The sequence below is a fragment of the Scytonema hankhaensis NUACC26 genome, assembly GCF_045865695.1.
GTDB lineage: Bacteria > Cyanobacteriota > Cyanobacteriia > Cyanobacteriales > Nostocaceae > Scytonema.
The window spans coordinates 1-57,671 of the sequence record NZ_BAACAP010000251.1; the positions used below are offsets into that span (position 1 = coordinate 1).

At 40.9% G+C, this 57,671-nt stretch carries 55 protein-coding genes and 1 rRNA gene (1 of these 56 running past the window's edge); 28 read left to right on the top strand and 28 right to left on the bottom strand.

Translation table 11 applies throughout. The annotated features are described in order from the left end of the window. A 16S ribosomal RNA gene (locus ACKTT2_RS47510) occupies positions 1 to 751 on the bottom strand; the annotation flags it as partial. A 609-nt stretch (positions 752 to 1,360) separates the two neighbouring features. On the opposite strand from ACKTT2_RS47510, the gene ACKTT2_RS47515 reads away from it, so the two are divergent. Further along, positions 1,361 to 2,869: a UDP-N-acetylmuramoyl-L-alanyl-D-glutamate--2,6-diaminopimelate ligase gene (locus ACKTT2_RS47515; RefSeq protein WP_407899950.1), complete on the top strand. Its 1,509-nt coding sequence runs from the start codon at positions 1,361 to 1,363 to the stop codon at positions 2,867 to 2,869. Between the two features lie 106 nt (positions 2,870 to 2,975). After that, a complete protein-coding gene (locus tag ACKTT2_RS47520; RefSeq protein WP_407899952.1) occupies positions 2,976 to 4,418 on the top strand; it encodes a DICT sensory domain-containing protein in 1,443 nt (480 codons plus the stop codon). Here ACKTT2_RS47520 and ACKTT2_RS47525 read toward each other — a convergent pair. Next, positions 4,394 to 5,860, bottom strand: a complete 1,467-nt coding sequence (locus tag ACKTT2_RS47525; protein ID WP_407899955.1) for a DUF8628 domain-containing protein — start codon at positions 5,858 to 5,860, stop codon at positions 4,394 to 4,396. The two genes, ACKTT2_RS47520 and ACKTT2_RS47525, sit on opposite strands and share 25 nt — an antisense overlap. A 390-nt stretch (positions 5,861 to 6,250) precedes the next feature. Here ACKTT2_RS47525 and ACKTT2_RS47530 point away from each other — a divergent pair, with 390 nt between their 5' ends. Further along, on the top strand, positions 6,251 to 6,889 hold the full coding sequence (locus ACKTT2_RS47530) for a DUF1269 domain-containing protein (protein ID WP_407899957.1): 639 nt from the start codon (positions 6,251 to 6,253) through the stop codon (positions 6,887 to 6,889). Between the two features lie 635 nt (positions 6,890 to 7,524). On the opposite strand, the gene ACKTT2_RS47535 is transcribed toward ACKTT2_RS47530, so the two are convergent. The 8 genes from ACKTT2_RS47535 to ACKTT2_RS47570 form a co-directional block, all read right to left on the bottom strand. After that, a complete protein-coding gene (locus tag ACKTT2_RS47535; RefSeq protein ID WP_407899959.1) occupies positions 7,525 to 8,343 on the bottom strand; it encodes a basic amino acid ABC transporter substrate-binding protein in 819 nt (272 codons plus the stop codon). A gap of 189 nt (positions 8,344 to 8,532) precedes the next feature. Beyond that, positions 8,533 to 9,858: a hypothetical protein gene (locus ACKTT2_RS47540; RefSeq protein ID WP_407899961.1), complete on the bottom strand. Its 1,326-nt coding sequence runs from the start codon at positions 9,856 to 9,858 to the stop codon at positions 8,533 to 8,535. A 27-nt stretch (positions 9,859 to 9,885) separates the two neighbouring features. After that, positions 9,886 to 10,536: a hypothetical protein gene (locus tag ACKTT2_RS47545; RefSeq protein WP_407899963.1), complete on the bottom strand. Its 651-nt coding sequence runs from the start codon at positions 10,534 to 10,536 to the stop codon at positions 9,886 to 9,888. Positions 10,537 to 11,215: 679 nt separating this feature from the next. Next, positions 11,216 to 12,388, bottom strand: coding sequence for an 8-amino-7-oxononanoate synthase (gene bioF / locus ACKTT2_RS47550; RefSeq protein ID WP_407899965.1), 1,173 nt, complete (start codon positions 12,386 to 12,388; stop codon positions 11,216 to 11,218). A gap of 269 nt (positions 12,389 to 12,657) precedes the next feature. Next, positions 12,658 to 13,047, bottom strand: coding sequence for a hypothetical protein (locus ACKTT2_RS47555; protein ID WP_407899967.1), 390 nt, complete (start codon positions 13,045 to 13,047; stop codon positions 12,658 to 12,660). A 290-nt stretch (positions 13,048 to 13,337) separates the two neighbouring features. After that, positions 13,338 to 13,634, bottom strand: coding sequence for a hypothetical protein (locus ACKTT2_RS47560; RefSeq protein ID WP_407899969.1), 297 nt, complete (start codon positions 13,632 to 13,634; stop codon positions 13,338 to 13,340). 186 nt (positions 13,635 to 13,820) lie between these two features. Further along, complete coding sequence (locus ACKTT2_RS47565; protein ID WP_407899971.1) at positions 13,821 to 14,096, bottom strand: hypothetical protein; 276 nt, start codon at positions 14,094 to 14,096, stop codon at positions 13,821 to 13,823. A gap of 628 nt (positions 14,097 to 14,724) precedes the next feature. Then, the gene (locus ACKTT2_RS47570) at positions 14,725 to 15,399 is read right to left on the bottom strand and encodes a LabA-like NYN domain-containing protein (protein ID WP_407899973.1); all 675 of its coding nucleotides are present in this window, start codon (positions 15,397 to 15,399) and stop codon (positions 14,725 to 14,727) included. Between the two features lie 916 nt (positions 15,400 to 16,315). Here ACKTT2_RS47570 and ACKTT2_RS47575 point away from each other — a divergent pair. From ACKTT2_RS47575 to ACKTT2_RS47625, 11 genes are all read left to right on the top strand, one after another. Further along, entirely contained in the window at positions 16,316 to 16,516 is a 201-nt protein-coding gene (locus ACKTT2_RS47575) for a hypothetical protein (RefSeq protein ID WP_407899975.1), read from the top strand. A 150-nt stretch (positions 16,517 to 16,666) separates the two neighbouring features. Beyond that, positions 16,667 to 17,104: a 50S ribosomal protein L21 gene (gene rplU, locus ACKTT2_RS47580; protein ID WP_407899977.1), complete on the top strand. Its 438-nt coding sequence runs from the start codon at positions 16,667 to 16,669 to the stop codon at positions 17,102 to 17,104. A 120-nt stretch (positions 17,105 to 17,224) separates the two neighbouring features. After that, positions 17,225 to 17,527, top strand: coding sequence for a 50S ribosomal protein L27 (gene rpmA, locus ACKTT2_RS47585; RefSeq protein ID WP_407899979.1), 303 nt, complete (start codon positions 17,225 to 17,227; stop codon positions 17,525 to 17,527). Between the two features lie 318 nt (positions 17,528 to 17,845). After that, a complete protein-coding gene (locus ACKTT2_RS47590) occupies positions 17,846 to 18,883 on the top strand; it encodes an ABC transporter substrate-binding protein (protein WP_407900277.1) in 1,038 nt (345 codons plus the stop codon). Next, positions 18,880 to 19,728, top strand: coding sequence for an ABC transporter permease (locus ACKTT2_RS47595; protein ID WP_407899981.1), 849 nt, complete (start codon positions 18,880 to 18,882; stop codon positions 19,726 to 19,728). The genes ACKTT2_RS47590 and ACKTT2_RS47595 overlap by 4 nt, the downstream gene beginning before the upstream one ends. Before the next feature lie 9 nt (positions 19,729 to 19,737). After that, a complete protein-coding gene (locus tag ACKTT2_RS47600; RefSeq protein ID WP_407899983.1) occupies positions 19,738 to 20,493 on the top strand; it encodes an ABC transporter ATP-binding protein in 756 nt (251 codons plus the stop codon). A 9-nt stretch (positions 20,494 to 20,502) separates the two neighbouring features. After that, positions 20,503 to 21,261, top strand: coding sequence for an urea amidolyase associated protein UAAP1 (locus tag ACKTT2_RS47605; protein WP_407899986.1), 759 nt, complete (start codon positions 20,503 to 20,505; stop codon positions 21,259 to 21,261). A 14-nt stretch (positions 21,262 to 21,275) separates the two neighbouring features. After that, entirely contained in the window at positions 21,276 to 21,917 is a 642-nt protein-coding gene (locus ACKTT2_RS47610) for an urea amidolyase associated protein UAAP2 (protein ID WP_407899988.1), read from the top strand. A 174-nt stretch (positions 21,918 to 22,091) separates the two neighbouring features. Further along, complete coding sequence (gene uca, locus ACKTT2_RS47615) at positions 22,092 to 25,694, top strand: urea carboxylase (RefSeq protein ID WP_407899990.1); 3,603 nt, start codon at positions 22,092 to 22,094, stop codon at positions 25,692 to 25,694. After that, positions 25,691 to 27,067 (top strand): allophanate hydrolase, encoded by a 1,377-nt coding sequence (gene atzF / locus ACKTT2_RS47620; protein ID WP_407899992.1) that lies wholly within the window; start codon positions 25,691 to 25,693, stop codon positions 27,065 to 27,067. Before uca ends, atzF begins: the two co-directional genes overlap by 4 nt. Positions 27,068 to 27,436: 369 nt before the next feature. Continuing rightward, positions 27,437 to 27,865 (top strand): allophanate hydrolase-related protein, encoded by a 429-nt coding sequence (locus tag ACKTT2_RS47625; protein ID WP_407899994.1) that lies wholly within the window; start codon positions 27,437 to 27,439, stop codon positions 27,863 to 27,865. 55 nt (positions 27,866 to 27,920) lie between these two features. On the opposite strand, the gene ACKTT2_RS47630 is transcribed toward ACKTT2_RS47625, so the two are convergent. Next, positions 27,921 to 28,226 carry a hypothetical protein gene (locus ACKTT2_RS47630; protein WP_407899996.1) on the bottom strand — a complete coding sequence of 102 codons (306 nt, stop codon included), beginning with the start codon at positions 28,224 to 28,226 and terminating at the stop codon, positions 27,921 to 27,923. 190 nt (positions 28,227 to 28,416) lie between these two features. On the opposite strand from ACKTT2_RS47630, the gene ACKTT2_RS47635 reads away from it, so the two are divergent. After that, the gene (locus tag ACKTT2_RS47635) at positions 28,417 to 29,187 is read left to right on the top strand and encodes an MBL fold metallo-hydrolase (RefSeq protein WP_407900278.1); all 771 of its coding nucleotides are present in this window, start codon (positions 28,417 to 28,419) and stop codon (positions 29,185 to 29,187) included. 288 nt (positions 29,188 to 29,475) lie between these two features. Here ACKTT2_RS47635 and ACKTT2_RS47640 read toward each other — a convergent pair whose 3' ends face one another. Beyond that, the gene (locus ACKTT2_RS47640) at positions 29,476 to 31,839 is read right to left on the bottom strand and encodes an alpha/beta hydrolase family protein (protein ID WP_407899998.1); all 2,364 of its coding nucleotides are present in this window, start codon (positions 31,837 to 31,839) and stop codon (positions 29,476 to 29,478) included. Between the two features lie 371 nt (positions 31,840 to 32,210). Here ACKTT2_RS47640 and ACKTT2_RS47645 point away from each other — a divergent pair, with 371 nt between their 5' ends. The 3 genes from ACKTT2_RS47645 to ACKTT2_RS47655 are packed head-to-tail and all read left to right on the top strand — an operon-like array spanning position 32,211 to position 33,555. After that, on the top strand, positions 32,211 to 32,447 hold the full coding sequence (locus tag ACKTT2_RS47645) for a winged helix-turn-helix domain-containing protein (protein ID WP_407900279.1): 237 nt from the start codon (positions 32,211 to 32,213) through the stop codon (positions 32,445 to 32,447). Positions 32,448 to 32,484: 37 nt separating this feature from the next. Beyond that, entirely contained in the window at positions 32,485 to 32,796 is a 312-nt protein-coding gene (locus tag ACKTT2_RS47650) for a hypothetical protein (RefSeq protein WP_407900000.1), read from the top strand. 60 nt (positions 32,797 to 32,856) lie between these two features. Next, the gene (locus tag ACKTT2_RS47655) at positions 32,857 to 33,555 is read left to right on the top strand and encodes a polysaccharide deacetylase family protein (protein ID WP_407900002.1); all 699 of its coding nucleotides are present in this window, start codon (positions 32,857 to 32,859) and stop codon (positions 33,553 to 33,555) included. Positions 33,556 to 33,709: 154 nt separating this feature from the next. Here ACKTT2_RS47655 and mltA read toward each other — a convergent pair whose 3' ends face one another. The 4 genes from mltA to ACKTT2_RS47675 form a co-directional block, all read right to left on the bottom strand. Continuing rightward, a complete protein-coding gene (gene mltA / locus ACKTT2_RS47660) occupies positions 33,710 to 35,005 on the bottom strand; it encodes a murein transglycosylase A (protein WP_407900004.1) in 1,296 nt (431 codons plus the stop codon). A gap of 67 nt (positions 35,006 to 35,072) precedes the next feature. Further along, complete coding sequence (locus ACKTT2_RS47665) at positions 35,073 to 35,264, bottom strand: hypothetical protein (protein ID WP_407900006.1); 192 nt, start codon at positions 35,262 to 35,264, stop codon at positions 35,073 to 35,075. A 66-nt stretch (positions 35,265 to 35,330) separates the two neighbouring features. Beyond that, a complete protein-coding gene (locus ACKTT2_RS47670; protein ID WP_407900008.1) occupies positions 35,331 to 36,851 on the bottom strand; it encodes an AAA-like domain-containing protein in 1,521 nt (506 codons plus the stop codon). Positions 36,852 to 37,210: 359 nt separating this feature from the next. Continuing rightward, positions 37,211 to 37,375 (bottom strand): hypothetical protein, encoded by a 165-nt coding sequence (locus tag ACKTT2_RS47675; protein WP_407900010.1) that lies wholly within the window; start codon positions 37,373 to 37,375, stop codon positions 37,211 to 37,213. Between the two features lie 232 nt (positions 37,376 to 37,607). Between ACKTT2_RS47675 and ACKTT2_RS47680 the strand changes: the two genes are divergently transcribed. Next, on the top strand, positions 37,608 to 40,376 hold the full coding sequence (locus ACKTT2_RS47680; RefSeq protein WP_407900012.1) for a CHASE2 domain-containing protein: 2,769 nt from the start codon (positions 37,608 to 37,610) through the stop codon (positions 40,374 to 40,376). 29 nt (positions 40,377 to 40,405) lie between these two features. Here the strand turns inward: ACKTT2_RS47680 and ACKTT2_RS47685 are convergent, their stop codons facing one another. Then, entirely contained in the window at positions 40,406 to 40,627 is a 222-nt protein-coding gene (locus tag ACKTT2_RS47685; protein ID WP_407900014.1) for a hypothetical protein, read from the bottom strand. A 967-nt stretch (positions 40,628 to 41,594) separates the two neighbouring features. Here ACKTT2_RS47685 and ACKTT2_RS47690 point away from each other — a divergent pair. The 3 genes from ACKTT2_RS47690 (at position 41,595) to ACKTT2_RS47700 (ending at position 43,416) form a co-directional block, all read left to right on the top strand. Continuing rightward, the gene (locus ACKTT2_RS47690; protein WP_407900016.1) at positions 41,595 to 42,233 is read left to right on the top strand and encodes a PEP-CTERM sorting domain-containing protein; all 639 of its coding nucleotides are present in this window, start codon (positions 41,595 to 41,597) and stop codon (positions 42,231 to 42,233) included. Positions 42,234 to 42,371: 138 nt separating this feature from the next. Further along, positions 42,372 to 42,698 (top strand): ArsR/SmtB family transcription factor, encoded by a 327-nt coding sequence (locus ACKTT2_RS47695; protein WP_407900018.1) that lies wholly within the window; start codon positions 42,372 to 42,374, stop codon positions 42,696 to 42,698. Between the two features lie 319 nt (positions 42,699 to 43,017). After that, the gene (locus ACKTT2_RS47700) at positions 43,018 to 43,416 is read left to right on the top strand and encodes a hypothetical protein (RefSeq protein ID WP_407900020.1); all 399 of its coding nucleotides are present in this window, start codon (positions 43,018 to 43,020) and stop codon (positions 43,414 to 43,416) included. An 81-nt stretch (positions 43,417 to 43,497) separates the two neighbouring features. Here ACKTT2_RS47700 and ACKTT2_RS47705 read toward each other — a convergent pair whose 3' ends face one another. Beyond that, positions 43,498 to 44,772, bottom strand: coding sequence for an ankyrin repeat domain-containing protein (locus ACKTT2_RS47705; RefSeq protein WP_407900022.1), 1,275 nt, complete (start codon positions 44,770 to 44,772; stop codon positions 43,498 to 43,500). A 184-nt stretch (positions 44,773 to 44,956) separates the two neighbouring features. Between ACKTT2_RS47705 and ACKTT2_RS47710 the strand changes: the two genes are divergently transcribed. After that, positions 44,957 to 45,427, top strand: coding sequence for a DUF4079 domain-containing protein (locus ACKTT2_RS47710; RefSeq protein ID WP_407900024.1), 471 nt, complete (start codon positions 44,957 to 44,959; stop codon positions 45,425 to 45,427). A gap of 56 nt (positions 45,428 to 45,483) precedes the next feature. Here ACKTT2_RS47710 and ACKTT2_RS47715 read toward each other — a convergent pair whose 3' ends face one another. Continuing rightward, positions 45,484 to 46,143: a DUF1997 domain-containing protein gene (locus ACKTT2_RS47715; protein ID WP_407900026.1), complete on the bottom strand. Its 660-nt coding sequence runs from the start codon at positions 46,141 to 46,143 to the stop codon at positions 45,484 to 45,486. Between the two features lie 167 nt (positions 46,144 to 46,310). On the opposite strand from ACKTT2_RS47715, the gene ACKTT2_RS47720 reads away from it, so the two are divergent. Continuing rightward, positions 46,311 to 46,970, top strand: a complete 660-nt coding sequence (locus tag ACKTT2_RS47720) for an SDR family oxidoreductase (RefSeq protein ID WP_407900028.1) — start codon at positions 46,311 to 46,313, stop codon at positions 46,968 to 46,970. A 138-nt stretch (positions 46,971 to 47,108) separates the two neighbouring features. After that, a complete protein-coding gene (locus ACKTT2_RS47725; RefSeq protein ID WP_407900030.1) occupies positions 47,109 to 47,504 on the top strand; it encodes a gamma-glutamylcyclotransferase family protein in 396 nt (131 codons plus the stop codon). A gap of 45 nt (positions 47,505 to 47,549) precedes the next feature. Here the strand turns inward: ACKTT2_RS47725 and ACKTT2_RS47730 are convergent, their stop codons facing one another. From ACKTT2_RS47730 to ACKTT2_RS47740, 3 genes are all read right to left on the bottom strand, one after another. After that, positions 47,550 to 48,158, bottom strand: a complete 609-nt coding sequence (locus ACKTT2_RS47730; protein ID WP_407900032.1) for an anti-sigma factor family protein — start codon at positions 48,156 to 48,158, stop codon at positions 47,550 to 47,552. A gap of 158 nt (positions 48,159 to 48,316) precedes the next feature. Further along, positions 48,317 to 48,973, bottom strand: a complete 657-nt coding sequence (locus ACKTT2_RS47735) for a sigma-70 family RNA polymerase sigma factor (RefSeq protein ID WP_407900280.1) — start codon at positions 48,971 to 48,973, stop codon at positions 48,317 to 48,319. 233 nt (positions 48,974 to 49,206) lie between these two features. After that, on the bottom strand, positions 49,207 to 49,359 hold the full coding sequence (locus ACKTT2_RS47740; RefSeq protein WP_407900034.1) for a QAALIT motif small membrane protein: 153 nt from the start codon (positions 49,357 to 49,359) through the stop codon (positions 49,207 to 49,209). Between the two features lie 324 nt (positions 49,360 to 49,683). Here ACKTT2_RS47740 and ACKTT2_RS47745 point away from each other — a divergent pair, with 324 nt between their 5' ends. Beyond that, a complete protein-coding gene (locus tag ACKTT2_RS47745) occupies positions 49,684 to 50,316 on the top strand; it encodes a L,D-transpeptidase (protein ID WP_407900036.1) in 633 nt (210 codons plus the stop codon). A gap of 94 nt (positions 50,317 to 50,410) precedes the next feature. Here ACKTT2_RS47745 and ACKTT2_RS47750 read toward each other — a convergent pair whose 3' ends face one another. From ACKTT2_RS47750 to ACKTT2_RS47760, 3 genes are all read right to left on the bottom strand, one after another. Beyond that, positions 50,411 to 50,944: a late competence development ComFB family protein gene (locus tag ACKTT2_RS47750; RefSeq protein WP_407900038.1), complete on the bottom strand. Its 534-nt coding sequence runs from the start codon at positions 50,942 to 50,944 to the stop codon at positions 50,411 to 50,413. A gap of 114 nt (positions 50,945 to 51,058) precedes the next feature. Beyond that, the gene (locus ACKTT2_RS47755; RefSeq protein WP_407900040.1) at positions 51,059 to 51,967 is read right to left on the bottom strand and encodes a M23 family metallopeptidase; all 909 of its coding nucleotides are present in this window, start codon (positions 51,965 to 51,967) and stop codon (positions 51,059 to 51,061) included. A gap of 148 nt (positions 51,968 to 52,115) precedes the next feature. Then, complete coding sequence (locus tag ACKTT2_RS47760) at positions 52,116 to 52,685, bottom strand: Uma2 family endonuclease (RefSeq protein WP_407900281.1); 570 nt, start codon at positions 52,683 to 52,685, stop codon at positions 52,116 to 52,118. A 223-nt stretch (positions 52,686 to 52,908) separates the two neighbouring features. Here ACKTT2_RS47760 and ACKTT2_RS47765 point away from each other — a divergent pair, with 223 nt between their 5' ends. Beyond that, positions 52,909 to 55,251 (top strand): cation:proton antiporter domain-containing protein, encoded by a 2,343-nt coding sequence (locus tag ACKTT2_RS47765; protein WP_407900042.1) that lies wholly within the window; start codon positions 52,909 to 52,911, stop codon positions 55,249 to 55,251. Between the two features lie 27 nt (positions 55,252 to 55,278). Here ACKTT2_RS47765 and ACKTT2_RS47770 read toward each other — a convergent pair whose 3' ends face one another. Next, positions 55,279 to 55,491, bottom strand: coding sequence for an Hfq-related RNA-binding protein (locus ACKTT2_RS47770; RefSeq protein ID WP_407900044.1), 213 nt, complete (start codon positions 55,489 to 55,491; stop codon positions 55,279 to 55,281). A 63-nt stretch (positions 55,492 to 55,554) separates the two neighbouring features. On the opposite strand from ACKTT2_RS47770, the gene dapF reads away from it, so the two are divergent. Beyond that, positions 55,555 to 56,415 (top strand): diaminopimelate epimerase, encoded by an 861-nt coding sequence (gene dapF / locus ACKTT2_RS47775; RefSeq protein WP_407900046.1) that lies wholly within the window; start codon positions 55,555 to 55,557, stop codon positions 56,413 to 56,415. 78 nt (positions 56,416 to 56,493) lie between these two features. Here the strand turns inward: dapF and ACKTT2_RS47780 are convergent, their stop codons facing one another. Next, positions 56,494 to 57,240, bottom strand: coding sequence for a class I SAM-dependent methyltransferase (locus tag ACKTT2_RS47780; protein ID WP_407900049.1), 747 nt, complete (start codon positions 57,238 to 57,240; stop codon positions 56,494 to 56,496). 100 nt (positions 57,241 to 57,340) lie between these two features. Further along, positions 57,341 to 57,671, bottom strand: the 3' end of a protein-coding gene (locus tag ACKTT2_RS47785) for an aspartoacylase (protein WP_407900282.1). Its footprint extends 584 nt past the window's final position; 331 of the gene's 915 nt are visible here — the last part of the coding sequence; its start codon lies off the right edge, out of view; its stop codon occupies positions 57,341 to 57,343.

Below are 57,671 nucleotides of genomic sequence, written 5' to 3' on the forward strand. Positions count from 1 at the left end.
GGACTACTGGGGTATCTAATCCCATTCGCTCCCCTAGCTTTCGTCCCTCAGTGTCAGTTGCAGTCCAGCAGAGCGCTTTCGCCACCGGTGTTCTTCCCAATCTCTACGCATTTCACCGCTACACTGGGAATTCCCTCTACCCCTACTGCACTCTAGTCTTACAGTTTCCATTGCCCTTATCTAGTTGAGCCAGATTCTTTAACAACAGACTTGTTCGACCACCTGCGGACCCTTTACGCCCAATCATTCCGGATAACGCTTGCATCCTCCGTATTACCGCGGCTGCTGGCACGGAGTTAGCCGATGCTGATTCCTCAAGTACCTTCAACTGATTATTCCTTGAGAAAAGAGGTTTACAACCCAAGAGCCTTCCTCCCTCACGCGGTATTGCTCCGTCAGGCTTTCGCCCATTGCGGAAAATTCCCCACTGCTGCCTCCCGTAGGAGTCTGGGCCGTGTCTCAGTCCCAGTGTGGCTGGTCGTCCTCTCAGACCAGCTACCGATCGCCGTCTTGGTGCGCTCTTACCACACCAACTAACTAATCGGACGCGAGCTCATCTTCAGGCAATTAATCTTTCACCCACAGGCACATCCGGTATTAGCAGTCGTTTCCCACTGTTGTCCCAGACCTGAAGCCAGATTCTCACGCGTTACTCACCCGTCCGCCACTATCCCCTAAAGGACCGTTCGACTTGCATGTGTTAAGCATACCGCCAGCGTTCATCCTGAGCCAGGATCAAACTCTCCGTTTTGAAAAGTCTTGTAAAAACTTACATCGTATGTCTTTACTTCTTGGCTACTTTATTTATCTTCTTGTTTTGGGTTGGCACCCGCTACTTAATTTCTTGACGAGGATTTGATTGGCTTGGCTTTCAAACTATTGCTTTATCTTGGTTCAGTTGTGAAAGCGCTTCTCTTGGTCGCTTCTCACTTTATCTAGATTAACAACCCGTTTTGGGTTTGTCAACCTTTTTCTCAAACTTTTTTCCGCAAGTTAAAAAAAATCGCTAAAATCCAGATTTAGCAGACGTTTTAGAGATTTTACCACTTTTTAGCTTTCCAACTTATCCATATATATGGGACTCCTATTTAATTTTTGAAATACACCTAGGGGAACCACCCGAAGTGAGCGGGTTTAAGCGCGACCAGAGAAGTGGCATTGGGCAATGCCTACCAAAAGCTTTATGTGGTGGACAATACCCACCCTACAGTACTTAGATTTTTTCACAAATCATTTATGATTCGTGTAGATCTTAGTTGGACGTGCTAAGTCAGTTTTTTTAGCACCACTCTGCAAGTGTTTGTATAAAAGTAAAAATAGTACAGAATAAGCCAATAAAACTTGTAACGAGGTACATAAAATGAAACTAAGAGAATTATTAGCAACAGTCGATCGCGTTGTACTATCATCTGACCATCCAGCACTCGATGAAGAGATCCAGGGTTTGAAAACCAATTCCCACGCTTGCAGTATGGGAGATTTATTTATTGGAATGCCTGGAACGCGAGTTGATGGTGGAGATTTTTGGCAAAGCGCGATCGCATCTGGTGCTGTAGCTGCAGTGATTTCACCCCAAGCTCTCAAAAAGCATCCTCCCACAGCAGAAGCTTACGTTATCGCTGCTGAAGACATGATTAAAGCTTGCGCTCAGTTAGCCAGTACTTTTTACGATCGTCCCGGAGAAAAACTCAAACTTGTGGGTGTTACAGGTACAAATGGTAAAACCACAACGACACACCTCATAGAGCATTTCCTCAATCAAGCTAATTTGCCTACAGCGTTAATGGGTACGCTATATACTCGTTGGCAGAATTTTTTACAAACAGCCGTTCATACAACACCTTTTGCTGTGGAACTGCAACAACAGTTAGCCTCTGCCATAGATGCTGGAAACGAATATGGAGTAATGGAAGTCAGTTCCCATGCTCTAGCACAAGGTCGAGTCATGGATTGTCAGTTTGAGGTAGGAGTTTTTACTAATTTGACCCAAGACCATTTAGACTTCCATCATGATATGGAAGATTACTTTGCTGCAAAAGCCTTATTGTTTAGCCCTAATTATCTGAAAGGTCGAGCAATCATTAATGCTGACAATCCCTATGGTGAGAGATTAATTGCATCACTCAGTCCAGAAAAGGTTTGGAGTTATAGTGTTAGCGATCGCAATGCAAACTTGTGGATGAGCGATCTGAACTACGAACCCAATGGAGTAAGCGGTACGCTGCATACACCAAAAGGCGAAGTGACTTTTCGTTCGCCACTCGTCGGTCAATTTAATCTAGAAAATTTGTTAGCAGCAGTTGGCGCAGGTTTACACTTAGGATTAGATTTACAACTCATAGCATCAGCAATAATTGAGTTTCCTGGAGTACCAGGGAGAATGGAGAGGGTACAAATTAGTTCTCAGCAGGACATTAGCGTAATTGTCGATTATGCCCATACTCCAGATAGTTTAGAGAACTTGTTAAAAGCGTCACGTCCCTTTATCCCTGGTAAAATGATTTGCGTGTTTGGATGTGGGGGAGATCGCGATCGCACCAAACGTCCAAAAATGGGTAGAATTGCTGCCGAGCTATCTGACGTACCAATAGTGACCTCAGATAATCCCCGAACTGAAGAGCCAGAAAAAATTTTACAGGATATTTTGGCGGGGATTCCAGAAACAGCGACCCCAATCGTCATCAGCGATCGTGCCACTGCCATCCGGACTGCTATTTTACAAGCAGAATTAGGAGATGGAATTCTGCTTGCAGGTAAAGGTCATGAAGATTACCAAATTTTGGGAACGGAAAAAATTCACTTTGATGACAGAGAACACGCACGCAATGCTTTACAAGAAAGGATGATAAGGCATCAAGACAGAGAATGAAGGGCAGGAAATATTCTATACTTCATTCAGACTTGACAAAATTGTTTTTTCTTTAGCGTAAACTTTATTGCTTTTGCCTTCAATTCATCCTTAAAAGGCTTTACTCATGAATGTTTCTTTACCGCCGGATCTGTCTGTATATCAGTTGGCTTTAAATGTAGAAGCACCGCCCCAACCACTGTCTCTCAGTCTTGGAACTTTACTATCAATGGTAAGGTCACAAATTGATTTGCTAATTGAACAGCAGATTACAGCCACATTATGGGTAAAGCTACCACCAGGAAAAATTTGGCACTCAGAAATCCAACGTTATTACGAACAGAAAACATCTAACAACACATCTAAATCAATTGAACTGACAGATAAAAAAGATGATACAGAGATAAGTAATATTGAGGAGTGTGTCTCCACATTTTGTGAATCCTTATCTTATATTCAAGTGGAAAGTTTAGCCAATAGTAGGTTGAGACGAGAATACTTTGTCATGGTGTTGTCACCTAATTTTTGTAGTTTAATTTTAGTTTATAGACCTTTAAAAAAACGTAAAAACCAGACAGTAGGAAAAGCAAACAGCCGAAAAAGCTTCCTTTTACCCACTATAACTTCTTTCGATGGAAAAGTTATTCAACAAGTATTAGAGCGATTAAAATCATCAATAATATCTCACTCACCTTCACTAATTGCTAACAATGAAATTTACCCCTCCATTATAGAGCCAAATCTCATCAATCAACTTTTAACAAAACAGATTTACAATCAAGATAAAATTAATCGTCAAATAACAGCTAAACGTCTAGTTAAAGTCAAAAAATACAATCAAAAACTTGATGAAACAGCGCAACTCAAAGAAGAATATTTAAGCCATGTTTGTCAAGAGTTGCGTACACCAATAACACATATGAAAACGGCTCTCTCGCTTTTAAATTCTCCTAATTTGAAACCTCCTCAAAGACAGCGTTATTTACAAATGCTGAATACCCAATGCGATCGCCAAAATGCCTTAATATGCGGTGTTTTAGACTTAGTACAGCTAGAACGCCAATTAGAGCGATTGCCACTAGAACCAGTCCGTCTTGCAGAACTCATACCAGGAGTTGTAAGTACTTATCAACCTATAGCTAAAGAAAAAGGTATTATGTTAGCCTACACAGTACCTACAGACCTTCCACCTATTCGTTGCGTTAGCGGTGGGTTGAGACAAATTGCAATTAACTTACTTTCCAACAGTATTAAGTTTACTGCTAATGGAGGTGAAGTTTGGGTAAGAGCGCGAGTTCACAACGAGTACGTTCAATTAGAATTTCGCGACACTGGTATTGGAATTGCCGAAACTGAAATCTCTAATATTTTTGAACGCTTTTACCGAGTCCGCTCAGCCGCCATAGACGATTCTAATGGAGTCGGTTTAGGTTTAACAATTGTACAACTATTGCTATGGCGTAGCGGTGGTTCTATTGCTGTCAAAAGTAAATTATATGAAGGTTCTACTTTTACAGTACAGTTTGCTATTGCTTCTGAAAACAATCAGTTGATTGCTCCCATTGCTTGACAGGAGGAACGGGATGGATGTTGTTGACTGTTAACTTCCAATGGTAGAAAGATGGTCAGGACTTCGCCATGACGGGGACGTTCGCGGACAATCAATTTACCACCAATAGCTTGAAATAAATGCTTAGTTGCATGGAGGTTCAAACTAATAGTACCTGTTTCTGGTTGGAACATTAGCAGTTGACCGAGAGCTTTCCGGATTGGTGGAGTACATGGTGAGGTAGAAGCTTTGTCGTTATTTGCCGTCATAGGTAAAGGCAATAATTGCAACTTCAGTTGATCTCCTGCTGGAATCACCTGTACTTGAATATGACTACCTGCAGGTAAGCTACGAGTAAAGTTTTCCATTAACCCTGTCAATACTCGATCCAACATATTGGGATTGCTGACTACCATTGGTAGTTCTTGAGGTAGAACAACATCCAAAGTCAAATTTCTTCTGTCAGCAGCTTGTTGCCAACGAGGAATACTTTGCTGCAAGACGCAATCCAAAGACATTGCCGTAAGCTGAGCATTATTGGATTTTTCAGAAGGAGATGTTTCTAGTTCTGCTGCTCTGAACAATAATTCCATGCGATCGATTTGTTCGGTACATTCGCGATCGATCAGTTCTAAACGTCTAATAACGTTAGGAGGTAAATCGCGCTGTTTCAATAACAGACGAGTTGTAGTCCGAATAGTTGTCAGTGGTGTACGAACTTCATGAGCAAATGCTTGCAGCAATTCTACATCGCTACGGTGAGAACTTGTAGAAGAAGCAGGAGTTGAAGAGACAGGGGAAGGAGAAACACTTTCTACCTGTTCTGGCGATTCTGGTAAATTTGTTAACAGTAAACGGCTAAACTCCATCACTGTCCTGTAGTCCGGTTGGCTTGGATAATATTTCTGTACCACTTCTTCTAAATCGGCAAACAAGTCAGGATTACTTAACATGACTCTCGCACCTAATGCTCGCCATACTTGTTCGACAACTTCAGAATCAAATGAAAAACAAAAATTTTTATTACCGTTCTTATATTCTGCTAAAACCAATACAAGTCTAAAATTTTCTGTAAAAACTAAGCAAAATTGCTCTCCAGTGAGCGGATCTGCTTCTAATAAAGGTAATATGGTTTCTTGATAAGCAACTTCATCTACTACAGGGACAGCAACAGGCATTTCAAATGGCATGAGAGCCAAAGGATTAAATGGCTTCGCTGTAAAAGTAACTGTTTTCAAGCTTTGAGCCAGCTTGGAGTCACTAAATACAGGTGATGGCGCGGATAAAACTAATCCTTGGCTAATTTCAGATGAAATTCTTGCCAAACTCTTTAACAGCAGTTGTTCTGTAGCTGCTACGCTCGTGCGCCATTGCTGTTCTGCTTTAGCAGAGGAGCATTCAGTTGCACCGGGTTGACTATTGATTAATATTTCACTCAGACTCGGTAATATCCATTGGTACACAAGTTTTCACCCCTTTCAATAGCCCACTGACGTATGTTAGGACTGGCATTGACTACTACCTATGAGGTTATACTCATTTGTATCTTGATGAAAGTCGTATAACCGAACAATTTAAGGGCAATTTCTTAACAGTGACCCTTCGGGTTCGCCCTCCGGGTTCGCCAGTCGCCTACGAATGTTACCTTTCTACAGCGCTGGACTCACCAGTCCCCAGGGCGCGGGAGACCCGCCCACACGGCTGGACTCACCAGTGACCACCTGACCAATGACTAGTGAAAATTGCACTTGAGGACGAGGTAAAACAAGAGATTGTAAGGCAAAACAAGAATTGTGAGTTCAAAAATATAGACTCGCGACACGTCTTGTCCTGTAGGTGTTTATTGGAGGAGTATGATGGCTTTGGTTGAACACAAGCGAGCAGCTGGCGTATTTTCTCATCGTAGCGAAGCCGAATATGCTCTCACCACGCTTAGAGATGCTAACTTTCCTATGAATAAAGTCTCTATCATAGCTAGAGATGGCCAACACGATATTGCTGGAATAGAAACACAACCAAGTACAGGTAATTCAGCTAATGCAGAGGCTGCAGCCGGAGCAGTGACAGGTACTATTTTGGGAGGTATAACTGGCTTAATCGTAGGTTTGGGTACTCTTGCGTTTCCGGGTGTAGGTTCAGTCTTATTAGCAGGTGAAATTATATCTACTGTTGGTGCAACGGCTGCTGGTGCAGGAATTGGTGCTGCTACAGGTGGACTTCTCGGAGCGCTGCTTGCTTTGGGAATTCCTGAAGAAAGAGCTAAAGTTTATAGCGATCGCGTATTGAAAGGGAATTATTTAATAATAGTAGATGGTACAGATGAAGAAATTCTTCATGCTGATTATATTTTGAATGACCGAGGCATAGAGGAATTTGGTATCTACAACTTACCACGTGTTGCTGAAGCTCAAGTGGCTAAATCTGATAGCGTTGTTAAGCGAGATCTAGTAACTATTTTGGATCGTCGGGATACAAGTAATGTTCTCCCATAGCGAGCGACAATTGACCAATCAATACTACTGGGATTAAAGTCTATTCCTAATTAATTTCAAATTTATTACAGCGCTTTGCATCTGAATGAGGTATACCCCCCTTTCATCTCCCCTTACCAAGGGGGGACAGAGGGGGGTAATTTTTGTACCTCACCAAGTTGAAATCTGCTGTATTTTGTGCTTCGGCTAGAGCTAATTGTTTTTCTAATTTTCTAATTGTTTTTTTGATAGCTTTTATTGACTCATAGCGCTCGTCTATGTATAACTCTACTAATTCTACTTGAGAAGCATAGGTGGCTTCTGCCTTACTATAAGCATTTCTGGCATCGGTTGACGATAATCCATAACGGCTTTCTAATTGCTTAGAAATGTCGCTTTCTAGCTGACGCTTAGTTTTGTTGGTATTTGCGCCTATTTTATTGCGGATAGAAAAAGCTGTACGGATAGCAGAACCAAAAATAGCTGCATATTCACAGAGAAAATCATTCGCTCTAGTATTATTTTCTGCTCTCTTACCGTCCGTGCGCGGGTCGTGAGTGTCAAAACTATCTTCGCTTCACTGGATTCATCCATACTTAAATGCTTGTGAAAAAAGTATAAACCAATTTTGAGAAAACTGCCGCTAAGTATCATATCTATCGCAAGGCAGGAGGCTCTGTGTTAAACCACTTTCTATAAATCTGAGTATAAGTACCATCTTTAATTATTTTATCTAAACCTTTATTAATGATACTTAGATTGGGTGAGTTTTTGCGTACAGGGATGCCATAGTATTCTTCTATGAGCAGTTGGCCAGCAATTTTGATTCCTTTGAGACTCCCTGTTTTAAGAGCGTATAAAGTCACAGGTGCATCGTTAATAAACGCATCCACATTACCATTGATTAAATCTTGAAAGGCTTGGTCTGCAGTATCTAAGGTGATTATTTGAGATCCCGGAACTTTTTTTGCTTGATTTGCACCTGTTGTACCAAGTAATACGGCAATTCTTTTATTTCTAAGGCTGTCGAAATTGGTAATGTTTTGATTGTTTTCTCTTACCGTAATCGCTAGTCCTGACCTAAAATAAGGCTTTGAGAAAGAAACAGTATTTAAGCGTTCTTCTGTAATTGACATAGCAGCGATCGCAGCATCCACAGTACCAGCCTGCAAAGCACCAAGCATTCCATCAAAGCGTAGATTTTCAAACTCTAAGAGGAAACCAGCTGACTTGCCGATCCCTTTTATCACGTCTATATCAAATCCCTGAAGTTGCCCATCTTTCACAAATTGAAAAGGCGCAAAAGCACCCTGAATTGCTACTTTCAGGGTTTTGCTTGCTGTGGTTGAAGATGTGCCTAATGTGTCGGTATCTGTGAAATTTGAACTATGATTGCTACAGGATATAACTAACAGAAAGCAGCTGAAGGCAAGAGCAAACCGATGCCACCATCTTACACCTATAAATCTAGCCATATCTTTTACTTGCTCTGGGCGCATTTAATGCTTGTGGAATGTATTTATCTACTCAGTAAAATGATAAACTCAACTCCAGTCACATTACCAGATTCTGATGACGATTTTGGCGATCGCATTAAATAAGAAATACTTTACATAGTGATAGTAGCACCCGACGATCTAACTGAACACCTCAAGTGAAGAAACTTAACCTTTTGCTTGTATGCGCCACTGTTTTTGAGTGAAAACAAACATGATAATAGCTAGCAACACATAAGGTGTTACTGTTGATGGTTCTGGTACCTGCTTCACATCAGGAGGAGTTCCCACAGGAGGAGTTCCCACAGGAGGAGTTCCTACAGGAGGAGTTCCCACAGGAGGAGTTCCCACAGGAGGAGTTCCCACAGGAGGCTGGTTAACATTAGTAGATGGTTGACTGACATCAGCAGGCGGTTGACTGACATCCGGCGTAGGAGTGTATTTAGGTGTTGTACTAGAGTTATCATCATCGCCCCCCAATCCAAATAGAATAGGTAGTAGAGCTAAAGGAAGTAAATAGGCAGGATTAAAACCACCTTGTTTAACCGCTTCTCCTGTAACAACGTTTCCCTCTACCAGGTAAGAAAGATCTTGTACGCCTATATCTGGTAAGCTCATAGCTGATACATCTATATCTGGGGCTAATGTCGCTACCGGATAGTCAACAACCTCTCCTAAAAGAGTCTTCCCATCAAGGTAATTGCCTGTTTCACTATTAGTAAGTTGTAGATTATTACGACCTTCATAAGGCATGGAAAGAACTTGGAGAAGGCTTTGTTCGAGCAATTCTTCATTTCCACTCTTCAAAGCATCTCTCGCATCAGCAATGCGTGACAAGTAATACTTTTTCTCCTTTGGTTCTAAATCTTTAGAATCTTGAATCTTCTGCTCGAGATTCTGAACGTTATTGCTTTCCTCTATCAACACACGTCCAAAAGCCAATTTAAGATTCAATAAGGCATTGCGGGGACTTAAAGAACCATCATTTCCTTGATACGGTGTCCAGTGGAATTTCTTGGTAATCTCGCCTAAACCCTGTACTGGTTCTCTGCTAGCTGCATATCCCAAGAGATATCGATGTCCATCCATGATGAAAGGGTCATCGTTTCGCCAAAATGACGCATACGGAATCTGTTGGAGAAGCTCGGGCTTGTTGCCGAAATAACTTGCAAATTCCTCGAAATTCTTTTCTCCACCAGCTGCACGCATTAACAATTGGTGAGCGCTAAGCCCATTATTAGATTCAATTAATTGCTCGAGTACTGCTCCTGCTTTACTACAGGAAGCACCAAATCCTACATGACAAGATGTCATGCTTTGTGCTTTGCTTGGAGCTGGTCCCGAAAATAGGTATTGGGCATAATATCCTTCTAAACCATCTGGAATTCCAATCGGACCAACATTGAGCTCGGCTGAGGCTTTTTGAGGTGCAGCGGCAATTGCTGCTAAGGATGAGACCGCAAAAGCGATAGATTTAACTGTTGATTTTTTCAAGGACGTTCACCTCCGTTAGTTACGCAATTACAAACCGGTTGAAGAAACTGTGGACAAATTTAAGTTTTGAGGGGAATTGATATTGATTGTGATTCCTTTACTCTCGAGCTTTTCCCCTTTAACGGGGTGGTATAGAACAAACGCACGATTGGGTTGGTCAAAGAGATAACCACGAGAAGAAGCTGGTACTTTTCCTTCTTTAATCAAAGACATGAAAGTTCCTAAAAACCTCTGTATACTCTGGAGATTCGACGGTTTTGCTTTCATATGATTCTGAATGAGGAGCATAAACAGCTCTAAACTGCGGTTTTCTTGTCCCTGCATAAGAGTGCCTTCTTCTAAAAAGGAAGTGGCTACTAGTTTTCCTTCTACTTGCTGAACTTTTAAGAGAGTGTAGTAGCGTCCTTGCTTCCTAGGATCGCTTGCATAACAAGACCAAGAACCATCGGCGTTCTCTGTAAAGCCTTGTTGTGCAAGGTAAGCAAGGGTAGATGGGTTTTTCTGGCTTTGTATGGGAGGCAACAAATTTTCTACCTTGTCAAAGGCACAAATCTTTTGTGCTATTTTTTCTTGAGGAGTTGCTGTAGCCTCTTGTGCTATTGAAACATCAGATATAACAACTAATGTAGATACTGAAAAAACAAATGTACTAAACAGATGAACAAACATATTATTCATGTGTTTTTTTCCTTATAAATAAATTATTTGCAGGTGACCTGCTGTTTCTTTTGAGTAAGCGTTCATATTTGGGTTTATATTTCTCGATCCAATTATGCAGGTACTTTTTCCGGATTTACATGAATTTCCATATAAATCTTTAAAAAGAATGTATAAATTTAAGCGAGCTTCATAAAAGCAATGTATCTTTTTTAATACTTTTCCATCATATAAAAATTATTTTTCTTTCTAGAAATATAAAGATTATTCATAAATATTTCTCTCTCACGACTAAATATCAAAGCTTATAAGTTTTTCTTTGTTAAGAAAATATTTATGACTTTATAAATATTAAGTATTTTTACTAGTTATATGTTTGTCAAATTATTGTTACGTAAGGGTTTGAGACTGAAGTGCTGAATGTAAAGCCGATTTTGAATACTGATATCAAATTTAAAGTTGACTTCACAAATAATTTCTACCCAAGCTTGTTTAACTAGCTAATAACTTTGTGGTAATTTTTTAGAACACACAAAATCATATTAGGGTGCGATCGCGATCGCACTGATGAAGTGAATTTATTAGGGTAAAAATACCTTGTGATTAACAACCAATATTTTTTCAATAAAAAAAAATAGTAATTTGAAATATAGAAAGTAAGGACTTGTAACTTAATATATAGATGGTCACTGGTCACTGATTACTGGTCACTGGTCACTGCTAAAGCTTCTACTAACTTTTGAATCTGTCTGAGTGTGTGAGTTGCCATCATAGAAATCCGTATCCGACTTGTGGGAACGGTAGGAGGACGAATAGCGGGGGCAAAAATGCCATGAGATTTAAGATGTTCTGCCACTTTCAAAGCGTCGGTTGCATTCGACAGTTGAAAGCATAGGATAGGTGACTCAGAAGGTAGCAATTTCAAGTTGGATAGGTGTTGTTGCACTTGTTGTTTCAGGTAAGCAACGTTTTGCCATAACTGAACGCGACGTGTAGGTTCCTCCAGAACTATTTTTAGTGCTGCTAGGGCTGCTGCAGTATCAGCAGGTGACAGTGCTGTAGTATAAATCCAACTGGGGGCGCGGTTTCTCAAGTAATCGATTAAAATTGCACTTCCTGCTACATAACCGCCTAAACTACCCAAGGCTTTACTTAAAGTACCAATTTGAATTAACTGTTTTCCTCTACACCCAAAATGTTCGACACAACCCGCACCAGTTTCTCCAAGCACTCCCGTTGCATGGGCTTCATCTAAAAGCAACATACAACCAAATCTATCGGCTAGCTCTAAAAGTGCAGGTAAGGGACACAAATCGCCATCCATACTAAAGACACTATCGCTTAGAATCAAGCAACGTCTATAGTTTTGCCGAGATTGGCTTAATTGAGTTTTTAAATCTTCTACATCACAATGACGATATTCTCTGATAGCAGCACCACTGAGAGTCGCCCCATTTTTCAAACTGGAATGATTATATTGGTCGGAAAAAATTAAATCTCGCTTGCCTACCAGTGCATTGATAACCCCCAAGTTGGTTAAATAACCCGAACTGAAAACTATTGCATCCTCTGTTTGTTTAAGAAATGCGATCGCTTCTTCCAAATCTCTATGCAGTTGGCGATGTCCGCTTAGTAACCTCGAACCCGTACTACCAGTACCAAATTCTTGTACGGCTGCTACTGCTGCCATCACGAGGCGATCGTCACTCGCTAGTCCCAGATAATCATTACTAGCAAAATTTATGACTAATCGTCCTTCCAAAAGAACTGTAGCACCAGAGCGACCCTGAATAGTTTGTACACTTCGATACCAATCAGCACGGTGAATAGTTTCTAGAGAGTGTTCTAACCACGTATAGGGGTTACCAGACATAATTTAACGGAGGGGTTTTTGCCTTCCCCTCCAAGATAAGATAGTATTGATGCGAATTACGACAAAAAACGTTGCTATAGTTTTACCGTGTAGACGCGACTGCTAGTGTTCGAGGCAATTATACTAAGTTTTGTAACTTTTTTCTCCAACGTTTATCTAAAACTCCTACGTCCCATTCTCAAGACAGCTAATTAGGGGCAATAGCTTGCAATGAGGGGATGAAAATGTCTTTTTCCCAGTCCCCAGTTCCTAATTGCCAATCGCCATTTTCAAACAAGAGTTTGAGGACAGTAACCCAACCCATTAATAAATTGTTCTCGGAATGCTTCAATGTCTTCGCGTTGTGGACTGCCATGAGAAACTACAGCAACTTGGTATCGACGCATTACCTCAACTGGACAGTTGCCAACTTCCAAACTTTCCAAAGCCATGCTGACACGCTTGGATGGGGAGTGAGGAATTCCTATTTCATTCAAGAAAGCCCTTATGTCTCCATCTAACTGGGGATCGATAGAGAATTTTAGTTTAATTTTGATAACCCAGCCATCTATTTGACTAATGACAGTGATAAAGCTGACAGGGATTTGAGGTTTGCCACGTAGGAATTCGACGAGCCGCAGTGTGAGGCTAGTATTCGCTAAATAGTACAGGTATTCCATATCAGTTCCTAGGAAAAACCAATTCGCCATCTAAGTGTGATGAATTGGAGTCGGTCAACTTTAAACTTAGGATAACAATTTGAGGAACTTGTGGGGATGATAAATTCTCGAATAGAAAGATTGCCACTCGCGAACCTGCTCTGTCAATGGCTTTCCTTAGGCATAACACTGGCATATATCCTGCCTATACCAGCATGAAAACACTATATACCCAGCGCAGACTCTTTGTACTTGATGTTGCGATCGCGCAGCGCAAGCTGTACCCAGCTTATCGCAAAGCTTACCTGTAACTAACTTTCTACTTCAGATTTTTGAGAATTTTGAAGAACAGGAGAATTGTTGGAGGAGATGGAATAAGGGTAATTTTCTAGTGACTCGTCTAAGTGAGGTTGGAGAGGTTGCTCTAAAGTTGCTTCACCAATAACATGACTAAAGTAAGATTCAAAAAGCTTGTCGTAGTTGGATGCAACGGCTAGAAATGTGCCCCCTAAAATATATATCGGTAAAGGCAACTGAAATTTTTCGATCCAGTCAAACAACTCTGCTAAAGCAAACAGCATTAGAAAGCAAGCCAACCAAACTCTCATGCCTTTATCCCAGAATCAGAACAACTTTACCTATTGTAGAGGCTTAAATGAACATATCTGAGTAGCCGAGTCAAAAAAAGGGGCTTTGTTTAAGATTAAATTTTCTTACAGATTATAGAGTTATTGCTATATAGTGGTAGACGCAGAATACAAGTTGCATGGAGTCAAGCCACAAACTTGAAAAACTTAACTCATGTAAAATGCAAGACTAAACGCGGAAGCCATAACAAGAACGGGAATAACTGTACTAAACTCTACTCTCCTTGTCTTGACCATTTCAAGACAAGACAGAGGAATTACAAAAGGCCATAGAGCTGTTGTAATGATAAACATAATGAAAGATAAAAACTTATCTTCCGGAGAAGAATGAGGATGGCGGAGACTAAATCTTAACCAATTGGTAAAAAAGTAAGCTGTCATCAAAAGGTAACTGATAACTAATGCAAATTGCATTTTATTCACTGTAAGCACTCCTTTCGTTGTTTGGGATTCAGAAATAAAGATATTCACTCTGCTATTAGAGAGTTCGAGCGGTACTAGAAGTATTAAGAAATAAGGGCTATACGTCTAAGCTAAGTGCTAATTATTTATAAAAATATTAATACAATACTAAAAACATATAAAACCGTAGTTACACTTATTTTGCAGACTTTTGCTTGCTTTCCGGAATTTTACTGATTCGCGATCGCAACCTGATTTTTAGATTTTCCTTTACTTAACGGATATTACAGTAGATACTATCAATTTTCATTCTGTTACCGTTCAAATTTTTAATATTTTCTAAAAAAAATTTATATATTGTAAGTTAAGTTGATATTAACTACTCTGACTTGAGAGGAATACTCCAAAAGTATTATGTACTAACTATAAAGATTTCAGTAGAATCAACGAAAATGTATTATACCCCCTTCTCGCCATTCGATTACCTAAACCAGTAGGTGGGGCTATGACCTACAATAGCGAATGATTGCCAGTGCCTACCCTACAAAAATTAGTAATTTTAGAGCGGAAAGGGAGTAATATACAAAAACCCGATTTTCAAAGAAACCGGGTTTTGTACGAAGTTGTAAGATTTGCTGTAAGAGAGAAATCAAAAATTAGAATTCGACAATGGGCGATAGCTATAGCAAGAATTCGAGTCTTTCTGTATGTACTGTTTGAGATGCTCTATGTCAACAAAATAATCAGCAACATCGATTAAACTATCGCTTGTCATTGCTCGTATACTAACAACTTCAACTCGAATTCCCTGATAAGTGAGAGCATTCACAGCGTATGCTAAATCTCCATCACCACTTACTAATACTGCAGTATCGTAATAAGGAGCCAAATTTAGCATATCCACAGCAATTTCTACATCCAAATTGGCTTTTTTGGAACCATCTGGTAGTAGAGCCAGCTCTTTACTGACGACACGATAGCCATTTCGCCGCATCCACAATAGAAAACCCTGTTGTTTCTCATTATTGCGATCGACACCAGTGTAAAAAAAAGCACGTAGAAGCCTTGCATTCTCTGTTAAACAACAAAGTAATTTTGCATAATCAATTTCAAGATTCAGTTGTAAACCTGCATGAAATAAGTTAGCTCCATCAATAAAAATAGCGACTCGACCGCGATCTGAATTACCAAAAATGTATTTATCAAATGTCATATCTGAAAAATTTGTATTATTACCTTTATTATCCCTTTCCCAATTTGATTTGTCTTTTTCTTTGATTAATCGGTATTGATTTTTTTCTTTGTTAAAAGCCGATATATTCATTTATACCTCTTAATTACAAATTTGATAAATTTATCAGAAATGTTCATTTTGAGTGAAAGGTAAAATTAATAAGCAAGACATAAAACTTAAAGTATTTTATCCTTCCTCTATATTTTACCTCTTTTTTCTTATTTGCCTTCGTTTCCTTTATGGTTTATATAGATGAGTGTCTCGGTCGAAAGCAGCTTAGCCAGTTCCCCAATCTCGCAAGCGATCCGATCGCTCTAGCTCTAATTTTATTTTAATAAATCAGCTATTCTGCACCTCAAAAGGTATTTATGCTGTTTCCAAATGAGAGTCTCACAAGGTTTATTTTATTTTTAGTAGACCTAAATTATAATTTTAGGGGTTATTTATCGTATTGCAGAGCACACTATATTTGCTTTTGTATTAAGTGACTCCGATACTTACTGCTGACCTCGAACTTTCTTCAATAAATGACAGACTACTATAGCAGTTCTAAATTATCTGTAAAAATACTCAGATACTGTAGAGTGGGCATTGGCAACTACCAAATCTATTGTGCGGCATAGCCCTACCTACGTGTTTAGATAATCGAATAGCGGTTCGGGAGTGGTATTTCTTTCTTTTCTTTTTTCCCCTTTGTCTTACATTTACAGTTGTAGGAAAAGAAGTTGAGGATTTTGTGAGGAGAATACAGTAGGAGTGTAGCAACTTTGCCTTGTTACTGTATTTGATAAATTTGGAAATTTCTAAATATGTCGGTATTATTACATAAGTTTGTTTTGACTGTACTTAAGTAATAATTCTAAGTAAAGTAATATTTAGAATTACAAAGTTTTTCGGAATATTATCGAACTTCTGTCCTAATTTCAAAATTTGAACGCCATACTGATATAGATAGTCCTCCAATTGGCAACTAAAAAGTTTCTTAAATTTTAATTAATTTTTAATCATGACAAACTTAAAATCTTGTGTTTCATCTTGTCGGTACTGTCGTTTTTACACACCACAAGGGTCGCGTGGGGGTACGTGTGAATTACTGAATGTCTTGGTAAAATCGGAGTGGAAAGCGTGCTCTTTATCTGCTCCATCTTTTGCAACTACCAATCGACAAGGGGTTGAACAATTGGCGTTAGTCACTGGCAAAGCTTAATTTTAGTTGACAATAACTAATTGATTGAGTTAGGATTACGGATTGTCTGTCTCATTCCTGCTCGGATCGGGTAAAAGACGATATAAAGGCTGAGCATCTTGCCAAAAACTTATAACTCAGCTACCTGTACGGCAACTCAAGGACAATTCTATGACCTACGCAATTATTGAAACTGGCGGCAAACAATTAAAAGTCGAACCAGGTCGCTTTTACGATATCGAATTGCTTTCTGCTCAACCTGATGACAAAATCACGATAGATAAAGTGTTGTTGGTGCAGCACAACGGTGAAGTCACTATTGGACAGCCACTCGTGACAGGAGCAAAGGTAGAAGGAACGGTATTGCGACATCTAAGAGGTCGCAAAGTCCTGGTGTACAAAATGAAGCCGAAAAAGAAAACCCGTAAAAAGCGGGGACACCGCCAGGAAATTACCAGATTAATGATTGATTCTATCAGTCTCAATGACTCCGTATTGGCTACAGAAGCAACTACAGATAATCAAGCTCAAGCTCCAGTAAGTGAAGTTGCTAGCGAAGCGGGAACTGTTCCACCGCCAGAAGCGCCAGAAACCAATGCAGAATCATAAAAGGCTGTAGTTGATACTATAAAAGCATCTGCAACAACTCAAGCGCGAACAGCTACGACCAATTATTGGTAATACAGCTTGCGATCGCATAATTAGAATAAAAAGACACGAGAGGAAATCATGGCTCATAAGAAAGGAACGGGTAGTACGCGCAACGGTCGTGACTCTAATGCTCAACGACTAGGTGTCAAGCGCTACGGTGGTCAAACTGTTCGAGCAGGGAATATCCTTGTGCGTCAGCGCGGCACAAAGTTTCATCCTGGTAACAACGTTGGTATCGGTACTGATGATACTCTGTATGCCCTCATTGATGGCGTAGTCACCTTTGAACGTAAAGGGAAAACTCGCAAGAAAGTAAGCGTTTACGCACCTGCTACTGCAACGGAAGTAACAGAAGAAGTAGCAACACCTGTTGCTTCATAAAAAGTTGTAGACATTCCACGGTCTCTACCGATCTAACAAAAACTAGACATCTTCAACAATAGCCATACAAGCAAAGCCTGCGAAAGCAAGCTTTATTTGTATGGCTTTTAACTGTAATCTAGGTTTTTATATATTGTGGTGAGAAAAATAATCTTTTTGGTAGAGGGAAAGTTGAGGAATGTATAGTAGTTTATTCAAAGCGTATCTTTGCCGAAATTAATACTTTCCTAGAAGCACTCTATTTAGAAGAGGATGTACAGAAAGATGGTGAATACGGCGTTGCGATCGTTGGCGTACCACACGATTCACAAACTATCTATGAATATCCGCAAGTTACTGTCTTTATTAATAGTTTTTTTACTCAGTCTTGCGATCGCAGTCAGTTGTACTCCAAATCAGCAAACTTCGACCCCACCAAATTCTACTGCTCCAGCTACTACTATACCAGTTCGGATTGGCTTTAGTGCTTGGCCTGGTTGGTTTCCTTGGCAAGTTGCTCAAGAGCAAAAGTTATTTGAGACGAACAAAGTTAATGTAGAGTTGAAGTGGTTTGATGGCTATTTAGATTCTATCAATGCCCTACGAGCAGGTCAACTTGATGCCAATACCCAAACGTTGAATGATACGATTAGCTCAGTAGCGGCAGGTTCAGATCAAGTCATTGTTTTAGTTAACGATAATTCAACTGGTAACGACAAAATAATTGTCAGAGAAGGAATTAACAGCATTGCTGACCTCAAAGGTAAAAAAGTTGCTGCTGAAGAGGGAACAGTTGACCATTTTCTGTTATTACTAGGTTTAAAAAAAGTAGGTTTAACTCAAGCTGATATTCAGTTTCAGCCTCTAGAAACAGGTGCATCTGCTGCTGCTTTTGTTGCTGGTCAAGTTGATGCAGTCGGAGTTTTTGCACCTTTCACTACAAAAGCATTATCACGTTCTGGTAGCAAAGAATTATTTAGTTCCAAAGATTTTCCAGGTGCAATTCCTGACCATTTAGTCGTCAGTCGCAAACTCATTAATGAACGTCCGCAAGATGTACAAGCTTTAGTAAACACTTGGTTTGCTACTTTAGATTTTATCAAAGCCAATCGAGATAAAGCTTATGAAATTATGGCAAAACGTGCTGGTGTGTCAGTTTCAGAATATAAGGCTTATGATGCCGGTACTAAAATTTTCTCAATACAAGAGAATTTACAAGCTTTTAGTTCCGGTCAGAACATGACATCGCTAAGTTACGCTGCAGGAGAAATTAGCAAATTTCTTATTGAAGCTGGTTTAACAAAACAAGCCCCTAATATCAAGCCAATTTTTGACGCTCGCTTTGTCAAAGCCTACGCCGCTAAACAAAAATCATGAACCAATACGCTGAAGACTCGCAGGAAGTTAACTCTAATCGTCCTCATCAAATATTACCACCAACTGTCTTTTGGCGCATTGCTGAGGATATTCCTCAAAACTTAGCCGGAACTTTAATGTTCTTATCCATTACTGTTCCTATACTTCTGTGGTGGATTATTTCTAATACTGGATTTATCCCATCTTTATTTCTTCCTACTCCAAGTCAAGTCTGGATTGCATTTCAAAGACTTTTAGCAAGTGGTGATTTGCAAAAAGATATTGCCTTTAGCTTGTTTCGGGTTGTGACTGGATTTTTACTAGCGGCAATATTTTCTATTCCTTTAGGCACTTTAATGGGGACTTTTGCCAGCTTTCGAGCATTGCTAGAACCAATTATTGGTATTGTGCGCTATATGCCAGCCCCAGCTTTTATTCCTTTACTAATTTTATATCTGGGATTGGGAGAAACTCCAAAAATTATGCTGATTTTTATCGGCACGCTGTTTTTTAACACCTTAATGGTGATGGACGCCGTGAAATTTGTTCCCAAGCACTTAGTAGAAACTACTTATACTTTAGGAGGACAAAGAAAACAAGTTTTACTACAAGTCATTTTTCCATTTATTCTACCTAATATCATTGATGCTTGTCGGGTTAATATAGCAGCATCTTGGAACTTAGTAATTGTTTCTGAATTAGTAGCGGCTACAGAAGGTTTAGGTCGTAGAATTAGTGTTGCCCAAAGATATCTTAAAACTGATGAAATTTTTGCTGGATTGATTGTTATTGGCTTGATTGGTTTAACAATTGACTTTTTGTTTCGGTTGTTATTACGTGTTTTTTGTAAGTGGGCAAAGAATTAGGGGTTCTTTATGCATTTAAAAGTTAATCAACTCCACAAACAATTTAAAACTAGGCATGGTTTGTTGACTGTACTTAAAGACATCAACTTGCATATAGAAGAGGGTGAGTTTGTCTGTGCAGTAGGAGTCAGTGGTTGTGGTAAGTCAACATTGCTACGGTTAATCGCGGGTTTAGATACTCCGACAGATGGGGATATTTTAGTGGATGGAGTACGAGTGACAGGACCGGGCTCTGACCGGGGGATGATATTTCAAAGTTATACTCTCTATCCGTGGATGAGTGTGATGGAAAACGTAGAATTTGGCTTAAAGCTACAAGGTATGTCTAAAGCACTCAGAAGAGAACAAGCTACTTATTATCTAGAAGTCGTGGGATTATTGGGATTTGCTAAAGCGCTACCGCAAGAACTTTCTGGTGGGATGAAGCAACGGGTCGCGATCGCTCGCGCTCTAGCATCAAAACCCAAAATTTTACTCATGGATGAACCTTTTGGTGCGTTGGATATACAGACGAAAGAAGCCATGCAACAATTTCTACTAGAAATTTGGCGTAGCACAAACACTACAATTTTTCTGATTACTCACGATATTGAAGAAGCAATTTTTCTATCTCAACGCATTTACGTATTAACCGTGCGACCAGGTACAATTAAGCAAGAACTGCAAATCCAATTACCAAACAAATCCGATCCTCAGATCAAGCGTCATTCCTTGTTTCAAAAATATAAAGATAAACTGACGAGTACATTAAACACTACTCATTAGGAAAATTTTATGGTGAAAGCATCTACTTCGCCGATCGCAACAATCGATCCAAGCCTTCAGTTAGTGGATGAAAAGCTACCGGGCGGTGCGTATTGGCATGGCATAATCAAACGAGGTAATACCCTCCGTGTTACCGATTTAGAAGGGTCTCAAGGCGTTTCAATGATTTGCTACAACGCCGATAACCCAATAGAACGGTTGAACGTAGCCGATACCGCCAAAATTCAGTTCAATGCCTTCCTCAAAAAGGGAATGGTCATCTATTCTGACATGGGTCGCATTCTTTTCTCCATCACAGAAGATACAAACGGCTATCACGATTTAATTTGCGGATGCAGTAACGCCGTAGGTAACGCCGCTAAATATGGCGAAGGTCCTTATAACAAATATGGAGAAAGCGATTACAATAACTCGCGCAACAATTTTCTGAAAGCTTTAGGTAAGCGCGGTTTAACCCGCAAAGACTTGATGCCTAACATCAATTTATTCAGCCGAGTCGCGGTACATCCCAATGGTGGCTTGGAATATATTACAGGTTGTGAAAAACCAGGTAGTTTTATTGACCTTCGGGCTGAAATGAATGTGTTAGCGATTGTTTCCAACTGTCCCCACGTGTTACACCCAGATAAAGTTTATCAGCCCAAACCAATTCAACTGACTGTTTGGAAATCGCCTGCACCCGCATCAGATGATTTGTGCCGTACTGCAAACGAAGAAGTTATTCGCGGTTTTATAAATACTGATGCGTTGTTTGCTTCTACAAATTGAGGAAGGAAATACTTATGGTTACAACTTCACCGATTCAACGCGACCCGTCTACAGCAATTTATGACGAGCAACTACCTGCTCGCAAACCTTGGTCGCGAGTCCTTAAAAAAGGGCAAATTTTACGAATAGTCGATTTGTTAGGCAATCAAGCTGTTGACACATTGTTCTACAACGCTCATGATATGTCCGAACGATACAGCGCTCCGGATACTATTGTGCGTCAAGGTAATATCTTTATCACCACAGGCACTCAATTGATTTCTAACGAAGGCAACGTGATGATGACTGTTATCTATGATGATTGTGGTAAACACGATACTCTTGGCGGTGCTTGTAGTATGGAAAGCAACTCGGTACGGTATGGATTGCATAAGAAGCACTTGCATGCTTGTGTTGAAAATTACTTACTGGAGTTAAGTAAATATGAGATGAACAAACGCGATCTTGTTAGCAATGTAAACTTCTATATGAATGTTCCCGTAAGCGAAGACGGTACTTTAGAAATTGTGGACGGTATTTCGGAAGCCGGAAAAATCATCGAATTACGTGCGGAGATGGATGTGATGGTCTTAATTTCCAACTGTCCGCAAATTAATAACCCCTGCAATGCTTACAATCCGACACCAATTCAGTTGATTGTTTGGGATGAAGCTTAAGTCATTTGTCATTGGTCAATTGTCATTTGTAAGGGGGGAAACAAGAAAAATCCGGTTCCCTCCCCTTTATAAGGGGAGGGTTAGGGTGGGGTAAAAAATATTTGATATCTCGAACGTGACTTTTCAAACATCCTCTGAGAGTTTTCCAATTAAAAGAAAAAATGAATGACGTTCATGTTTAATAAAGTCCTAATTGCTAATCGGGGTGAAATTGCCTGTCGGATTATTCGTACCCTCGACCGTCTTGGTATTGCTTCGGTTGCTGTCTACTCTGAAGCCGATCGCCATGCTGCCCATGTTGCTGCCGCTAGTGAAGCCGTTTGTGTAGGACCTGCCGCAGCAGCACAAAGCTATCTTTGTACTGATGCAATTTTAGCAGCAGCCCATACAACTGGTGCTGAGGCAATTCATCCCGGCTACGGCTTTCTCAGCGAGAATGTAGCGTTTGCCTCTGCGTGTGCAGAAGCGGGAATTACATTTATTGGACCTACACCCGAGCAATTACGGCGATTTGGACTTAAACATGAAGCACGGGCAATTGCCTCTTTAGCGGGAGTCCCTCTAATTCCTGGCACTAATTTGCTAGAGAATTTGGAGCAAGTCAAGCAGGCAGCAGTAGAAATTGGCTATCCTGTAATGATTAAAAGTACGGCAGGGGGTGGCGGCATTGGAATGCAATTGTGTCGGAGTGAAGAGACTTTGGCAGACTTGTTTGAAAATGTGCAGCGTTTAAGTCGTAACAACTTCAGTCAAAGCGGAGTATTTTTAGAAAAATATATCGAGCGTGCGCGTCATATAGAAGTGCAAATCTTTGGTGATGGTCGGGGAAATGTCGTGGCGCTTGGCGAACGTGATTGTTCGACACAACGGCGCAATCAAAAAGCGATCGAAGAAGCACCAGCACCAAACATTAGTGATGCACTCAGGCAGCGCTTATATGAGTCTGCAATCAAACTCGGTCAGGCGATCGCATATCAATCGGCAGGTACGGTTGAGTTTATATACGATGTAGATACCGAGCAGTTTTACTTTTTGGAAGTTAATACGCGCTTACAGGTAGAGCATGGCGTGACAGAAGCCATAACTGGTGTAGATTTTGTCGAATGGATGGTGCGACAAGCAGCCGGAGAACCCCTGTCATTAGAATCATACCAGTACCAACCCCAAGGACACGCTATTCAAGTTCGCATCTATGCTGAAGACCCAAATAAAAATTTCCAGCCTAGTTCCGGTGAACTCACTCAGGTGAAGTTTGCAGATGATATACGCTGCGATACTTGGATTTCAACTGGAACAAAAGTATCGCCGTTTTACGACCCGTTGCTGGCTAAAGTCATTGTACATTCTGAGTCTAGAGAAGGTGCGAGCGCACTCCTACAATCGGCTTTAGCTCAATCTCGTATCGACGGCATTGAGACAAACCTGGAGTACTTGCGCCAAATTATTGCCCATTCAACTTTTTCTCAAGGCAAAATCACTACACAATTTACCAGTAGTTTTACTTACTCTACCCATACAGTGAATGTGAGTAACGCTGGTACGATGACCACCATCCAAGATTATCCCGGACGGGTAGGTTATTGGGATGTTGGAGTACCGCCCTCCGGTCCGATGGATTCTTTGGCGTTTCGGTTAGGAAACCAAATTTTAGGCAATCCAGAATCTGCTGCTGGGTTGGAGTGTACCCTATCTGGACCGTCTTTGCGCTTCAATTGCGATACGGTCATTTGCCTTACGGGTGCCACGATGAAAGCCACTTTAGATAAACAAACCATTCCTTATTGGACACCAGTTTCAGTAAAAGCAGGTAGTACGCTACGCTTAGGTAACATTCAAGGCGATGGTTTCCGTACCTACGTACTAGTGCAAGGCGGGTTTGACGTACCAGAATATTTAGGCAGTCGCTCAACTTTTACTCTGGGTGGGTTTGGTGGACATGGTGGCAGAGCATTACAGGTCGGCGATGTACTAAAATTACATCCTCTATCGACTCATACGACACCACAGTCTATTTCCCCCAAATTGATACCAACCTACTCAAATCGTTGGGAAATTGGAGTTTTGTACGGTCCTCACGGCGCACCAGATTTTTTTACAGAACAAGACATCGAAACTTTTTTTAACACTGATTGGGAAGTGCATTATAACTCTGCAAGAACCGGGATTCGGTTGATTGGTCCAAAACCAACCTGGGCGCGTCAAGATGGAGGTGAAGCGGGGTTACATCCTTCTAATATTCACGATAATGCCTATGCTGTTGGGACAATAGACTTTACTGGAGATATGCCAATTATCTTAGGATTGGACGGTCCTAGTTTGGGGGGTTTTGTTTGTCCTGCTACAATTGTCCAAGCCGAACTATGGAAAATTGGACAACTAAAACCAGGGAACACAATTAGATTTCGTCGTCTTACCTTTAATCAGGCATTACAACAAGAATTGCAGTTGGATGAGCAAATAAGAACACTGCAAGTTGGAGAAACATTTTCTCTGATAAATAATAATGCCGTTGACAGTCCAGTTTTGACACAAATACAAGCAAACAATAATCAAATTACTGTTACATACCGTCAAGCAGGCGATAAATACTTGCTGATTGAATACGGCGATTTAGTGTTGGATTTGAAACTGCGTTTTCGGGTGCATGAGTTAATGACTCATTTACTTTCAAATCCGATGAATGGAATTTTAGAATTAACACCGGGAATGCGATCGCTACAAATTCATTACGATAGCCGCGTCTTGTCCCAATTAGACTTAGTTAATGCATTACAAAACATCGAATCTCATCTCCCAGATATTTCCAACTTAGAAGTGCCGACACGCATAGTATATTTACCGCTATCGTGGGATGATGAATCAACGCAATTAGCGATTCAAAAATATATGCAGTCAGTGCGAAATGATGCTCCTTGGTGTCCTAGTAATATTGAATTTATTCGCCGCATTAATGGATTGGGTAGCATTGAAGAAGTCAAAGATATTGTCTTTAATGCAAGTTTTTTAGTCATGGGTTTAGGAGATGTTTATCTTGGAGCACCAGTAGCAGTTCCACTCGATCCGCGTCATCGTTTAGTCACCACAAAATATAATCCCGCACGCACTTGGACACCTGAAAATGCAGTTGGTATTGGCGGTGCCTACTTGTGTGTTTATGGTATGGAAGGACCGGGTGGTTATCAGTTTGTGGGACGCACCGTACAGATGTGGAACCGCTACAAACAAACGGCAGACTTTAAAGATGGTAAACCATGGCTGTTGCGATTTTTTGACCAGATTCGATTTTACCCGGTTTCTCACGCGGAGCTAATGCAACATCGCGAAGATTTTCTTGAAGGCAAGTTCAAGCTAGAAATTGAAGAAACCACGTTTAAGTTTCACGACTATCAGCAGTTTTTACAAAAGATTGCACCCGAAGCAAAGACTTTTAAAACTCGCCAGCAAATAGCTTTTCGTGAGGAGCGCGATCGCTGGACAGCCACAGCCCAAGATGACCGCACTCTCACCGAAAGCCAACCTCCATCGACACTTGCAACAACCATTCCCGATGATTGTTATGCACTGAGCGCTCCAACAACAGCAAACGTTTGGCAGGTTTTAGTTCAACCAGGCGATCGCATTACTGAAGATACGGGTGCGATCGTATTAGAAGCGATGAAACAGGAAATGACACTGCTACCAGATGAGCCAGGAACAGTCGTAGAAGTACTCTGCAAACCAGGACAACTTGTTAGCGCCGGACAAATTCTGGCGATTATCAGAGGAACAGAGGCATGATAGGTTCCATCAGTTTGGAAATTGAATCGCTACTCACAGCTTATCGCACAAAAAAATTAAAACCAGCAGATGTTATTCAGGAAGTTTACCGTAGAATTGCCGCTCGTGGTAGCGATCGCGTTTGGATTTCTTTAGTAGAAGAAGCCAAAGCGCAAGCAGCAGCACAAACGCTTGCTGCAACCAATCCGGATAACCTGCCTCTCTATGGCATTCCCTTTGCTATCAAAGATAATATTGATGTAGCGTCCATGACCACGACAGCAGCTTGTCCTGCTTACAGCTACACCCCTTCAAAAACGGCAACTGTGGTTGAATTATTACTTAAAGCCGGAGCAATTTTAATTGGCAAAACCAATCTCGACCAGTTTGCAACGGGATTGGTAGGAATGCGATCTCCTTATGGTGCTTGTAGCAGTGTTTTTCATGAGGATTACATTTCCGGTGGCTCTAGTTCTGGTTCTGCTGTAGCAGTAGCAGCAGGACTGGTTAGCTTTTCTCTAGGCACGGATACAGCAGGTTCTGGACGAGTTCCAGCGGCGTTTAATAATATTATTGGACTAAAACCCACCCGTGGTGTTTTAAGTACATCTGGAGTAGTACCTGCTTGTCGAACCCTCGATTGCGTCTCTATATTCACATTAAACTGTCAAGATGCTGCACGAGTATGGGAAGTTGCCAAAGGCTATGATGATACCGATAGTTACTCTCGCTTTATTCCACAAACAATCAAAGCAATTCCATCATCGTTTCGCTTTGGCGTACCCAAACCAAATCAATTAAAGTTTTTTGGTGATACAGCAGCAGCAGAATTGTACGAGCAGGCACTACAGCGATTAGAAGCAATGGGTCCCAAGCGCGTGGAAATAGACTTTCAGCCCTTTTGCCAAGCAGCTGATTTACTATATTCCGGTCCTTGGGTAGCAGAACGACTGGCTGCCATCCAACCGTTTTTTGACTCCCAAGCCGATGCCATTCATCCTGTTGTGCGCCAAATCATTAGTAATGGTTCGCGCTATACAGCAGTCGATACTTTTAAAGGTTTTTATGCCCTAGAAGCGTTAAAGCGGGACACTGCTAAACAGTGGGAAAAAATAGATATTTTGGCATTACCAACAACGGGTACTATTTACACCAAAGCACAAGTAGAAGTTGACCCCATCAATCTTAATACCAACTTAGGATACTATACCAATTTCGTAAACTTAATGGATTTGTGTGCCATAGCACTACCTGTAGGCTTTCGCGACAATGGTTTGCCCTTTGGTATTACCTTAATAGGGCAAGCGTTTCAAGACATAGCGCTGTGTGAATTGGGCGAGCGATATGGGGAGCATTCCAAGTCCGTGCCCGGAACCCTCAAGGCTAAAAATTAGTAAAAAAAGGCGAGGTGGTCGATTAATTTATCGTATACTTGTCAGGCTGAAGCAGATGTTGGCGTTTTTACGACAGGCTATTGAGCCTAGATATCAAGTCGTAGATGGGATTTATCTTCCATCTAGTTATTATCAACGATTTACAGGTCAGCTAGCTATAAGTAATCCTGATATAAGCTGGGCTTGCCAGTACAAAATTTCCGAGAATAAAGTATCATAAATTACAAAATTTTGAGCGATCGCCCTTTTGAAAAAAGTTTTTGGTTTACTGAATATTTTGAGGGAAATTTTTATTCATCAAGGATGCACTTGCGATATCATCATTAAAATAGTATTATTTAAAACTAATAAATTACGTGATATTCCTAAATGATAACTGCGTCCGCCGATAAAATTGCTCTTGCTGTCGTCGGCGCTCATCTCACTGGACAGCCTCTGAATTATCAGCTACAAGAGCGTTTCGCAACAAAGCTAAAAACTTGCAACACTGCTGCCACATATCGCTTATATGCTCTTGCCAATACACAACCTCAAAAACCCGGATTAGTAAAAGTTTTAAATGGTGGAGTCAGTATTGAGGTAGAAGTTTGGAATTTGAGTGCGGAAGGTTTTGGGACTTTTGTAGCCGCAGTCCCATCACCCCTAGTCATTGGCACTATAGAACTGGAAGATGGCACATTCGTTAAAGGTTTTTTATGCGAACATTATGCGATCGCTGATGCACAAGATATTTCTCAATACGGTGGTTGGCGCAATTATCTCGCAAGTCTTTCATCCAATTATACTGGAAACGGTTAAAAGCTAGCGATCGTCAATGTCGTTTAACCGTGCGTTGCTTCTTGTTGCGAGTTGGTCATGCCGCACGTAAGCTAATGTCATTTTGAACGTAATCCAATAGGGGAGGAAAGATTTTGGATTTATCGGTAGAGATTAACACGAAGACCACATTGGTTGTACTTGACTCACGGATGTAGTTGTAAAGGACAGCGAAAGCTTTTGTAGTCAAGTAGTGAGCGTTTCTCAGCAAAACCAAAATTTTTGAGTTTTCAATTTCAGACAGTGAAGTCTGTACCTGATTTATCAGCTGTTTCACATCCTCGGCTTCATAACCTCTAGCCGCATCAAAATCTATAACTCGGTCACACAGGAAAGATGTCATAGCGAATTCTCCGTTTCATCATTCAATTTTTTCATACGAAAATTTTCCATTCTTTTGATACTTGCTGAAACCCTTGATAAGTCTGAATTTCCGCATTTCGAGTTTTTCCTTAGCGTATCGAAACGCCCGTATTGGCACGGTTTCCCCAATAACAGATAATAAGAATGAAATATTGTCTTTACAAAACTTTATGTATTTAACTTGGTTAGACAGCAATTCATGGTTAGTTGAGATGGGTAGAAAACGAATACTCATCGATCCTTGGCTCGTTGGTTCGCTAACCTTTGGCAATTTGGATTGGTTCTTCAAGGGTTCTCGGACTCAAGAGCGCACGATCCCAGAAAATATTGATTTGATTGTGCTGTCTCAAGGGTTGGAAGACCATGCTCATACACCAACATTAAAGCAACTCGATCGCAATATTCCTGTTGTGGCGTCTCCTAATGCAGCTAAAGTGGTAATGCAGTTAAATTACACTCAGGTCACAGCACTCGCTCATGGTGAAACGTTTACTCTGGATGGAAGTGTCGCAATTACAGCAACTCCTGGTTCTTCAATTGGTCCGACTTTAGTAGAGAACGGTTACATCCTCAAAGAGTTGGAAACTGGCTTCGGTGTTTATTACGAACCTCATGGGCATCATTCTCCCTCACTTAAGCAATTTGCTCCCATAGATGTTATTATTACGCCACAGTATGACTTGGGTTTGCCATTAGTTGGATCTATTATTAGGGGCAGAAAACACGCTTTGGAAGTGGCTCAATTGTTACAACCACAAGTGATGATTCATACAGCAGCTGGTGGCGATGTGGTTTTTGAAGGATTGCTAAACTCTTTCCTTCAAGTTACTGGTAGTATTGCGGACTTCCGTTCCTTACTTGCACAAAATCATCTTTCAGTACAGGTAATTGAACCAAATCCTGGCGATCGCTTTGAAATAACAGTGACCAGTGACCAGTGACCAGTGACCAGTGACCAGTGACCAGTGACCAGCAATCGGTTAGTCCCGGTACTGATACGGTTCTTCCCATTGTTCTGCTGCTTTGATAGCGATTTGAATGCCATTTTCAATGGCAGTCTCTTTTTCTGCTAACACAATGTCCGCGATTTTCTGATAAAAGACGCATTGAATGCAAGTAGGAATGGGCAATTAACTTTGCTCGTTCCGGATCGCCGGACAAAAGAGCGATGCTTGGTGGAGTCTCCCCAAGATCGTCTCGTCCAAACCCGATGTGATACAATTTATCATTCATTTGAGATACTTATCACACCAGTTCACCATTTCCCAAAGCACATGACCTACTGCTTCGCGAGAGTAATAACCGTGGTCTTCTAATGGTAATATGACACTGCGAACAGTTGCTCCCAAACCTTTCAATGCTTCATACAATCTTTCAGTTTGGAGAGGATATGTACCAGGATTGCTATCTTTTTCTCCATGAATCAGTAAAAGAGGAGCTTTGATTTTAGCAGCATGAGTGAAGGGAGACATATTAATATAAGTCTCTGGTGCTTCCCAAAAATGGCGCTGCTCTTGTTGAAAACCAAAAGGAGTCAAAGTGCGATTATACGCCCCACTCCTAGCAATTCCCATACAAAACAAATCTGTGTGCGCTAATAAATTGACTGTAGTAAATGCGCCATAAGAATGCCCGCTAATACCAATACGATGAGGATCGGCAATACCACGCTCAACCACATAATCAACGGCTGCTTTTGCCCCTGCAATCAATTGTTCTACGTAAGAATCATTGGGTTCTACATCATCTTCACCAATAATTGGCATTGTAGGGCCTGAAAGCACTGCATAACCCTGAGTTAGCAAAAATAAAACAGATGCATAACTCGGACGGCTGAAGGTATTTTCAGAACTATTAATTTGCCCTGCAAATTCCTTATCTTTAAATTCTTGGGGATACACCCAAAACAAAATTGGCAGAGTTCCATCACGAGTGGTATCATAACCAGGTGGTAAGTAAAGTTTTGCTGAGAGTTGTACGCCATCCGCACGTTGATATTTAACTAACTCGCTTTGTAATCCCGCCAATTGAGGAGCAGGATCTTGGTAATGAGTGAGTGCTTGAGGAGTTTGGTTGTGAGTGCGATTAAACAAATAATAATTGGGTGGTTCAGTTTTAGATTGACGGTGCGAGATCAAAGTTCGCACTTCATCATCTAGTACGTAGGAAATATCTTCAAAATAAGGGTCTTGACATTGCCACAAGCGTTGTGTAACCCCAGTTTCTAAATCCAGACTATCCAAAAATGGGTGAACGCCGTCAGGAGATGCGCCACGACCGCTGAGATAAATGGTATTACTTTGAGGTGCAAAGCGTAAAACTCGATATCTTTGAAATCCCAAGGTTGTCAATGGCGATCCCGGATCTGTGTACTTATCTTCGTAACTGCGATCGAATAATAATTGTGGGGGTGAGTCGGGTGTTTGTGGGTAAATGCGCCAAATTCGCTCTTTGCGCGTGTCGTACCATCTTTCCCACACCAAGGCTACATCTTCTTTGCCCCAAATAATATGATGAAAGCGATATTCAGATTGCCAAAGTTGCTTTGGCGTACCTGTAAAAGGTGCTTCTAATTCGTATAAAGCGTCCCGTTTGGGAACATCATTGGTAGGATCGCCTTCGTCTAAGGCTTCTACCCAATGCAATGTCGCTTCTGCATCATTCCGCCAAGATATTTCTCTTCTTCCTGTCCGCACTTCATCAAATTTGGTTGTACGGCGCATGAAAAGTGGCACATCAACAACTTCGTAAATTAGTTGACCCGTATCATCTATTACCTGAAGGGTTTTTGGAAAAAATGAGACGGGTAATTGATAAGAAAATGGTCTGTGCAACTGAGTCAGTAGAAGATATTTACTATTTGGGGAGGCTACAGCTTCATAAATCAAAATACCCGATCTGAGTAGGGTGCGGCGACCATCTAAAGTAACTTTTTCTAAGTTTGCGGTTAAGTAATATTCAAATAATGCTTCATCATGAGGGTTTTTCAAGAGGTTTGTATAGGTGCGGCTTGGGCTTTTACCGCTAAAGTTTTCTTGAACGATTGGTCCCGGAGGAACGTTCGGTTTGGCTGGTGGTTCTCCTCGATGGGGTGGAATGAATTTACAAATCAGTGCTTCATCAGACAACCAACGATATGGTTCTCCGTAAGCAGCATTGAGTATTGGTTCGGTTAGTTGTTGTAAGGTCAAACTATCGACATCTAGAACCCACAGTTCTAGTCCGGTGTCTTGAGTGAGGGTAAAGGCTAGTTTTTGACTGTTGGGCGACCACTTGATATAGCCAATCTGAGCATTTTCGGGTAAAGCTACTGTTCGATCGCGAGCTTGTGGACTCACTACCCTAATTTTTAAGCTCTGGTAGAATGACAGGCGAGAGAGCGCATTAGTTTTGGGATTTAAGAGCAATCCTGCCAATGGAATCTCTGGTTCTGCAAAATGAGCGATCGCCTGTAATGATGGTTTTTCTAACTCTACCATCCATTGACGGTTGGGAGAAAGCAGAATAGTTGGTGGAGATGGGGCATTGAGAATTTGGGCAATGGGTTCTGGGGGAGACTGCCAGATTTGTTCGATACTTGATAAGTTTTGCATTTACGTTGATAATACTGCCTATCCTTTCAAATTAACAATATTTTACAAACTTTTCTATACTCAATTAACGTTCCTCTCAGTAGACGATAAAAACGTGAGACCGAGACACTTATATCTCTTCAAGAAATTCGGCTTCTGAGTGACAAATAGTCTTAAATTTCATTGAGTCGATCTACTGACGTTATACCAATTATCTATATTAAAGCAACAGATTGAGATCCCCCCTAGCCCCCCTTAAAAAGGGGGGAAAGTACTTAAAGTCCCCCTTTTTAAGGGGGATTTAGGGGGAGCGTGTGTAGCAATCATTTGGACAATTGGTATTAAAATAAAAATTTTGTAAACTTTTTCATTAATTATTGAATTTTTAGAAAATCCATAATAGCGATTTACTCAATATTGTTTGGTTATCTTTCGAGTCACCAGGAGAAGAAGCAGTGACCATACAAATTAGAGGATTGCGGCAAAAACTCAAAGCAGCAGGAATGAGTGTAGATTTGAATGAGACAGTATATGGAGTAGGTTATCGTCTCAAGGAAGAAGAGCGGAAGAGCGACGCGAATTTGTTACAAGTAAAATCTCCTGCATACTCAGAATTTCCTCATGATTAATTGCTTAAATAAATAATTAATTCCTTTGTGAATCAATATGTGTATTCACAATAATCTAACTGACCAGCGCGACAAACAGAAAGGACGTGCCGGAATGACTATTAGGAAACAAATTTTGGACTGTTTGACAGACAATCCTCGTCAATGGATTCCCGATTTAGAAGCTAAGTTCATGACTTGGAATCCAGAAAAAAACATTCATGAAGTTAACCTAGAATTTTGGATTGTACTTCAGCAGTTACGAGATGAGGGCGTTGTTACAGTAGAAAGCTATGCAGAGTGGAAGGGGGTAACTCGTATGTTAAAAACACAAGTAAAATTAGTTGAGCCAGAACGTGGAAAAGCATAGCGATCTCATAGCTTGCTCTACATTTTAGCTATAATATGCAAAGGAAGTTAAGACTCATAGATGCAATTTGCCCCACTCTTTCCAATATTGTACCGCATTCTTAAACCAACGTTTCCCAATTGTCTTTGGTGCGGGGATGCCAATTCCAAATCGATCGCCTTAACATTTGATGATGGTCCCCATCCTCAGTACACGCCACAGCTATTGAAAGTTCTAGATCGTTACAACATCGTAGCTAGTTTTTTCTGGTTGGGTGCTTGTATCAATCGATCGCCTCAAATAGCGCAAGAAATTTTCAATCGGGGTCACTGGATTGGCTTACACGGCTACGATCATCGAAATTTTCCCATGCTATCACCCACGGAACTCAAGCACAGTTTAGAGAAAACCCAAGCAGCTATTTATGATGCTTGTCAGCTAGAACCCGATCGAGTCCGTGATGTCCGTCCCCCAAATGGGTTATTTACACCAACAACATTAAACTTACTACGACAGTGGAATTACCGCCCAGTGATGTGGAGTGTTGTTCCAGAGGACTGGGCGCTTCCAGGTATCGCTACCGTGACACAGCGAGTTTTAAAGCAAGTCTGTAATGGCTCGTTGATTGTTCTGCATGATGGTGCTTGTGGTGGACAAGATGTTGCCGAAACAGCAGCAATTTTAATACCAAAATTGTTGGAAGAAGGTTATCAATTTGTAACTGTGGATGAATATTGGAGGTGTAGAACAGGCGTCTCGCCTGTCATTGTTAGTGGTTAAGTAGGGGCGCAATGCCTTACGCCCGTACACTTAATTGGTGGAAAAAAACTTTATTCCCAATCCCCATTACCCCTCAACAAGGAAGGGATACCGAGTTCCCCAATCCCCATTGCCCCTTATCCCCAGAGGGGGCCCCGAGTTCCCCAATCCCCAATCACAACTTCAATAACAAATAGTACAATTGACCGCGAGCAACTGTGACACCAGCACGATCGCCTGCAACTTGACCAGTCCCTAGAAAATAATCTACTCTACCCGCCCCTTTGATTGCACCTCCTGTGTCTTGATCGAGAACGTAACGACTCACAATTCGGCGTTCCATTTTTCCAGTTGCTTTGTTCGCAAAGGGAAAAGGTGCTCTAATGAATGCCAAAGCACCAGGAGGCATGAGGGATTTATCCGTTGCTATGGAACGCTCGGCTGTTATTGGTACGCCAACAGAACCTCGTGCGGGTGCTCCGTAATTTTCTTGAAAAAACACAAAGCTACGATCGCGAGGAATATAAACATTTAATTCTTGTGGATATTTCTGAAAATATTCCAAAATAGTTGGCATAGTCATCCCTTCAAGTGGAAGCTTGCTATCTTCTGCTAGAGATTTTCCAATACTTTTATAGTTATAAGCAGTATTACCAGCATACCCTATAGTTGTTTGCTTGCCATCAGGAAATTGCAATCGAGCAGAACCCTGTATCTGTGCTAGATAAGGTTCTAAGCGATCGCGAAACCAAAATAACTCCAATCCCTGCAATCGACCTTTTGAGGCTTGCAACCCATCAGCACCTTCTAATTCCAAGCGAGTAGGATGGGGTCTTGACCAAGATTGTAAGTCTTGAGGTAAACGATAAACAGGATAGCGGTATTCTGCTGTGGGTACGCGACTAGCTGCATAAACTGGTTCGTAGTAGGCAGTAAACAAAACTGAGCCTTTGCTGTCACTGCCTACAGATTGGTAAAAAACAAATTCTTTCGCGATCGCTGTATTAAGTTCCGTAGCAGATTTAGACTTTAGTAAAAGTTCGCGAAACCTTTGTAAACTTTTAAGAACCCGTTCTCGTGTAATTCCCTCTACTTGATATCCCTGGTAAGCCGTAGCAGCATTATTAGAAGACAAATATTGCAAACTGCGATCGACAGAGGTTATTAGCGCTTTTTTGTCAGGTAATTGACTATTTTCTCCCCACAATTGCCGATCCAGACAAGAGATATCTTCTTGACAACAAGGAAAAGGCGACTTTTGAATAGGGACTAGTGCTGGTGTAACAGGCTTTTGATTTGCAGGATCTTGAGGTTGATTTTGAGAGGTTACAGGCAATTCCCATCTAGCCACCCTACATTCCGGCGGACTCAATTGGTTTTGTGCCACTTGTTGCACGGGTATGAATGCAATTAAAGGAGTCACGGGAAAGCCGATAGCTATAGCAGCGAGCGTTTTTTTCTTCCGGAACATAGGGCTGAAACATTTCAGGAGATATGGAAGTGTGTAGTATTCTAACCACGACTCTCCTCAATTGTCATTAAGGCAGTAGATCGATAAGAATAATTATCAATCCTCCCAAAACGTGTAACACAGCAAAGATAAATGTGATGCGCCCCTTGAATGTTTTAAGATTGAGTTCGAGGTTAGCAACTCTCAAACTGCCACCAATCCAAGCAACTACACCAATTACTGCAATTATCAGCCCAATTAGAGTGGGAGTACTTAGCATTCGGTAGACCCTCCTAATATCAATAGAGTTGGTTCTTGAATTGTAAAATTTTTTGATAACAAATCATTAGTCACTGGTCACTATTTTTTGATTAGTAACTACTTTTTGCTGATATTGATAAACAATAACTCCTCCCAAGATGAGAGTTTTTAAGAAAGTGATGCTTAGAATTATAATCAATAACCGTTGTGCTTTAGCGGTTTTCTTTTCTTGTGCTAACCTTCTTCTTTCCTCTGCAAGACGAGCTTCAACTTCTTCAAGTCGTTGTGTTTCTAATACCTGTTGCATTTCTCGCCGATCTAATTCGTTAGAAGCCGCTAAAAACTGATAATCTAGATCGTTAAGGCTTTTCCCTTGCGACCAAATTTGAGCATCAATTAATGCTTGTCCGCGCAATAACCTTGAAGAATCTGTTTGCTTTGATGCGAGCCAAGCATCAAACATCTGAGAATAAGGGCGCAAAAATCCTAATTGCTTTTCTACCCACTCTAGATTAAAGACTTCTTGATAAATTCGGTTCTTCACTTGAAGATAACCTTGTTGTCTGACAACCAAACCCGATAATAGGAGTTCAATTTGCTCGTGACTGTCATCTGTTGGTACTTTTACGCCCTGTAGAATTTGTTGATATAAGCCAAGCATTCTTCCCGCACAGTGTGAATTTGCTAAAATGCGATTGCAAATTGTGCGTAAATGTTCTGGCTCGTCTTGAGATGTCCATTGAGCGATTAACCTTTCTCGGACAACCCGTTCTACCCAAAATGCTTCTGTTCCGGGAAATATAGATATACCTGTTGTTTTAGATTCCTGAATAAAAGTTATAACTAGCTGGCACAACTTTTGTGTGAGAAAAGGTTGCCCATTCGTCCAACCCAATATCTCTTTCAAAATTGCTTGAGGTGAATTCACAGATATAACAGCCAATCCATTGACTAATGGTTGTGCTTCTTCTAATTGAAACCCATGAATTTCTATGGCTTTTCCAATATTAAAGGGCGTACAGATCCTATTTTGAATTAAATCTGATGGGGTTGCTACTCCAAAAATTGCAAAAGCCACGCGATTGTACTTAGGATCTATTGCCCGTTGATTGTAACAGTAGCGAATGAGAGCAAAAAAATCGTCCACTGAAAAGTCTAGATTGAGAATACTATCAATCTCATCTATAAAAATGAACAGTCTTTCATTAGGAAATTCCACTAACAGAACTTCAGAGATGAAGCGGCTTAATTTTTGCAGTAGAGAGATTCCTTCGTGTTCGCTCCACCAACCCTTTAAGTTAATTTTCTTATACAGCTTAAAACCCGAACATAGTTCAGCAACAACTCCCTTATACCACTGTAATGGAGTAATGTTTTTACTACCAATACTACTCATATCTATCGTCGCGCATTTAAAGCCTTGTTCCTGCAAGCGCTGACGAGTTTTTACTATTAGAGAGGACTTACCCATCTGCCTTGAGTTGAGAATGTAACAAAACTCTCCTTTCTTCAAGGCGTTGTACAATTCTAAATCTGCTTTTCGTTCTACATAACTTGGCGCATCAGTAGTAAGGCTACCTCCAATTTGGTATTGGTATAAAGTCATTTGTTTAAATTATATCTAAGATTATAGGATACCACTTGTATCAAAAAATGACAAAGCTATTTCTGAACTCATATTTTATTTTTGAAATACACGTAGGGGAGCCACTCGCAAAGAGCGGGGGGATTGCGTTGAGAGGAGTGGCGTTGGGCAAGGCCAAGGCCGCACAAAAGCTTCATTTGCTGGGCAATTCCCACCCTACAGTACTCAAAAAGTTTCATAAATGATTTAGGATTGCTAGAATTTTTCAAAAATTACTACTTACAGTACTTATTTTTTTTAAATTTCCCTATTTTTTTCTACTTTTCCTACTTTTCCTACAATTAAATTTTTGCTCTATTTTTTTAAAAAGAGTATACTATTTAAAATGTAGATAAGTGGCTAAATAAAGACAAAATTATCAACACACAGTTTGTTAGTTCTGGGCGATCGCCTGCTGATGCTTTAATCATATCTGAAGTAGAGATAGCTACGCTTAACACTTCTATCCTAATGAATTGAGAATTAAAGGCGATCCGATTGCTCAATTGGTAGCTTGATAATATGAGGTTATTAATAAATAATGAAATAGAGTAAATTTTTCATTTATCAAAGAGAGTACGAGTGGATTTTTGGAAATTAAACAATTGAGGATAACTATTCAAAAGTTTAATCTTAGGCTTCAAAACGCGATCGCCAACTACTAGAATCTTTATGTTATTTTAATAAGACAAAATAGGCTTGGTGGAAAACAGTGCGAAGTTTATATTAATTAAGTATATGAGTTTATACGTATATCAGGTAGGTGGTAGTTTAAGGAGTGATGCTCCAAGTTATGTAGAGCGTCAGGCTGATGAGGAACTCTATAAAGCGCTTGAGAATGGGGAATTTTGCTATGTTCTTAATACTAGGCAAATGGGCAAGTCCTCCCTATTAGTAAGAACTAAGCATCGTTTGCAGCAACAAGGATTTCGGTGTGCGAGTATTGATATGACAAATATTGGCAGCGAAACCGTAACTCCTGCTCAATGGTACAAGGGAATTGTTGGTGAGTTATGGTCTGGGTTGAAGCTGTCAACAAAACTTAATTTGAAAACCTGGTGGCAGGAGCATGAAAGTGTTTCTCTACCTCAAAGGTTGAGTCAGTTTATTTCTGATGTTCTGCTTGTCCACATACCAGAAAGACTTGTTATCTTTATTGATGAAGTGGACAGTATTCTTAGTCTTAATTTTCCAGTAGATGACTTTTTTGCTCTAATTCGGTTTTGCTACAACCAACGAGCGAACGATCCAAAATACCAACGCATTACATTTGCTCTGTTTGGGGTAACAACGCCTTCAGATTTGATTCAAGATAAAAAGCGCACTCCGTTTAATCTTGGTAAAGCTATAGAACTGCAAGATCTTTCTCTAGAACAAGTTCAACCTTTAGCAGAGGGATTGCTAGTCAAGAACACAGCTGATGCGTCCGTACAAGTGCCTATCATTCTTAAAGAAATTTTAGCTTGGACGGGAGGACAGCCCTTTCTCACACAAAAATTGTGTTATTTAATACAGACATATATTCAAGATGCTGTTAGCGGTGGTTTAACAATTCCACGAGGTGCAGAGGCGTTTTGGGTAGAAAGTGTTGTGAAATCTTGCATCATTAATAAGTGGGAATCACAAGATGAACCCCAACATTTAAGGACTATTCGCGATCGCCTTTTAGCTAATGAAAGAACAGCAGGAAGAGTATTGAGTATATATCAACAAATACTAGCAGGGGAGAATGTACTTATTGAGGACGAGCGAGAACATATAGAACTACAACTGTCAGGTTTAGTTGTCCGCGAACAGGGAAAATTAAAAGTAAAAAATCCTATATATAAAGCTATTTTCAATCAAGAATGGGTTGCTAGACACCTTGAGAGCAGGCGTCCTTATGCACAAAACTTAAAAGCTTGGGTTGCATCAGAACAAAAAAACAAATCACAACTTATACAAGGAGAGGCATTACAAGAAGCACTCGCTTGGTCTCAAGATAAAAAGCTCAGCGATCTAGACTATCGTTTTTTAGCTGCTAGTCAAGAACTTGCAAAACAAGAACTTGAAAAATCTCTAACTTTAGAGAGACGAGCAAGACAACTCGAACGAGAAAAAGCGCAATTTGCTCTACAAGCAGCAAAAAATGCGTATCACATCTTAGCCAATGCACGGGTAGTTGCTAGACACTATGCCCAAAACATAAACTTACGGAAAGCATGGATTGCAAGAATTGCAGGGATTGTTGCAGGTTCCGTTATTCTTTTGCGTTTGGCTGGTTTACTACAAAGTATGGAATGGGCAACACTAGATAACTTTTTCCAAGCTCGTCCTGCTGCAGGCATCGATCCCCGTATTACGATTATTGCTATTAGTGAGTCAGATATCAAGCAAGTAGGTCAATATCCAATTACGGATCGAGTTCTATCTCGAGCACTTCAGACTTTAAAAAGTTATCAACCTAGAGCTATAGGGCTGGATTTGTATAGAGATTTACCTGTAGAACCAGCTCATCAAGAGTTAGTGGAATTATATAGAACTACATCAAATTTAATTGGTATTGAGAAAGTTGTAGGAAGTCAAATTGCTCCACCCACTGTTTTGTCTGAGTTAGGGCAGGTAGGAATGGCAGATCAAGTGTTAGATGGAGACGGTAAAGTGCGGCGTGCTTTACTTTCAGTTCGCTCTCGAAAATTTGGGTTGCGTTTTAACCTAGGCTTGCGGCTAGCATTACTTTATTTAGAAGCAGAAGGGATCGCACCCGAACCTCTTCCCACATCTTCCCATGACATCAGATTGGGAAAAGCTGTACTTGTTCCCTTTATACCAAATTACGGTGGCTACGTCCGTAGCGATGCAGGTGGTTATCAAATCCTACTTAACTTTCATGGAACTGAAAAACAATTCCAGATTTTCTCTTTTGCAGATTTGTTAGCTAAGCGCATTCCACAAGATAAGATTTACAATCGAGTCGTGCTGATTGGCTCAACAGCAGAAAGCACGCACGATCTGTTCCAAACACCTTATAGCAGTCGCGTATTTGATTCCCCATCTCTTATGTCAGGAGTCACATTGCATGCCAATATTACTAGTCAAATTCTGAGTGCTGCTTTGGATGGGCGACCAATGCTAAAAGTTTGGTCTGAACCGATTGAGTGGCTTTGGATTTTTTTATGGTCTGGAGTTGGGGCAGCATTAAGTTGGCAAGTGAAAACACTTAAGAATCTAATATTTCGCTTAGCGATCGCTAGTGGAGGAACGATCGCAGTTAGTTTCCTCGCCTTTTTAAAAGGTTGGTGGATTCCTGCAATTCCTCCACTGATTGGTGTCGTTGTTGCAGCTATTTCCATACAAATTTGTATTAGCAAGTACTTGGAAAAGATACAGCTGCATGAAACTGTCAAGTTATTAATTGCAATCGCCAAAGAGCAACCAGTCGAAGGACAAATTGCTATTGAGTATCTTAAGCAAGCAGAAAGTAAAGAAAATCAAATTGTTATTGAAACAATGGTTAGAGATTTGTAAAATTGCTCATTGTTAATTGCTACGAGCAATTAACAATGAGCAAGAATAGTTTGTTCATTTTGATAACACCTAAATCCATGACGAGAACCCGCACCAGAAGTGTCTTTTGGCTCTCCGTCGCCTGGAGGATCGAAACTCTCTTGAAACACGATTTGCTTTTGAAAATCACTGTTACTAAGCTCTAGTTTTGGCTGAGCGCAAGTCGCAAAACTAAAGCCTAAAAGAGTATGCACGGATATACTCAAGGGCATACATCCTAGTAGAAAATATTTTTTCATCATAAGGCAAGGAGGGAAATAAAACAGTCTTCATTTACATTCAATATAACTTTCATGAGGTCGAGAAATTTTCTACTTCATATAAATAGTTTCTCTGTACTCATTTGAAAGCAATATATTGGAGAAAAATTTAAGAATTGCTGCGAGCATTCACAGCATCTAGCTTAAACGTGCTAACTCGTAGATACCACCTCACAATATATAACAGAGTTAATACTGAAGAATAATGAATTCTTAATGAAGAGTTTATGAAAATCATTTTAATCATTAAAATATTGAGCTTTGTTACCGATTACCAACAATTTGAACTTGAACTGATAAAATTATAATTTAATTTTTAAGGATGGGTAAGTTTTAGTATTTTACGATTGCGATCGCTTTTTGTTAGTATAGGCTCGCTATTTATTATTACTAACAGCCATTCCATACAATTTTCTCTACTAAATAATTCGTTTTTTCCATATACCTACTTACTCCCTTTCCGCTCTAAAATTCTACTCCTGTATGTAGGGCGGATAACCCCCACCAATAGAAAACGGTGAATATTGCCCCCCTACGCTCATAAGTAATCATAAGAGGGAGAAGGGAGTCGTTATTTAAAAAAGTAGGAAAAGTAGGTAAAGTGGGAAAAGAGGATCGAATGGCGGTTCGGGAGTGACTCTTTTTTATGAATAAATAATGGATAAAATAACATAATTTTATGTAACACAAAAATCTCAAAAAACAATATATATTCTTTAGAAAAATCTATATGTTATGTTGTTTTCAATATTTATATAAAATGCAACTAAAGAATTTTTTCTTATTGATTTTTCATGCAATACTTTGTAGAGTTGTCTTACTACCTTCCTGCTATTTGATTACTTATAAGCATGAGGCGGGCATTGTCAAACCCACAGAAACTCTAAAAAGCATACTATTTAATATTGGAGATATACCAATGATAGTTCGTTTGCTCCAGGTGTGGTTTCTTCCACTAGCCCTAACTTTAGTTAGCGTTTGCTTAAGTGTAGCGAAAACATCAGCACAAACTGTTTACCCGTTTACTGGTAATTATCGTACAACAGTTAACATTACACCTATTTCTGGTAATATTTCACAAGTTTTTGAAGTAGGAGTGAGCGATGATGCTCCTTACGGTTTAGAACTATATGAGGGTTTGACTTACTCAGTACTTGACGACAATGGAAATCTAACGTTTAACAATAATCCAGAAGTTTTTGGCATACAAAACTACCCATTTGGCTATATTCAATTTGGTAATGGCATCAACAAACTATTTGGACTTAGTGATGCTAGTGCTGCCGTTAACTTTGAAACCTTAACAGCAAAAGGTTCTGGGCTTGTATACATTACTGATGGCGAAGGTTTATTTGAGAATGCCACAGCTACACTCTTATTTTCTGAAAACGATACAGTTAACCTAGGATCGACTATTACCTTAAATGGTCTAGCTCTTGTTACTGGTCCTATCCAGGTTCCTCAGAAAGTTCCCGAACCAACAACTAATATGACTCTATTTAGCATGGGATTGATGGGCGCTTTGTGGTTACGCCGACGCCGCTCCCGCTCGTTGTAAGCTAGCTGTAGCAGCTAAAAGCTAGACCTGTCAATGTGTTAGATCCTAAAAAACTCGGCTATAGCTAAGCTTAAAAGTTGTACGCAATATCAATTTCTAGTTCAAAATAAGAACAGACCTTCTTATCAAAATAAATTGATGCAAAGCTCCTTAACTGTGATTTCGGATCTCGTTGTTGCAGGTTTTCATGCTCTTTCCGATCCCATTAGGATTAATGTCGTGGAACTCTTGCGAGACAAAGAACTTTGTGTATGTGACTTGTGCGATACATTAGGAGTTACTCAGTCAAAGCTGTCTTTTCACCTTAAAAATCTTAGGGAAGCAGGTTTGGTTCGCTCGCGTCAAGAAGGGCGTTGGATTTACTACAGCCTAAATCTGCCGCAATTTGTTGTTTTAGAGCAGTATCTTGCAGAGTTCCGCCGCTGTAGTCAAATTTTACCATCTCGAATATGTAAAGATTCTTAACAGTGCCCAGTGACCAGTGACTAGTAACCAGTAATTAACAAATAGTAATTGGTTATCTGGTTACTGATTTGTCATTTTCCGAAAAAATATTGTTTGAGATTGTAGTCTTTAAATGGCTTGGTATTTAGCTTGACTTTGACAAAACAGGGAAAGACAAATTTACCTCTTAAAAAATAAATTTATGAGTATAAAAAATAATAGAATTTATTCTAGAAGATTGCTTTTTTGTCTAGCGGTAACGTGTAGTATAATAGGTGCTACAATCCCTAGCAGTGCATCATCTCAAACGACTCCGAGAAACTCTTCAACGTCGTTTAGGGTGACTTCGTATCAAGGTACTTACTTAAAAACACGCAGAAATTGGTACAGGCAGTCACCGGAGATCTACTCAGAACGTGCCAAGTGCCACGCTAGCTATAATGAAAGACTGATTGCTTTATCCTATAGAGAACCTGAAAATCTAACCCCTATTAGAATTACAGATGGAAACTCGGCTTATTTGGGTGATATTGAACGACCTGAAGACTACTGGGAAGTCACTCTTCAAGAACCGCCTGTTAAGTGTCGCAATCTCCAAAATGAAGGTAGACAGGAAACTTGGTATATTTACAAACAACACGTTAACTTAGGCTTAAGACCGCAATATCGTCAAAGTGCTGCCTCTATTCTACCAAGAATACCGATCTGGTTAAGAATCAGAGGTAAAGGTAGGTCTTGAGCTACTGAGCACGTGCTTCGCGAATGGGCTTGCCCTACTCGACTTAAAGTTTCGTTTTCATGAGCCAGATCTGTAGGAGCGTTACTCTTGTGCTCGTACAGCTTTTAAAATCCTTACAACACTATGGTATCCGTTAAACTCTGCTAACATCAACGCTGTATAACCGCCCTGATTTTTCATATTCACATCTGCCCCAGCTTGCAGCAATAATTGCACGGTACGATCGCTACCTCGTGACGCCGCCCACATTAAAGCTGTAGCTTTAGCTGAATCTTGCAAGTTAACATCTGCTCCTTTATCTACAAGCTGTTCTATAACGCTAATGCGATCGCGTTCTGCTGCTTTTATCAAAGCTGTTTTGCCATCGTCTGCTTTTATATTGGCATTTGCACCATGAGCGAGTAAAATCCTTACTGTTTCCGCATTTCCTTGGTTAGCTGCTAGTGTCAAAGGATACTCGCCTAAATTTTTCTCATTGCTATTTGCGCCTCGTTGTAGTAGTAACTCTACAATTGGACTGTAGCCCTGTAATGCGGCGATCGGCAAAGGTGTATCGCCTAAGCGATTTTTGAGTCCTACATTTGCACCTTTATCGAGTAAAACTTTAACGACATCAGTATAACCTTCCACTACAGCAAGATGCAAAGCTGTTTCGCCGTCTTTGTCTTGGGCATTCACATCAGCCCCTGTAGCCAGAAGAACGGATGCGATCGCACTATGTCCGGCGGCGGCGGCGGCTGACAAAGCAGTTCCATCATCCTCGTTTCGTGCATTGACATCAACCCCCAGAGCTAATAATGTTTGAACAACGTGTAAATGCCCTAAATCCGCCGCTACCATCAAAGCGCTGTCACCTTCTTCATTTTTACTATTGACATCTACACCATTTTGTATTATGGCTTCTACAACTCCAGCGTGTCCTTGCTTAACTGCTAGATTAAAGGCTGTATCCTCATCTTTATCCTTAATATTTACCTCTGCCCCAGTAGTAAGCAAGGCGTACACAACTTCAACATGACCTTTTAATGCAGCCACCATCAGGGCTGTACTGCCATCTTCATTAGTCGTATTAACATTAGCCCCTCTTGATACTAAAAGTTTTACGATGTCAAGCTGGTTTGCACTAGCTGCTAACATCAAAGCTGTTAAACCATAGCGCTTTCTCCGGATATTAATGTTTGCTCCCGCATCAAGAAGTAAGCGCACGATCTCGGTAAATCCCAAACTAGCGGCAAACATTAAAGCCGTTGTTCCATCGCTGTTGCCCGTATCCACTAGCACGCCAGCGTTAAGTAATGCTTGCACCCGTTTGATATCGCCATTTTTTGCAGCCAACAGCAAGGTATCGTTAGTCATGTGTTAGTGGTTAGTGGTTAGTGGTTAGTGGGTAGTTGTTGTAGTTGCTACTAACTACTGTACGGGCGCAAGGCATTGCGCCCCTACTATCCAATAACTAAATAACTACTTACCACTTTGCCACTCCCCATTAGGTGTAGCGTTATGATAACTTTTATGAAGATTTAATTATTGGGAGAACACCATGAATCTGGAGCTTTCGCCGTCGGTTAAGTATTGGTTAAATTTCTTCCATCCAATAATGATGTGGGCGCTCCTGCTCCTATCTTTATATGCAGCATATTTGGGGCTACAAGTTCAGCGTACCAGAAATGCTCAGGGTGAAGAAAAGAAAGAGTTAATTAAAGGTAAATATAACGTCAGACACCATCAAATGGGGTCTATACTACTAGCCTTAATGGTCGCAGGTTCTGTTGGTGGTATGGCTGTTACATATATCAATAACGGTAAGCTGTTTGTCGGACCTCACCTGCTAGCAGGGCTGGGTATGACCAGTTTAATTGCCTTTTCGGCTGGTTTATCTCCCTATATGCAAAAAGGAGCCAATTGGGCGCGTGCAACTCATATTTTATTGAATTTTGCACTTTTAGGTCTTTTTGCTTGGCAGGCTATTACTGGCGTGCAAATCGTTCAAAAGATTCTTACCCAAGCGTAGTAATTAGTGACCAGTGACTGGTCACTGGTCACTGGTCGCTGGTCACTGGTCACTGGTCACTGGTCACCGAGCGCTGATTTTTGAAAGTCTTCTTGAACTTTACGAGTTAAGCGTCGGGAAACTTGGCGAACAACTTGGTTGAGAAGGCGATCGCCTGTAGATTGAATAATAGATTTGGGTAATCGCTGAATAAACTTTGGAAAGTGAATATCAACAGTTAGATGTAAATCCCATTCAACTCGCGTGATTATACCAGCATTGCGATCGGAATCGCTGCGATCGCTTTCCAGTAACTGAAGCGACGACTTATAGTCCACATCATAGCCAGGAGCTTGGTAATTAGGAATTGGAATGGTACGAATGCGATAAATTCCTTCCTCTGGAGGCAATAATTCCAAACCAATTTTTGGCTCAACTTCGTACCCAAATGCGCCAAAGCGACCAATAGTCAAAGCATAAGCATTTTTGCCCAGAGACTCTACCTTCATAGGATCGGCACAACGTATAAACCATAAGGTATGGTTATCTAGATATTCAGCAACAGTCTTAGAAGGAGCAGGCATTTCCATACAATCACTGTAACAGCCATAGAACTTTCTTGGCGTCCCTATAGTTGCTTCTAAAGTCGTTTCTTCAGAGGTTTCAAGGGTTGATTGGATGGAAAAGACCGTTTTATCTGCATCAAAGGACTGATATTCCGAATTGTTTGAAATCATATAACTATTCTTTATATACCGAACAATCTAGCTAAATTAATACTTCCCAAATTCAGTGGTATGTTTCGCACTAAATCACTATTTTTACTCAAAATTCAAGAATCTGTCATAAAGAATCTCTAAAATAGAAAACAGGATTGTAAAAGTACAAGTTTCTCAAAATTAAGATGAAAGCATTTGTAGCAGGGGCAACAGGTGAAACGGGTCGTCGAATAGTGCAAGAACTGGTAGCGCGGAATATTCCCGTTCGTGCCCTAGTCAGAGATATTGAGAAAGCAAGAAGTATTTTACCGATAGAAGCAGAATTGGTACAAGGTGATGTGTTACACCCAGAAAACTTGTCTACTGCTTTAGGTGATAGCACAGTGCTGTTATGCGCCACAGGGGCATCGCCAAGCTTCGACCCCACAGGTCCTTATAAGGTAGACTATGAAGGTACGAAAAATTTGGTAGAAGTAGCGAAAGCAAAGGGAATTGAACATTTTGTTTTAGTTTCTTCATTATGTACGTCACTGTTTTTCCATCCACTGAATTTGTTCTGGCTGATTCTAGTTTGGAAAAAACAAGCAGAGGAATATCTTCAAAAAAGCGGTCTGACTTATACGATTGTTCGACCTGGTGGTTTGAAAAACGAGGATAACTCGTATCAGATTGTTATGCAGAGTGCTGATACATTATTTGACGGAAGCATTCCTCGTCAGAAGGTTGCTCGAGTTTGTGTTGAATCACTTTTTGAACTAGCAGCAAAAAATAAAATTGTGGAGATCGTTGCGAGTGCTAACGCACCTGCAAAAAGTTTTGGTGAATTATTTGCCAATGTAGCTTAACGGGAGCATCCCAATTTGGAAAAAATACGCTTGTGATTAAAATCACGGCTATACAGGCTAAGTCCGCCTAGGCGGACTTAATTAAAGCCTGCGCTGCGTAGCGCTCTCTTCGTTTGTACTTTATCTTTATATCCTAGATTGTTAAAAGTTTTCGTATACGGTACTCTCAAACCGGGAGAATGCAATTATAACAAATATTGTGCTGGCAAAGTTGTAGATGCTGTTGATGCGATCGCATTTGGCAAATTGTTCTCCCTACCTATGGGATATCCAGCGATGGCATTAGGAAATAGTTCTGTGCGTGGCTATTTACTTGCGTTTGCTGACTCTCAAGTTTTAACAGACTTAGATGAATTGGAAGATTATCACCCTATAAGAGCCGAGTCAGACAACCTTTATAACCGACAACAAATTGAAGTCCATGATTTACAAGGACATTCTCTTGGTTGGGCTTGGGTCTACTTGATGAAAGAAGAACTTGCTACCCAACTAGGAGGCATCTTTCTCCCTGATGGTTGGTGGTCTGAATTATGAATTATAGATTATGAATTATGAATTGAAGGTTTCATTATTCACCATTTAATTAATATCATCTAACTCTAGCAGCAGGTCTGGCGGTTGCACCTCGTCGCGAACCGATTTTTCAGGAGACACTTCTGCTGTTTTTGGTATAGGAATGACTGGGTTGTTGATAGCAACCATGAGCGGTGAAGCAACAGCCACAGGTGTTTCTGAAGTTTTTTCTATTCGCTGTTGTGCGAATTGAGGTATTCTCGTTTCACCTAGTAACCCAGACATCGCTCCAATCGCACAAGCTGCAATTGCAGCACCACTCAACCAGACTCGCCGAGAACGTCGTTGTACTCGTGTCAATACTTTTTCAGCTGTTTCTTGTGATGACTGTTGTAGTGTTGGCACTGGAAGAGTCCGTACTCCTTGCCGCAGTTTCAACAGTCTTGCATACAAGTCCTGAACTGTCTGGTCAGTATCCAGCCATTCTTCCACTTGCTTGCGTTCGGCAGCTGTCACCTCTCCATCGAGGTAAGCACTTAATAACTCGAAGCGATCGCGCTTCACCATATCTATAGCACCCGTTAATTCATTGGTATGCCTGCCATCCCCGGATTGCAAATCCTTTTGAGGATTTGCCGAGTGGGAGCGGTCATTACATTGAGAATCAGTAGTCATTTTAACACTAATTACCAATTCTTACACGGGTAAACAAAGCGGACAATTTGGAAAACTATTCAACTCTTCCCTTATGACAAAGTTTTTCTGGAATTTCTTTACAATTTGTAATAAATCTTGAGCTTCGTCATTTACCAAAAGATAAACTGTTGCAAAGGTTATGCGTCTAGATAATTTTGCAACTGAGATTGTAATCTCGCTCTAGCTCTGGCAATTCTGGACTTTACTGTTCCTAAAGAAACGCCCGTGATTTCGGCAATTTCTTCGTATGCCAAACCCTCGATTTCTCGAAGAACAATTGTTGTGCGGAACACCTCTGGTAGGTCGGCGATCGCTTCACGCAGTTGTTCGTAAAATTCTCTAGTAGTCAGTTCTTCTTCCGGTCCGGGAGTATCTCCTGCGATTTCCCAATCCATCTCGCCATCGTCTACCGCTCGGGGAGCGTCCAGCGACAGGGGACTGACAACCCGCTTGCGTTTCCGCAACTCATCATAGAACAAGTTGGTAGCAATGCGGCTCAACCAGCCCCGGAATTTGGATGGCTCTTGTAATCGGTTAATATTCCGATACACGCGAATCCAAACCTCTTGAGCCAAATCAGCCCGATCGGGCCAATCAGGAGCCAGATGGTATAAAACCCGGTCAACTTGGGATTGATAGCGACGCAGTAATTCCGCAAACGCAGCACGATCTGGACGTACTCCAGCTTGACAGCGCAGAATTAGGTCATGATTTGAGAGTTTGTCAACTTGCACTGATGCTTCAGGAAGCCTCACATCAACCGTTGACCAGGATAAAGTAATCGATTGACTCATAGATCGCACTGGCTTTAAATCTTCCCTTTCTATTAGACCCTTTAATTGGTAAGATGTTCCCTCAGCGAGTGACGGATTTATGACTGTAACAGTGACCAGTGACCAGTGACCAGGAATTAGACCAGTAGGGTGGGCATTGCCACCCACATCGAACAATGCCTCAGCATTGCCTACCAACATCGAACAATGCCTCAGTTCCAAGTCCCTAATACCCAGTACCCAATCCCTAACCCCTACTTTTTTGGTAGCCTGACGATAAGATTGGGTGTTATCTCTGTTTGCTGTTGGTAGTTGATCTGCGAACTGCTTCTATCTGGTATATGAACTTGTAGAAACAGATTTAAAGAAAAGGTAATTGTAACTGCTAAGCATAATTTTTCTAACATAGCTTTTCTCCCAACCACACCTAATAATGATTGATGGCTGCATTTTGAAAGAGTTCCAGGGAGCGAAAGTTCTCTCAACAACGTTTTTCAAATATCAGCAGTGGCATAATCTTCTCTATAGACCTAGTTTGCCCAGGACTTTTAAGAAAATTATGAGGAAACCGAAAATTATTTATAAATTTTTTGTAACTTATAGAATGAACGTACAAAAAATTTGCCAGTATTTTTGTGGAATTTCCTAATGAGGAGATTTGACAGTTCAAGCTAGACTGAGGTTAGTGCTTAGCAGAATCCAAGAGTTGAATGTGGTGGAGAAGGTAAACAATGGCAGTGGCAAAAAATAATTCTTTAACACGTATAGTGATGCTGCTTTGTTTTGGAACAGCATTTCTATCTCTAGTTGTCCATTGGCGCATCACAACTTCTACAACCTCTCAACCCAATATGGCAAACACATCCAAAACAGCGTTGAGAACACAGAGTCAAAGCCAAAAGCCAGATCCCCAAAATGGCATAGCCTTGCTGTCCACCTTTGCATCCCCAAAACAAACGACGAATGCTGTATCTCAGAACAAACAACTCGTCGTTGATTTAAGCGATCGCCGTGTATATGTATATAGTGGGGAGACAGTAATAGCAAGTTACCCAATTGGTGTTGGGAAGACAGGTTGGGAAACACCCACAGGTTCATTTCAAGTTTTACACAAGCAACGCAATCCGATCTGGCAACATCCAATCACAGGTAAAGTTTTTTCATCTGGTACTGATAGCCCATTGGGAGACCGATGGATCGGATTTTGGACAGATGGGCGAAATCAGATTGGATTTCACGGAACCCCAGATGATGAAGTGATAGGGAGTGCCATATCTCATGGCTGCTTGCGTATGCGTAACCCAGATGTTCGATTGCTCTACACACAAGTTAACTTGGGAACATCAGTAGAAGTACGGCAGTGAACAGTGACCAGCGATCAGTGACCGGTGACCAGCGAATCAGGGAGAGATATTAAACATTAATCGTTTCCCCAATCGCCAATCCCCAAGCCCCAATCTACTTTTGCTCAAATTGAGGTGCATAAGATTCGAGTAGAGCACTTACTTGTCGGAGAACTTCGTTGCTTGTGTTTCTAGTTCCTACTGGCGTGTTACCAACAGTAGGTCGATCGAGACTGCGTGCAATTGCTTCATTAACTTGTTGAGCAATTAATTCCTGAAGTTGTGCTCTAGCTCGTTGGCGTTGGTAAGTAGCACCTTCTTCTGTAGTGGCGTACAGGGGTGGAAGGCGATTGAGAGCGTAAGCAGCAATATCACCGACATCCAGAGAACTTTCGCTAGTCGCTTCAATTTCAGCAACGCGGGCTATTGCCTCGGTAAGTACCAATTCTTCCATCACGTTGATAAACTGTTTGCGCGGTACCGCCATCACCTCTCCAGTTAAAAGCGATCCCATCAGCCGATCTAACGCCATGTACTCTTCTATTGATAGTTCGCTAGCGTTATCGCAAATTCGTCCGACTTCTGCTTCCATTGCTGGTGTAAGATAACCATCCTGGAAAGCTTGTTCCACAATTTTTTCTATACTCATAATGTTAATCATCATTTTCAGCCATCCAAGCAAGGTTGGGACGGTACCAATCCTACTTATTTTGCCCAATTAAGAGCCAAGAGTACGCAAAAAGTTACTAATGCAAGAAAATTTTTATTTAACTTCTTGTTTTCGCCAGGGTACAGGGTCAATAGATTTACCATTGACATACAAACCCCAGTGTAGGTGAGGTCCCGTAGCAGCGCCTGTTGAACCGACTGCACCAATAAGTTGACCGGGTTGAACAAAATCACCCTCCTTTACATTAATGCGGCTTAGGTGCAAAAAAACGCTAGTTACGCCTTGCCCATGATCTATACCAACTACATTACCGTGAACTCGAAATCCTTCTGAGACTCTACCCACTAATGAGACTCGCCCAGCTGCTGGAGCCACAACAGGTGAACCTGCACCTCCAGCATAGTCAAGACCTCGATGATAGTAATCCTTAGCAAATTTACCATTATAGTAGCGACGTATTCCATAAATTGTGCTAAGTCGTCCTCGATTTGGTGCTAGGAAAGGACCCTTCCAATATTTTTCCGGTGTTTGCAACGCCTTAAAAGCTCCAACACGTTGCAGTTCGTGTTCTGTGGCGTTGACTCCTGCTTTTCCAGGAGGTAAATTAATTCGTTGAACTGGAAATTTGCGAGACCGTACTTGTAATGTCAAATTCTGTACTTGCCCTTCTCCCGATACTTGAATAGTTCTATTACCTGGAGTTTCCAACGGTGTTGTAGGGATGAAAGCGCGGTACTGATTTGGTGCAATTTCATATGCTGGGTACTTATCATTGCCACTGGTAACGGTCACATTGTTAATAGGGTCGGCATTATTTACATTGACTACGACTGATATGGTGTCTCCCAATTGAGGAGATTCCGGGCTAACTTGTACTTGCAAAGCCCGTGCAGGTAACGCGAATACAACAGGTAAAGCAGCAAAGATACCAAGGAGAGTACTGGTTACACAGCTGTTGATTTTTGATTTGTTCTTAAAATGGCTAACGCTATACACAGTCATTATCGAGGAAAAAAACAACGAATATGGTTCTGTTGGAAAACAGACTAACTTATTGAGAAAGGGAGTTCCCCATCTTCTCATAGATATTTAGGTAAAATTAAACACGGATAAGGCTTTCTCAATCCAAAATCTAAAATTTAAAATGGTATTACTCGAATTCTGGAGGCCAAAGTTCTAATACGGGGATTTCCCATCCCGGTAGCAACTCTGGTAATGTCAATCGATCGCCATCTGTCAGTACTATGGGGTCTTGATTATGTCGATAAACACTCACTGTTAATTTATCGGGATCGATAAGGATACCAACAGTACATCCAAGTTGCAGGAATAGCTGAATTTTTTCTACGAGTGGCTTGATGCGATCGGACTTAGATTTGACCTCCACCATAAGATCGGGTACTAGTTCTACAAAATCGCGTTTAGTTTTCTTCAAGCGTTCGGCTCGTACAAATGACACATCAGGAGCACGCAAATTTGTACTAGCTCCATTACTAGCATTTATGTCAATACCGGGCAGGATAAATCCAGCACTCGAACCAGTCACCCGTCCCAATTTTCTTGGCATAACCCATGTATTTAAAAAGGTACTCAATCGAGTGCTAATCTCCTCTGACTCATAATCCGACGGACCCATAACGACAATACTCCCATCCACTAGTTCCATTTGCCACTCTGGGTGTTCTACCTGCAATTGCTCTAAATCTTTAACAGTTAACATAAGACAACCAAGAATGCTTCTTTTTGTTTCTATCATAAGCATTCTTCGATTGGGGATTGGGGACTAGGGACTAGGGACTAGGAATACAAGGAAGGGAGAATAATTCATCTTTAATAGCCAATGCCCAATGCCCAATGCCCCCAATCCCCAATTCACTGTCCAGGCGGTTAAAAAACTTTGTATCCTTATTGTTAATAGGTTTTAACAGTGTGTCTCAAAACTTGTGCAGGAAGATTTTAGGCTGATAGTTGATTTAGTTGCGGTTTTTGCTGTGGCTGCTTGTGGCGGTCTACTGGCGGCGCTATTGCGACAACCCGTTTTACTAGGGTATCTAATTGGGGGCATGGTTGTTGGACCAGCCGGACTGGGATTGATCAAAGAAGTCATTCAAGTAGAAACTTTGGCTCAGTTCGGAGTCGCCTTTCTATTGTTTGCTCTGGGTGTGGAGTTTTCGTTTACGGAACTCAAAAAAGTTCAAAACATTGCCCTTGGAGGTGGTGGGCTACAAATTGCTCTCACAATTTTGGTCACTGTTGCGGTTTGCGGGGTGACTGGGGCTTGGGAAACTTTGCCTGCTAAGGGTTTGTTTTTGGGGGCAATTTTGTCTCTATCTTCTACAGCAGTGGTCTTGAAATGCTTGATGGAGCGTAATGAAACAGAAACGCCCCACGGTCAGGTGATGCTAGGTATTTTGATCGTACAGGATTTGGCACTGGGACTGATGCTTGCAGTCTTACCAGCCCTCAATCAACCAGGGGAAGCCATCGGTATAGCTGTTCTTTTGGCACTGTTAAAGATTGGGTTATTTGCTGGAGGGGCGGTTGTTGCTGGTATTTGGCTAATACCACCTTTGTTGCAATTGCTAGCCCGCACTGAAAGTCGAGAATTATTTTTGTTAGGAGTGGTGGCGCTGTGTTTGGGTATTGCTCTACTAACAGAATACTTGGGGCTTTCTATTGAGATGGGGGCATTTGTTGCGGGTTTGATGATTTCGGAGGTGGAATACTCCGATCAAACTTTATCCTACGTGGAGCCACTGAGAGATATTTTTGCCAGCTTGTTCTTTGCTTCTATTGGGATGTTGATTGACCCAGTATTTTTATGGAACAATCTGGAACTGATTTTGGGGCTAGTAGCACTGGTATTTGTAGGTAAGGTCTCAATCATAACACCATTGGTAAGATTATTTCGTTACCCGTTAAAAACAGCTTTAATTGCTGGATTCGGGTTGGCTCAAATTGGAGAATTTTCCTTTGTGCTTGCCAGTGAAGGACAAAAACTGGGGCTAGTTTCCCGACGAATATATTTATTGACATTGGGAACAACAGCAGTAACGCTGGTACTGACTCCATTTGTACTGCGTTCGGTTCCGATTTTATTTGAATGGATGGAATCAATCCCTTGGCTAAAGCACTTTTTAAATGATGAGGGTCAGCCTTTAGAAGTTACCAAAGAATTGTCACTGAAAGATCATTTAGTGGTTTGCGGTTATGGGCGAGTGGGACGAAACTTAGTTAAGTTATTGCTTTCTCGGGAGTTGCCTGTTGTCGTGATTGACCAATCGGAAACAAGAATTCAGCAATTGCGGGATGCTGGAATTCCTTACGTATATGGCAATTGTGTAAGTTTTCACGTTTTAGAAACTGCTGGGGTAAGTACTGCACGGGGAATGGCGATCGCACTTCCTGACCCCATGAGCACTCGTCTTTGCTTGAAACGGGCTTTGGAATTATCTCCCGATTTAAACGTTGTCGTGCGTGCCACTAATGATAAGAGTATCGAAGTTCTTTACCAACTTGGTGCAAGCGAAGTGGTGCAACCGGAGTTTGAAGCTAGTTTAGAAATGGTGGCTTACATTCTCACGCAAGTGGGCTTATCACCTGCACTTGTTGTACAGCAACAAATGCAACAAATTCGTAATAGCCATTATTTAGACCTCAGACCTACCCGTACTGCTTCAGAAGTTTCTCGCGATTTGCAACAAGCAACTCAAGACCTCAACAAACGCTGGTATCCCTTACCATCTGATTCACCTCTCATTGGTATGACCTTGGAAGAAGCCGATATGCGCTACTTAACAGGGGTGAGTTTGATGGCTATTCGCCGCGCTGGAGGTGAAGAAATTGACTTTCCTTCTGTTGAAACTAAGTTGCAAGAGGGCGATCGCTTGTTAGTTGTAGGTTCTGATAGCGAACTTGCTGCTTTGGGTGAATTTGCCAAAGGACAAGTTGCTGTTCCCGGTGAAAACAGTGCCTGTCAATGGGTTACCATTAGCAACGACTCTTTTACAGTTAGTAAAACCCTAGCTGATTTGGACATATACAACCAGTATGGAGTCAAAGTGCAAGCAATGCGACGAGATGGAAAATTTATCCGTTTTCCTAATAACAGTACAGACTTACAAGCTCGCGACCAAGTTTTGGTATGTGGTAGCTTAGTTGCTGTCAATCAACTCGTGCTGTTGCTCGCACCGGAAACTACAGTGCCTTTGCCCATACCAGCAGTAAAAGCTGGTGAAGCTGACGCACTCAAGGAGTTTCTTCCTATGGATAGCTTACTGGATTAAGTTGTAAGAACTAGCTATGCTAAGTTTCTATATTGGTTTAATATAGGCGATCGCTTGCTTCCAAACAGTTATCTGCTGGTTGCGCTCGTCTACACAACACAAACACTGCACGTCTTGCCATATCATTTTCCCGGTAACTAGGTCACCAGTTAGCAGTTTGATTTGGATAGACGCACCTTCTTTAATTAGGTTTTGTACTTGTCGAATACTAGGAAGAGAGGTATCAAATTCAGTAATCATAGTTATTGTTTATTGGTCACTGGTCACTGGTCAAAACACAAATATAATTCATGGATTTTGAAAATGGCAATTGAATTTACTAAGTATCATGGTTTGGGTAATGACTTTATCTTGGTTGACAATCGCTCGTCATCTACACCCGTAATTACACCAGAACAAGCGATTAAGTTATGCGATCGCCATTTTGGTATCGGTGCTGACGGTGTAATTTTTGCATTACCGGGCGAAAATGGTAGTAACTATACCATGCGAATTTTCAACTCCGACGGTTCAGAACCAGAAATGTGTGGTAATGGGATACGCTGTTTAGCTGCTTTCCTAGCGGATTTAGAAGGAGTAGGCGCATCACCAGTCCCCAATCGCCAGTCCCCAATCACCTATCGCATTAATACACTGGGCGGTGTGATGACACCTCAATTGATGTCGAATGGTCAAGTGAAAGTAGATATGGGGCTTCCGAAATTACTTGCAGGTGAAATTCCTACGACTCTTGCTTCCAGTGATGAGAAAGTTATTAATCGACCATTACAAGTTGCAAATCAAACTTGGGATGTTACTTGTGTGAGTATGGGGAACCCTCATTGCATTACTTTTGTAGAAGATGTTGCAGCTATTCCTCTAGAAGTTATTGGACCTCAGTTTGAAAATCACCCCGTATTTCCTCGAAGGACAAATACAGAATTTATTGAAGTGGTGAGCCGTGATTACGTGAAAATGCGAGTATGGGAACGCGGTGCTGGTATAACTTTAGCTTGTGGGACTGGAGCTTGTGCATCATTAGTAGCTGGAGTGTTGACAGGAAAGTGCGATCGCATGGCGACTGTGAAACTTCCTGGAGGACCCTTGCACATCGAATGGTCAGAAATAGACCAACGGGTTTACATGACTGGACCAGCCGAGAGAGTTTTTACTGGGAAAATTTAACCAACTTTATGTAAAAACGCTGAAAATACGTAGTACGGGCGTCTTCACCCGTACCACAAGAGTTAGATTTACTGAGAGTTAAGGAACTTGCATGAGATAAAAAACATAGCCATACCAGTCAGAATACTTGCGATAAAATTCTATTTCTAATAGAGAGTTATCTAATTCCTTATTCATTGCTTCGTCGTCTTTGTATTTCTCTCGTAAAGACCTTATCCTTTCCTCTAAAGGTGTATAGTAACTCTCCCACCATCCAGACTTAGGCAGAACAAAATGTCCTACTTTTCTGTATCCTACATCTTCCACAATTCTGATATTACTTTCAATTGTTTGTATATAAGGATAATTAGCTTGCCAATATTGCAGAACTTCAGTAGGGGGATTGGACTTCAACCAAGAAATTTCTGATACCACTAAATACCCTTTAGCTTTTAAAAGAGGTCGCCAAGTTTGAAGACCCTTTTCAAAACCAATAATATAAATAGCACCTTCTGACCAAATAACGTCAAAACTCTTCTCTTCAAACTCCAGAGACAACATTGATGCATTAACAGTCACAACTTTTTCTGTCAATCCTTTAATAAGTACCTGGCTCTTTAATTGCTCTAAATATGGTTGATGGTTATCTACAGCTATAATGTTTCCGTCCGTCAGTTTAGCTAATTCAAGAGTTTGCATTCCAGTTCCACAACCAATATCTAAGATAGACGGGTTTGGAGATAAATTTGTGAGTAGTGAAAACATCTTGCGAGTAGATTCGTTATTACCTGGTCCCTGTCTTGGTAAGTCTTGATAAATCTCAAAAAAAATATCCATGTTAGGCATATACAGCATTTTTCAGGTAAATGAAGTATATCAGTAGGGGCGCGGCGACCTTGCGCCCTTATAACAAGTTGTGCCAAATTAATTAATTTATTGGAATTCCTCAGTCATCATAGCGAATCGTGGGTGTGGAATATTGTATTTCAATATTTTCTTTTGTAGTCAAACACATAGCAATTCCCTTTTCATAGTAAGCAGCCTCATTAATAAACACCGGATAAACTAATTCCTCATCCTCGTAATAAATAGTTCTGTCATCAAAAGTTAGAAATAAAGGATCGCCCGGTTTTAATTCCTCATAATCTCTTCCTTGAAGCTCCGGGTGAATCATACCCTCAATTTCACCATGCTTGTTCTTAGGGTAATCCACGGTTTTTAAGTGTCGATAAATAGTAACAGTATTAGCTGTTGTTAGTATATTATTTTGGTTGCAT

What these genes read in the sequence shown, in the direction of transcription:
- ACKTT2_RS47515 (WP_407899950.1), top strand. Translation starts at nt 1,361, where the DNA reads ATGAAACTAAGAGAATTATTAGCAACAGTCGATCGCGTTGTACTATCA.
- ACKTT2_RS47520 (WP_407899952.1), top strand. Translation starts at nt 2,976, where the DNA reads ATGAATGTTTCTTTACCGCCGGATCTGTCTGTATATCAGTTGGCTTTA.
- ACKTT2_RS47530 (WP_407899957.1), top strand. Translation starts at nt 6,251, where the DNA reads ATGATGGCTTTGGTTGAACACAAGCGAGCAGCTGGCGTATTTTCTCAT.
- ACKTT2_RS47535 (WP_407899959.1), bottom strand. Translation starts at nt 8,343, where the DNA reads ATGGCTAGATTTATAGGTGTAAGATGGTGGCATCGGTTTGCTCTTGCC.
- ACKTT2_RS47545 (WP_407899963.1), bottom strand. Translation starts at nt 10,536, where the DNA reads ATGAATAATATGTTTGTTCATCTGTTTAGTACATTTGTTTTTTCAGTA.
- bioF (WP_407899965.1), bottom strand. Translation starts at nt 12,388, where the DNA reads ATGTCTGGTAACCCCTATACGTGGTTAGAACACTCTCTAGAAACTATT.
- ACKTT2_RS47555 (WP_407899967.1), bottom strand. Translation starts at nt 13,047, where the DNA reads ATGGAATACCTGTACTATTTAGCGAATACTAGCCTCACACTGCGGCTC.
- ACKTT2_RS47560 (WP_407899969.1), bottom strand. Translation starts at nt 13,634, where the DNA reads ATGAGAGTTTGGTTGGCTTGCTTTCTAATGCTGTTTGCTTTAGCAGAG.
- ACKTT2_RS47570 (WP_407899973.1), bottom strand. Translation starts at nt 15,399, where the DNA reads ATGAATATATCGGCTTTTAACAAAGAAAAAAATCAATACCGATTAATC.
- ACKTT2_RS47575 (WP_407899975.1), top strand. Translation starts at nt 16,316, where the DNA reads ATGACAAACTTAAAATCTTGTGTTTCATCTTGTCGGTACTGTCGTTTT.
- rplU (WP_407899977.1), top strand. Translation starts at nt 16,667, where the DNA reads ATGACCTACGCAATTATTGAAACTGGCGGCAAACAATTAAAAGTCGAA.
- rpmA (WP_407899979.1), top strand. Translation starts at nt 17,225, where the DNA reads ATGGCTCATAAGAAAGGAACGGGTAGTACGCGCAACGGTCGTGACTCT.
- ACKTT2_RS47590 (WP_407900277.1), top strand. Translation starts at nt 17,846, where the DNA reads ATGAATATCCGCAAGTTACTGTCTTTATTAATAGTTTTTTTACTCAGT.
- ACKTT2_RS47595 (WP_407899981.1), top strand. Translation starts at nt 18,880, where the DNA reads ATGAACCAATACGCTGAAGACTCGCAGGAAGTTAACTCTAATCGTCCT.
- ACKTT2_RS47600 (WP_407899983.1), top strand. Translation starts at nt 19,738, where the DNA reads ATGCATTTAAAAGTTAATCAACTCCACAAACAATTTAAAACTAGGCAT.
- ACKTT2_RS47605 (WP_407899986.1), top strand. Translation starts at nt 20,503, where the DNA reads ATGGTGAAAGCATCTACTTCGCCGATCGCAACAATCGATCCAAGCCTT.
- ACKTT2_RS47610 (WP_407899988.1), top strand. Translation starts at nt 21,276, where the DNA reads ATGGTTACAACTTCACCGATTCAACGCGACCCGTCTACAGCAATTTAT.
- uca (WP_407899990.1), top strand. Translation starts at nt 22,092, where the DNA reads ATGTTTAATAAAGTCCTAATTGCTAATCGGGGTGAAATTGCCTGTCGG.
- atzF (WP_407899992.1), top strand. Translation starts at nt 25,691, where the DNA reads ATGATAGGTTCCATCAGTTTGGAAATTGAATCGCTACTCACAGCTTAT.
- ACKTT2_RS47625 (WP_407899994.1), top strand. Translation starts at nt 27,437, where the DNA reads ATGATAACTGCGTCCGCCGATAAAATTGCTCTTGCTGTCGTCGGCGCT.
- ACKTT2_RS47630 (WP_407899996.1), bottom strand. Translation starts at nt 28,226, where the DNA reads ATGACATCTTTCCTGTGTGACCGAGTTATAGATTTTGATGCGGCTAGA.
- ACKTT2_RS47635 (WP_407900278.1), top strand. Translation starts at nt 28,417, where the DNA reads ATGTATTTAACTTGGTTAGACAGCAATTCATGGTTAGTTGAGATGGGT.
- ACKTT2_RS47640 (WP_407899998.1), bottom strand. Translation starts at nt 31,839, where the DNA reads ATGCAAAACTTATCAAGTATCGAACAAATCTGGCAGTCTCCCCCAGAA.
- ACKTT2_RS47650 (WP_407900000.1), top strand. Translation starts at nt 32,485, where the DNA reads ATGTGTATTCACAATAATCTAACTGACCAGCGCGACAAACAGAAAGGA.
- ACKTT2_RS47655 (WP_407900002.1), top strand. Translation starts at nt 32,857, where the DNA reads ATGCAATTTGCCCCACTCTTTCCAATATTGTACCGCATTCTTAAACCA.
- mltA (WP_407900004.1), bottom strand. Translation starts at nt 35,005, where the DNA reads ATGTTCCGGAAGAAAAAAACGCTCGCTGCTATAGCTATCGGCTTTCCC.
- ACKTT2_RS47665 (WP_407900006.1), bottom strand. Translation starts at nt 35,264, where the DNA reads ATGCTAAGTACTCCCACTCTAATTGGGCTGATAATTGCAGTAATTGGT.
- ACKTT2_RS47670 (WP_407900008.1), bottom strand. Translation starts at nt 36,851, where the DNA reads ATGACTTTATACCAATACCAAATTGGAGGTAGCCTTACTACTGATGCG.
- ACKTT2_RS47680 (WP_407900012.1), top strand. Translation starts at nt 37,608, where the DNA reads ATGAGTTTATACGTATATCAGGTAGGTGGTAGTTTAAGGAGTGATGCT.
- ACKTT2_RS47685 (WP_407900014.1), bottom strand. Translation starts at nt 40,627, where the DNA reads ATGCCCTTGAGTATATCCGTGCATACTCTTTTAGGCTTTAGTTTTGCG.
- ACKTT2_RS47690 (WP_407900016.1), top strand. Translation starts at nt 41,595, where the DNA reads ATGATAGTTCGTTTGCTCCAGGTGTGGTTTCTTCCACTAGCCCTAACT.
- ACKTT2_RS47695 (WP_407900018.1), top strand. Translation starts at nt 42,372, where the DNA reads ATGCAAAGCTCCTTAACTGTGATTTCGGATCTCGTTGTTGCAGGTTTT.
- ACKTT2_RS47705 (WP_407900022.1), bottom strand. Translation starts at nt 44,772, where the DNA reads ATGACTAACGATACCTTGCTGTTGGCTGCAAAAAATGGCGATATCAAA.
- ACKTT2_RS47710 (WP_407900024.1), top strand. Translation starts at nt 44,957, where the DNA reads ATGAATCTGGAGCTTTCGCCGTCGGTTAAGTATTGGTTAAATTTCTTC.
- ACKTT2_RS47715 (WP_407900026.1), bottom strand. Translation starts at nt 46,143, where the DNA reads ATGATTTCAAACAATTCGGAATATCAGTCCTTTGATGCAGATAAAACG.
- ACKTT2_RS47720 (WP_407900028.1), top strand. Translation starts at nt 46,311, where the DNA reads ATGAAAGCATTTGTAGCAGGGGCAACAGGTGAAACGGGTCGTCGAATA.
- ACKTT2_RS47730 (WP_407900032.1), bottom strand. Translation starts at nt 48,158, where the DNA reads ATGACTACTGATTCTCAATGTAATGACCGCTCCCACTCGGCAAATCCT.
- ACKTT2_RS47735 (WP_407900280.1), bottom strand. Translation starts at nt 48,973, where the DNA reads ATGAGTCAATCGATTACTTTATCCTGGTCAACGGTTGATGTGAGGCTT.
- ACKTT2_RS47740 (WP_407900034.1), bottom strand. Translation starts at nt 49,359, where the DNA reads ATGTTAGAAAAATTATGCTTAGCAGTTACAATTACCTTTTCTTTAAAT.
- ACKTT2_RS47745 (WP_407900036.1), top strand. Translation starts at nt 49,684, where the DNA reads ATGGCAGTGGCAAAAAATAATTCTTTAACACGTATAGTGATGCTGCTT.
- ACKTT2_RS47750 (WP_407900038.1), bottom strand. Translation starts at nt 50,944, where the DNA reads ATGAGTATAGAAAAAATTGTGGAACAAGCTTTCCAGGATGGTTATCTT.
- ACKTT2_RS47755 (WP_407900040.1), bottom strand. Translation starts at nt 51,967, where the DNA reads ATGACTGTGTATAGCGTTAGCCATTTTAAGAACAAATCAAAAATCAAC.
- ACKTT2_RS47760 (WP_407900281.1), bottom strand. Translation starts at nt 52,685, where the DNA reads ATGTTAACTGTTAAAGATTTAGAGCAATTGCAGGTAGAACACCCAGAG.
- ACKTT2_RS47770 (WP_407900044.1), bottom strand. Translation starts at nt 55,491, where the DNA reads ATGATTACTGAATTTGATACCTCTCTTCCTAGTATTCGACAAGTACAA.
- dapF (WP_407900046.1), top strand. Translation starts at nt 55,555, where the DNA reads ATGGCAATTGAATTTACTAAGTATCATGGTTTGGGTAATGACTTTATC.
- ACKTT2_RS47780 (WP_407900049.1), bottom strand. Translation starts at nt 57,240, where the DNA reads ATGCCTAACATGGATATTTTTTTTGAGATTTATCAAGACTTACCAAGA.